This window comes from Haematobacter sp. (assembly GCF_032102465.1).
Taxonomy (GTDB): domain Bacteria; phylum Pseudomonadota; class Alphaproteobacteria; order Rhodobacterales; family Rhodobacteraceae; genus Haematobacter.
The window spans coordinates 22012-78449 of the sequence record NZ_DAMDHB010000013.1 but is presented as its reverse complement, the minus strand read 5'-3'; the positions used below and the strand labels follow the sequence as shown (position 1 = coordinate 78449).

Here is a 56438-nt window from a genome sequence, read left to right as displayed (position 1 = left end):
GCCTGACCGTAGCGCACCTCGGCGCGGTGGGTGCCATAGGCGGCGAGCGCCGGGATCGCGCCGCTCCGCAGCGCTTCCGCCACGATACGGTTGGGTGTCGAGGTGTCGATGTTCACCAGCGTCCCGTCCGGCAGTTCCGTCAGCCGCCAGCCGTAGCGCAACTTGCGGCGCGGATCGTCGTTCCCCTCCACCCAGATCGGCATCCCCGGCTCGGCCAGACCCGTCATCGCGCCGGGGTTCGGGCAATGGGCCACATGCTCCGTGCCGTCCTCCAGCAAGATGTCAGCGAGGAAGCGTTTGTAGCGGCGCAGCAGCCGGACCCGGCGGAGAGGGGATTGAAAGCGCATCGTCAGGGTCTATAGCTGTGACGGGGACGCGACAAGACGACCGGCATTGCCCGGCAGGAGGACAGGATGACGAACCCGACAGCCGCAATGCTGGTGATCGGAGACGAGATCCTCTCCGGTCGCACCAAGGATACCAACAGCGGCCACCTTGCCGACGAGTTGACGGTGCGGGGCATCGACCTGCGGGAAATCCGTGTGATTCCCGACGATCACGCCGCCATCGTGGAGGCGGTGCGCTCGCTTTCCGACAGGTTCGACCATGTGTTCACCTCTGGCGGGATCGGGCCGACGCATGACGACATCACCGCCGATGCGGTGGCCGAAGCCTTCGGCGCGACGATCGGCGTTCGGGCGGATGCGCGGGAGATCCTCGCGCGCCACTATGCCCGTCAGGGCACGGAACTGAACGAGGCGCGGCTGCGCATGGCCCGCATCCCGGACGGCGCCGCGCTGATCGACAATCCGATCTCCGCCGCACCGGGGTTCACCATCGGCAATGTGCATGTGATGGCGGGCGTACCGACAATCTTCGGCGCGATGGTGGCGTCGGTGCTGGCCACCATCGACGGGGGCGCGCCGCTCCTCTCCCAGACTCTCCGCATCGAGAGGGGGGAGGGCGAGGTGGCGACACCGCTCGCCGATCTCGCGCACCGCTATCCCGAACTCACGATGGGCTCCTACCCGTTCCAGAAGAACGGCGTGTATGGCACGAATATCGTCGTCCGAGGCACCGATCCCGGCCGGATCGGCACCGCAGTGACGGAGCTTGCAAGGCTGTTCCCGGAGGCGATCGCGTGACTTACGGCGAGGTGATGGACGCCACCTGGCCCGCCGAATCGCTGCACCGGGCCGGTGCATGGCTCATCCGTGTGTCCCCTGCGGCGGGGGGCAAGCGCGTACAGGCGATCACGCCCGCAGAACCCGACGCCCCGGACCCGGAGGAGGCGATCCGCGCCGCCCGCGCCCTTGGACAACGCCCGATCTTTCGCGTGGAGGCGGAGGATGACGCTCTGGACACCCGGCTGGCAGCGGCAGGGCTGACGAAAATCGACCCCGTCATCTACTACACCGCCCCGACGGCGCTGGTGGTGGGCACCGGTCCGAAGCCGGTCACCGGCTTCACCATCTGGGAGCCCTTGCAGCTCATGCTCGACATCTGGGCGGATTGCGGCACCGCGCCGGAGCGGATCGAGGTGATGCATCGCGTCAAGGGGCCGAAGACCGCCCTTCTCGGCCGGTCGAAGGACCGCGCCTCCGGCGTGGGGTTCGTCGCGCTGGCGGGAGATCGGGCGATGGTCCATTCCCTCGCCGTCCTGCCCGCCTTCCGTCGCATGGGCGCGGGGCGCAACATGATGCAGCGCGCGGCGCTCTGGTCGATGGAACAGGGCGCAGAGGAGATCGCCCTGGCCGTGGAGGCGGAGAATACCGGCGCGCGCGCATTGTATGACTCGCTCGGCATGCGTGCTGCGGGGGGATATCACTACCGCGTGGGAGGAGATGACTGATGAGTGACAACGCAACCGCCCTTGACCTGCCGATGGTCGATCCGCTGCCGGAGGCGACGGCCAAGTATTTCCGCATCTGCGAGGAAAAGCTGGGCCTCGTCCCCAATGTGCTGAAGGCCTATGCCTTCGACATCGACAAGCTGAACACCTTCACCGCTCTCTACAACGACCTGATGCTCGCCGGCAGCGGGCTGACCAAGCTGGAGCGGGAGATGATCGCGGTGGTGGTCTCCTCCCTTAACCGCTGTTGGTATTGTCAGGTCGCCCATGGCGCGGCGGTGCGCGAGTTGTCGGGCAATCCGGCGCTGGGGGAAGCGATGGTGATGAACTGGCGCGCGGCGGAGCTGGATGCCCGGCAGACGGCGATGCTGGCCTTTGCCGAGAAGCTCACCCTCGACAGCGCCCGTGTCGTGGAGGCGGACCGGGAGGCGCTGCGGGCCGCGGGCTTCTCCGACCGCGACATCTGGGACATCGGCGCCGTCACGGGGTTCTTCAACATGACCAACCGCGTAGCCTCCGCCAGCGACATGCGCCCCAACCCGGACTACCACGGCATGGCGAGGTGAGGGGAGCGCTCCTCTCTCTGCCGTTCCTCGCCCTGCTGATAAGCCCCCTGCCGCTTGCCGCAGCGCCGGACCTCGGGCTGCCGCCTGACGCCGTGCTGACGGTGGACAGCCATGTGGCGATGGGCAGCTATGCCCTGCCGACCGGGCCCACCGATGGATCTGCTGATGGCTCTCTCCCCACCAGGATGCTGGAGGGGGAGGTCACGCGGCAGGTCTGGCGCGTGCCCCGGCCCGGCTTTTCCACCCTCGCCGCGCTGACGGGGATGGAGGAGCGGCTGTCCGCGGCGGGTTATCGTATCGGCTTCACCTGCGACACGCTGGCCTGCGGCGGCTTCGACTTCCGCTATGCCACCGATGTCGTCCCGGAGCCGGAGATGCATGTCGATCTGGGCGATTTCCGTTTCGCGGTGGCGGAGGGTGCGGCAGGCATCGTCAGCCTGTTCGTCAGCCGGTCGAGTGACAGCGGCTTTGTTCAGATGACCCATGTCGCCCCGCGATCCGCGCGGCCTGCGCCCGCGCTGGAGTCGGCGCCTGCGCCGGAGTCGGTGCCGGAGTCGGTGCCAGAGTCGGTGCCGAAGCTTCCCGAGGCGCCCCCCCGGGGCGACATTGCCGAACGGCTTGCGGCGGAGTTTGCCGTCCCTCTTGAGGACCTGCGGTTCGCCAGCGGCGCAGCGACGCTGGATGGCGGGGGCTTCCCCTCCCTCGACGCGCTCGCGGCATGGCTCAGGGAGGATGCGGGGCGGCGCGTGACACTTGTCGGCCATACCGACAATTCCGGCACGCTGGAGGCAAACCGCGCCCTGTCACTCCGGCGGGCCGAAGCGGTGCGCAATTACCTGACCGGCAAGGGCGTCAACACCCGCCAGATCCGGGCGGAAGGCGTGGGCTGGCTGGCTCCGCGCGATAGCAATGCCACGGAAAGCGGCCGCCTGCGCAACCGCCGGGTGGAAGCGGTGGCGGATTAGCAGGCTGCTGAAAACGCAGTCCGCGGTCAGCCCTTGGGCGGAGACCTTTCCCACATTGTTGAGGAGCGCCCCGGTTGGTGAGCGCCCCGGAAACCGCCCGTTCTGGCGCGACCGGACAGGTTTTCTGGCTTTCAAGGCAAGCTTGGGGAGGTGCCCGACTTTTTAGGCAGCCTGTCAGATAAGGCCAGCCACGCCCACACGGATCAAATCTGATGCTCCGCAAAGCGATCGCTCAGGAAATCGATGAAGGCGCGCACCTTCGGCTGGGTAAACCTGCCGGGCGGATAGACGGCATGCACGCCCACATTCTCCATCGGCAGGCTGGGAATCGCCTCCTCCACCAGGCCCGCCTTCATCGCCTCCGCATAGAGAAACCGGGGCAGATAGGCGATGCCCAGACCGGAGATTGCCGCGTTCAACAGCGACTGGCCGTCATTCACGGTGAGCCACCCGGTCGTCCGCACTGCGCGCCGCTCCCCGGATGGCGTTATGATGCGCCAGACATTGGCGCTGGCTTCGTTGGAGTAATGCAGCAGCCGGTGATCGCTCAGTTCCTCCACCCGCTTCGGCCGGCCGAACTGCTCGAAATAGGCAGGCGCCCCGACCATCCTCCGGGTGGTGTTCAACAGCCGCCGCGCTCGGAGCGAGCTGTCCTCCAGCTCCCCCATGCGAATGGCAAGGTCGAACCCCTCCGAAATCAGCTCCACATAGCGGTTGGAGAGCGACATGTTCACCGTCACTTCCGGGCAGTCGCGCAGAAAATCCGCGAGAATCGGTGACAGCAGGCTGACGCCGAAGTCGGTATCGACGGAGACGCGCAGCACACCGGAAGGCGCTGTCTGCATGGAGGTGACGAGCGCATCGGCCTCTCCGGCATCATTCAGCACCCGGCGGGCGCGGTCGTAATAGGCCAGCCCGATCTCCGTCGGGCTGACGCGCCGGGTCGTGCGATTCAGAAGCCGCGCGCCAAGCCGCGCTTCAAGGGAGGACACATGTTTCGACACGGCCGATTTGGAGATACCCATCTTGCGCGCGGCATCCGTGAATCCACCCTGATCCACGACCGTCGCGAAGGCCTCCATCTCTGTCAGTCGATCCATTCCAAATCTCCAAAACTAATCACCGGACACCGGCCCACACAAGCTATCTCACTGATAAGGAAGAACAATGAGAAGCTCTAAAAAAGGGCACGGGATGTGGGAGGGTATGCAATTAAAAGAAGAAGTAACACATAATCAATCGCCAAAAAAGTGTCCTTACGCTTGAACCGTATTTGGAAACGAATCACGCGTCAAACGCGCGCCCCTAGATTATTCCGAAACAGCAGGGAAGGCTTCCCGATCCTCACCGGCGAATCCTTGCCGATCTCCCATTTGGAGCCCTCCCGGATAGCCTCAAGAAGAAAGCCGTCCGCCTGCCCGAAATTTCAGCTTGTCCAAACCGTTCCGTCCTCTCAAGTCTGTAACCCAACGCATCCTGTGATCCTGACGGGTATGCCGAAAGCGGTGCCCGATGTCCTATGCCCCCCTCGCCACATATGTCGCGCCAGCGCGGCGACGTTCTGCCCTGTGGCGGACGGTGCTCGGCCTGTTGCTGATCTTCGCGGTTTACGCGGCGATTCTCGCGGCGGTTGCGGCCGTGCTTTTCCGGCTGGCCGGAGAAGGACGCTTTCAGCCGCTCGCCGCCGACATCGCATTGGGTGAGACACCCTGGGGTATGATCGCGCTCCTGTGGTCCTTCGCGGCGCTGGCCATCGGCCCGATGATCGCGGTGCGCCTGCTGCATGGACGGAGCATCCGCTCACTGTTCGGGCGGGGGGGCACGGTCCTGCGCGACTTCGTGAAGGCCGCCGCAACGCTCATCGTGATCTATGTGCTCGGCATCACTGTCACCAGCCTGCTCCCGGGGGAGGAGGGAACGCTGCCCGGGCTCGACCTGCGGCGCTGGCTGACCTTCCTGCCGCTCGCGCTGATCGGGATCGGCATCCAGACACTGGCGGAGGAGCTGGTGTTCCGCGGCTATCTTCTCCAGCAACTCGCCGCGCGTTTCCGGTCGCCGCTGATTTACCTGCTCCTGCCAAGCATCCTTTTCGCATTGCTGCATTATGAGCCCGGCCTGATGGGGCCGAATGCGATCTATGTGGTCGCTGCAACGGGGCTTTTCGGTCTGGTGGCCGCCGATCTGACAGCGCGGACCGGCTCCATCGGCGCGGCCTGGGGGCTGCATTTCGCCAACAATGCCGCTGCGCTGCTCTTCGTCTCCTCGGGCGGCGCGCTGCAGGGTCTGGCGCTTCGCATCTCCACCGTGGCGCCGGAGACGGAGGGCTTCGTCGCGATGATCGTGATCGACGCGGTGATGCTGGCCATCGTCTGGGGTCTGTGCCGCCTCGTGCTGCGGCGCTGATTGCATTTCAGGCCCGCGCGGCTTATCTCAGTCGCGACCGAAAGAGGGCCCTCTGCGCGCATGAACTGGATTTCCAACTACGTCCGCCCGAAGATCAACTCGCTCTTCTCCCGCCGGGAAGTGCCTGAGAACCTGTGGACGAAGTGCCCCGAATGCGGAACGATGATCTTCCATCGGGAGCTGACGGACAATCTGAACGTCTGCCCCAATTGCGGCCATCACATGCAGATCAGCCCGCGGGACCGCTTCCGCGCGCTCTTCGATGGCGGGATCTTCACGGAGGTGAAGGTGCCGGAGCCGATCGTCGATCCGCTCCACTTCCGTGACCAGAAGAAATATCCCGACCGCCTGAAAGCCGCTCAGAAATCCACCGGCGAGAAGGAGGCGATGCTCGTCGCCGAAGGCGAGATGGGGCGCACCCCGATTGTCGCCGCTGCTCAGGACTTTTCCTTCATGGGCGGGTCGATGGGCATGTATGTCGGCAACGCGATCATCGCCGCAGCGGAACGCGCCGTGGAACTCGGACGGCCGCTCGTGCTCTTTTCTGCTGCGGGCGGGGCACGAATGCAGGAAGGGATCCTTTCCCTGATGCAGATGCCGCGCACCACGGTCGCCGTGGAGATGGTGAAGGAAGCGGGGCTGCCCTACATCGTCGTTCTCACGCATCCGACCACCGGCGGCGTGACGGCAAGCTATGCCATGCTGGGCGATGTGCAGATCGCGGAGCCGAATGCGCTCATCTGCTTTGCCGGCCCGCGCGTGATCGAGCAGACGATTCGCGAGAAGCTGCCCGAGGGCTTCCAGCGGGCGGAATACCTGCTGGATCACGGCATGCTGGACCGCGTTACGCCGCGCAAGGACCTCAAGGATGAGCTGACCGCGATCATCCGCCTGCTGATGAGCCAGCCGCAGGCCGTGAAGGCGGAGCTTCCCGCCCCCGCTGAAGACGCGGAAGCCGAGCCTCTCGACGTGGACACAACTCCGTGAGCGAGACGCCTGCCGGTAGCAAATCCCACGACCGCAGGGGAGATGGGCCGGTGACTGGCATATCCGCGCAGGAGGGGGCGGGCAAAGGGCCGCACTCTCCCGACACGGTTCAGCCCGGCGCGCTGCCGCAGGACGGGCCTGTACCGGCAAGCGCGGGGCAGGATGGATCCGCCAAAGGCGCTGCGTCTCCGCTTGAGGGGGCGGCAGGAAGCGACGCGATTCTCGACCGCATGATGCGGCTGCACCCCAAGGTCATCGATCTCACGCTCGACCGTATAGGGGAATTGCTGAGCCGGCTTGGCCATCCCGAACGCGCCCTGCCGCCGGTGATCCATATCGCCGGAACCAACGGCAAAGGCTCCACGCAGGCCATGATTCGGGCCGGGCTGGAGGCGGAAGGCAAGCGGGTCCATGCCTATACCTCTCCCCACCTCGTCCGGTTTCACGAACGCATCCGGCTGGCCGGAGAGCTGATCGACGAGGGCGAGCTGATGCGCCTTCTGGACGAATGTGACCGGGTGAATGCCGGAGCACCGATCACCTTCTTCGAGATCACCACGGCGGCGGCATTTCTCGCCTTTTCCCGTGTCCCGGCCGATTACCTGCTGCTGGAGGTGGGGCTGGGCGGGCGATTCGATGCGACCAACGTGATCGACCGCCCTGCCCTGACCGTCATCACGCCGGTGTCCTTCGACCATGAGCAGTATCTGGGCGACACGCTGGGGCAGATCGCGTTTGAAAAGGCGGGAATCCTGAAACCCGGCGTCACCGGGATCATCGGGCCGCAACCTCCCGAAGCGCGCGAGGCGATCACGGCACGGGCGGAGGCGATCGGCGCGCCCCTCCTCCTCTCCGGGCAGGATTGGCAGGTCTGGGAGGAGCGGGGACGCCTCGCCTATCTGGATCAGCGGGGCCTGCTCGATCTGCCGCTCCCCAATCTTCCCGGGCCGCATCAGGTTGAAAACGCAGGCGCCGCGCTCGCCGCGCTCCGCGCTCTCGGCATCGGCGAAGCGGGGACGGAGGCCGCCGTTACGCGCGCCGTCTGGCCGGCGCGGATGCAGCGTCTTCGCCGGGGTCCGCTCGTGGAAGCTGCGCCCGCGGCGGATATCTGGCTCGACGGGGGCCACAACCCGGCAGGCGGACAAGCGCTGGCGGCGACGCTCGCCCGGATGCCTGAACGCCGGACGCATCTTGTCTGCGGCATGTTGAATACGAAGGATATCACCGGCTATCTCCGCCCGCTGGCCGCGATGGCGGAGGATCTGCGCGCCGTCAGCATTCCCAATGCGCCCGCGACGCTACCGGCCGGGGAAACCGCTGCCGCGGCACGGGCAGCCGGCCTGAATGCCCATGTCTGCGAGAGCGTTCTGGCAGCCGTCGAAGAGATTGCAAACAGCGATCCCGACTCGCGCATTCTGATCGGCGGCTCCCTGTATCTCGCGGGAGAGGTGCTGCGCGACAACGGCTGACACCCGTCACTCGCCCAGCACCACTTCAAAGCGCGTCAGGTTGGTCCGGGCGCTGCGCCGGTAATCCAGGTGCTCGGCCATGGAGCGGACGAGGAACCAGCCATAGCCCCCTTCCGGCGGCGGACCGCTTTCCGGCAGCGTCCCGTCGGGCAACGTCCCCCCCGGCATGACCACGCCCCTGTCGCTCACGACGAAACAGGCCCGGTCATCCCCGTAGCGCATGCGGATCGCAATCGGCCCCTCATCCCCTGCATAGCCATGCTCGACGATGTTGTTCAGGATTTCGGCCAGGGCGATCTCCGCCCTTGCCAGACCTTCATCGGAAGTGCCGCGCAGCCGGAGCACGCCGATGATCCGGGTCAGCGCACCGCGCACCGCCATCGGGTGGGCGGGAATGAGCAGGCGCATCTGCTCCTGCCCGCCTGCCATGTCGCTCCTCTCTACGCGGCCCATGTGCCGTCAGGAGGCGAGGGGCAACGGCCCCGCCTCGTCCAGCGGCGGGTGGATCGGGAAGATCCGGTCCATCCGTGTGAGCGTCAGAACCTTGGCCACTGTGGGGGTCAACCCCGCAAGCTCCAGCCGCCGCTCCGGTTGAAGAAGCTTCATCACCGCCACCAGCGCGCCAAGGCCGGAGCTGTCGAGAAAGGTGACCTGCCCCATATCGAGAATCACGCGGGCCGCGGGTTCGGCGGTGAGATGGCGCATCCGCTCCTTGAAGGCGATGGCGGAGGCCGCGTCGATCCGGCTCTCCTCCACCCGGATGAAAAGAAGGCCGTCTGTCAGTCTGGCGGAAAGCTGCATGTCAAATACCCCTTAAAAACCGGCGAGTCGCACCCGCGTATGGAAATGCTGGCAGCAAAGGGTTACTTTTGAGTAAACTCTCCGCATGCTCAGGAGGACAGAATGAGAGAAGTTGTTATCGCAGGCGCTGCCCGGACCCCGATGGGCGGTTTTCAGGGCGCTTTTGCCGAACTGGACGCCCCCACCCTGGGAGGCGCGGCGATAGAGGCCGCGCTGAAGGATGCGGGTATCTCTCCCGCCCGCGTTGAAGAGGTGTTGATGGGCAACGTCCTCTCCGCCGGTCAGGGGCAGGCGCCCGCGCGGCAGGCGGGTTTCAAGGCGGGTCTGGGCGAGGAAGTTCCGGCCACCACGCTGAACAAGATGTGCGGCTCCGGCATGAAGGCGCTGATGATCGCCGCCGATCAGGTGGCGCTTGGCCAGACGGGGCTGATGGTCGCGGGCGGGATGGAAAGCATGACCAATGCCCCCTACCTGCTGCCGAAGATGCGCGGCGGCGCGCGGATGGGGCATCAGCAGGTCATCGACCACATGTTCCTCGACGGGCTGGAGGATGCCTACGACAAGGGCCGGCTCATGGGCACCTTCGCAGAGGATTGCGCCGAAGCCTTCCAGTTCACCCGCGAGGCGCAGGACGAATTCGCGCTCGGCTCGCTGGGCAATGCGCTGGAAGCGCAGAAATCCGACGCCTTCCGGCGGGAGATCGCGCCCGTCACCGTCACCACCCGCAAGGGACAGGTCACGATCAGCGAGGATGAACAGCCCGGCAACGCGCGGCCCGAAAAGATCCCCACGCTGAAACCCGCCTTCCGCAAGGACGGCACCGTGACGGCTGCGAACTCCTCCTCCATCTCCGACGGCGCGGCGGCTCTGATCGTGGCCAGCGGCGATGTGGCCGTGTCGGAGGGCCTGCCGATCCGGGCGCGGATCCTCGGCCATGCTTCCCACGCGCAGGCACCGGGCTGGTTCGCCACCGCCCCGGTCCCCGCCGCGAAGAAGCTGCTCGACCGGCTGGGCTGGTCGGTCGAGGATGTCGATCTGTGGGAGGTGAACGAAGCCTTTGCCGTCGTTCCCATGGCGTTCATGCAGGAGCTGAACATCCCGCGCGACAAGGTGAACGTGAACGGCGGGGCCTGCGCGCTCGGCCATCCGATCGGGGCTTCGGGCGCACGGATCGTCGTCACGCTGCTGAACGCGCTGGAGACGCGCGGCTTGAAGCGGGGCATCGCGGCGATCTGTATCGGCGGCGGCGAAGGCACGGCCATCGCCATCGAACGGCCCTGATGAGCGGCCGCTGCCTCTGCGGGCATGTCTCCTTCACCCTGCGGGAGACGCCCGAGGGTGTCGTGATCTGCCGCTGCGCCGATTGCCGGCGGTGGTCGGGCAATGCCTGGGCCTCCGTCTCGGTGCCGCTGGAGGCGCTGGAGGTGCGGGGCACGCCGGTATGGTATCGCTCCTCCGCCCACGCCCGCCGGGGGTTTTGCGGGGGCTGCGGCGCGTCGCTGTTCTGGCAGCCCGTGACCGAAGAGATGGCGAACGGCGAAATGGCAGGCGGCGAGAGAATCGCTGTCTCGGCGGGCGCGCTGGACCTGCCCACGGGGCTGTCGGTCCTGCGGGAGGAAGGCGACCCCGCCGACTTTCAGCAGGCCGGCCCCCTCCCTGCGGAGCCGCGACGGCTGACCGGCCGCTGCCTCTGCGGCGGCGTCACCGGGCGGCTCGCGGGGCCAGCGGGCGCGGTGGAAGCCTGCCATTGCAGCCAGTGCCGCCGAATGACGGGGCACCACAGCGCCTCCTTCGGACCGGTGACGGAGCTTGTGCTGAGCGGACACACGCTCCGATGCCGCGCCACCGGGACGGGTCACTGGAAGTTCTGCGGCACCTGCGGCTCCACCATCGGGTTCAGCCGGGGAGAGGACACCTGGGTGGATGCGGGCTTCATCGACCCGCCCACGGGCGGCAGGCTCACCGCGCATATCTTCACCGCCTTCAAGGGCGACTATTACGCGATCACGGACGGATTGCCGCAGGCTGCCGAGCGCTAGCAGGCTAGCGAAAAGCAGTCCGGGGGGAGCCCCCCGATTGCCGGAGATCGGCCCGGAAACCGCAGGTTTGGTCCCGCGTCCAGACCGAATTCCGGTCTTTCAGCGTAAGCCCGGCCAATGCCCGGCCTTTCCGCAGCCTGCCAGGCTTGGAACGGCGGCGCGGATGGCTTACATCCGCTCCGCCATGACCGACCATTACGCCCCTCCCGACACTCCGCTCAGCATCCTGCACCACGACCATGAGATCGTGATGGTGGACAAGCCCTCCGGCCTGCTTTCCGTGCCCGGCAAGGGGGAGCATCTGGCCGACTGCCTCATCACCCGCCTGCAGGGGCTGTTCCCGGAGGTCCTGCTGGTCCACCGGCTGGACCGGGATACCTCCGGCGTCATGGTCTTCGCCCTTACCCCACATGCGCAGCGTCATCTGGGGCTGCAATTCGAGAAGCGGATGACCAAGAAGGTCTATCTGGCCCGTGTCTCTGGGCATGTGGAGCCGCGTCATGGCACGGTGGACCTGCCGCTCACCGTGGACTGGCCGAACCGCCCGCTCCAGAAGGTGGATTTCGAGACGGGCCGGGAAGCGGTGACCGACTGGCGCGTCGTCCGCCACGAAACCGGGCCGGAAGGGGCGACGACGCGGATGCGCCTCATGCCGAAAACAGGGCGGAGCCATCAACTCCGTGTGCATATGCGGGAACTCGGCCATCCGATCCTCGGCGACAGCCTCTATGCGACGGGCGAGGCCCGGAATGCGCCCCGGCTGATGCTACATGCCGAAAGCCTGCGCTTCCGTCATCCCGATGGCGGCAAGAGCCTGTCCTTCTCCGCCCCGGTGCCGTTCTGAGACAGGCGTCCCGAAAGCGCGGCAAGGCAGGGAAAGCGTTTGGCGCGGCCCGCCCGCGGTGGAATGCCGTACCTTTCCTTACCCGCCCGCTGACACCGGGCGAGAAGCTGCCTATTCTCCTAGGCAACCGGCAAGCAGCCTGAAAGGATGGACCATGTCGCTTCGCATCAACGATATCGCGCCCGACTTCACCGCCCAGTCCACGGAAGGGGAGATCCGCTTTCACGACTGGATCGGTGACGATTACGCCATCATCTTTTCCCATCCGAAGGACTTCACCCCCGTCTGCACCACGGAATTCGCCGCCGTGGCGAACCTTCAGGACGAATTCTCCAAACGCGGCACCAAGGTGATCGGCGTTTCGGTGGACCCGCTGGACAGCCACCAGAAGTGGAAGGCCGACATCGCGCAATACGGCGGAACGGAAGTGTCGTTCCCGCTGATCGCCGACCCGGACCTGACGGTGGCCAAGCTCTACGACATGATCCCGGCCGAGACCGTGCTGCCGGACGGGCGCACGCCCGCCCATACCGCCACCGTGCGCTCCACCTTCTTCATCGGACCGGACAAGAAGATCCGCGCGGCGATCATCTATCCGATGACCGTGGGGCGGAACTTTCAGGAAGTGCTCCGGGTGCTCGACGCGCTCCGCCTGACGGATGGGGTGCCGCTGGCCACGCCTGCCGACTGGAAACAGGGCGATGATGTGATCGTGGCGCTGGCGCTCGACGATGCGCAGGCCAAGGAGAAATACGGCGAGTTGGACATCCAGCTCCCTTATATCCGCAAGGCCAAACAGCCCGCATAAGCCCGCACGCCTGAGCAGCCGGTCAAGCGCAGTGTGCAAGGCCGGCCGCCATGGAGAGAGACGCCGGGCGTCAAACCCCGCGGTGCGGTCCGATCCGCCCTTGAGCGCAAAGCAGGCACCCCGCAGGCTGCCTGCTCCCCTCGCCGCGGCCCGCGTTTTGCGTCACACGACGGGAACGATATCCTTCGGATACAGCATGACGGGCGCCCCCACCGGGACGAGGTTGTAAAGCTCCTCGATATGCTCGTTCATCAGCCGGACACAGCCGTTGGAGACAGCCGTCCCCACCGTCCAGGGATCGGGTGTGCCGTGGATCCGCAGCATCGTATCCCCCGCGTTCGGTGCGAAAAGATAGAGCGCGCGCGCGCCCAGCGGGTTCGTCGGCCCCCCCGGCATCGGCTCCTCGGCCCATTTGGAGTAAGCGGCGGGGTTGCGCTCCACCATCTCTGCCGTGGGCTTCCAAGTCGGCCACTCCTTCTTGGCGCCGATCCAGAAATTGCCGGATTCGTAAAGATCGCCCTTGCCGATGCCGACCTTGTAGCGCCGCGCGCTTTGCCCCCCGAAGGTAAGGTAGAGCGCGAAATCGCTGGGAACGACATGCACCTGCCCCGCAGAATAGCTGTTGTTCAGCAACACCATCTGCGGTGTCCAGTCGGCAGGCATCGTCCACCCGGTCCGCGCATCGGCGCGCTGCATCAGCGATGCCGCCGAAACCGTTGCAAGACCTGTGAAAATGAAGCCACGGCGGGAAAATCTGGGCATGTCGAACTCCGTTCCATCTACCCTATCAAAAACATTATATAAATTCCGGTTCCCTGATCTCACCCCAAAGTCAGTCGTCGGGAACAAAAAAACCCCGGCCGTTACCGGCCGGGGCAATCAGAAGCGAGAATGCCTTATTCGGCGTTCTGCTTTTCCTTCTGTTCGGTGATTTCCTCACCGGTTTCCTGATCAACCATCTTCATGCCGAGCCGGACCTTGCCGCGATCGTCGAAGCCGAGCAGCTTGACCTTCACTTCCTGGCCTTCCTTCAGCACTTCGTTCGGATGGTTCAGGCGCTTGTTGGCGATCTGGGAGACGTGGACCAGCCCGTCCCGCTTGCCGAAGAAGTTCACGAAGGCGCCGAAATCGACAAGCTTCACGACCTTGCCGGTATAGACCTTGCCCTCTTCCGGCTCCGCCACGATCGACCAGATCATGTCATAGGCCCGCTTGATCGCACCGGCGTCGCTGGACGCGATCTTGATCACGCCGTCGTCGTTGATATCGACCTTGGCGCCGGAGGTTTCCACGATCTCGCGGATGACCTTGCCGCCCGAGCCGATCACTTCGCGGATCTTGTCGGTCGGGATGGTCAGCGTCTCGATCTTCGGCGCGTATTCGGAGAAGCCCTGCGGCGCGGAAAGCGCCCGGTTCATCTCGCCGAGGATGTGAAGACGGCCGTCTTTCGCCTGCGCCAGCGCCTGCTCCATGATCGCCGGGGTGATGCCCGCGACCTTGATGTCCATCTGGAGCGAGGTGATCCCGGCTTCGGTGCCCGCAACCTTGAAGTCCATGTCGCCGAGGTGATCCTCGTCGCCCAGGATGTCGGTCAGCACGGCCCATTTGCCGTCATCCTCAAGGATGAGGCCCATGGCCACGCCGGCGACCGGCGCCTTCAGCGGCACACCCGCATCCATCATCGACAGCGAGCCGCCGCAGACGGACGCCATGGAGGACGACCCGTTGGATTCGGTGATCTCAGAGACGACGCGGATCGTGTAGGGGAAGTCCGTCGGCGCGGGCAGGACGGCCTGAAGGGCGCGCCAGGCAAGTTTCCCGTGGCCGATCTCACGACGGCCGGGGGAGCCGACACGACCCACTTCGCCGACCGAATAGGGCGGGAAGTTGTAGTGCAGCAGGAAGTTGGACCGCGAATTGCCGGTCAGCGCGTCGATGATCTGCTCATCCTCGCCGGTGCCGAGCGTGGTCACGACCAGCGCCTGCGTCTCGCCGCGCGTGAACAGCGCGGAGCCGTGGGTGCGCGGCAGGATGCCGACTTCGGAGACGATGGGACGGACGGTCTTGTTGTCGCGCCCGTCGATCCGCGGCCCGCCGGAGATGATGTCACCGCGCAGGATGGAGGATTCGAGCTTCTTGAAGGAGGAGCCGAGGTTCGGATCCGCCAGTTCGTCCACCGAGAGCGTGGCTTCGACGGCGTCCCGGGCGGCTTCGATGGCGGACTGGCGCTGCTGCTTGTCCTTGATGGCGAAGGCGGCGCGCATCTTGGTCTCGCCCGCCTTCTTCACCTTCGCATAGAGCGCGGAATAATCGGCGGGTTTGAAGTCGAAGGGCTCTTTCGCGGCGTCTTCGGCAAGATCGATGATCAGGTCGATCACCGGCTGCATCGCCTCATGGCCGAACTTCACCGCGCCCAGCATCTCTTCCTCGGTCAGCTCGTAGGCTTCCGATTCGACCATCATCACGGCATTCTTGGTGCCCGCGACGACAAGGTCGAGACGCTGCTCCGGGTTCGCGCGGAGCTTCTGCATATCCTCCACCGGCGGGTTCAGACGGTATTCGCCGCCCGAGAACCCAACGCGCGCCGCCCCGATCGGACCCATGAAGGGCACGCCGGAAATGGTGAGCGCCGCAGAGGCCGCGATCATCGCCACGATGTCGGGATCGTTGACGAGGTCATGCGACAGCACGGTGGCCATCACCAGAACCTCGTTCTTGAAGCCCGGCACGAAGAGCGGCCGCGTCGGACGGTCGATCAGGCGGGAGACGAGCGTCTCCTTCTCCGAAGGACGCGCCTCGCGCTTGAAGAACCCGCCGGGGATCTTGCCCGCGGCGTAGTACTTTTCCTGATAGTGCACGGTGAGCGGGAAGAAGTCCTGACCGGGCTTCGGCTGCTTGGCGAAGGTCACGTTGGCCATGACGCTCGTCTCGCCCAGCGTGGCGATCACGGAACCATCCGCCTGGCGGGCGACGTGGCCCGTCTCGAGGGTCAGCGTCTCGCCGCCCCATTCGATGGATTTCCTGGTAATATTGAACATGTCGTATCCTTTTCGCCGGAGGACCCTCCCCCGGCCGTTACGCGTACGGGCCGCATGCCCGTGACCCCTGACGATCATTTCTCCGGCCTGTCCCGCGGGATCCGACGGGGAGGCTTCGGCCTTGGCCCGGCGAGGCGCGGGCGCGGTGCCGGTCCTTGGGCGGGCGCGGTCATCCTGCGCCCCTGCCCGGATATATAACGGTCGCGCCCTGCGGGCGAGGCGCGACCGGAAAGGTCAGCGACGCAGGCCGAGACGCTCGATGAGCGACTGATAGCGGGCCTCGTCCTTGCCCTTGAGATAGTCGAGCAGCTTGCGGCGCTGCGCCACCATCATCAGGAGCCCACGGCGGGAATGGTTGTCCTTCTTGTGGGTCTTGAAGTGCTCGGTGAGCGTCGCAATCCGCGAGGAAAGGATTGCAACCTGTACTTCGGGCGAACCGGTGTCGCCTTCCTTGGTTGCGAATTCCTTGACGACGCGGTTCTTCTCTTCGACAGTGATCGACATCGGGGCCTCCTGTTCGGCTTGAGATAAAGGCGCGAGCCGGGATGTCGTCCAGCAAGGCCCGTGGAGCATCCGCGCGGAGACACGATGATCTCCCGGACGGATGCGCGCCTATACTGGAAAAACCCGATAAAGGAAAGCATAAATGGCGCGCCCGCGCCGCCCCGAAAGGCTTCCCAGACGCCTCCGCAGCCGCTAAACGGGCGGGCGAAGGAGACCCTCCATGAGCCTAAACACGTTCGGCCACGTCTTTCGCGTCACCACCTGGGGGGAGAGCCACGGGCCGGCGCTCGGCGCGACGGTGGATGGCTGCCCGCCCGGCGTGCCGATCGACCTTACCCGCGTTCAGGCGTGGATGGACAGGCGCAAGCCCGGGCAAAGCCGTTTCACCACCCAGCGCCGCGAGGCCGATGAGGTGGAAATCCTCTCCGGCACCTTCGAGGGTGTCACGACGGGCACGCCGATCCAGCTCATGATCCGCAACACCGACCAGCGGTCGAAGGACTATGGCGAGATCGCCAACGCCTTCCGCCCCGGCCATGCGGACGTCACCTACTGGCAGAAATACGGCATCCGCGACTATCGCGGGGGCGGACGTTCCTCGGCGCGGGAAACCGCCGCACGGGTGGCGGCGGGCGGTATCGCGCGGGAGGTGCTGGCACGGCTCGTTCCCGATCTGCGGATCACCGGCTATCTCGTGCAGCTTGGCGCGGATGCCATCGACCGCGCCCGTTTCGACGCCTCGGAAATTGAACGGAACCCGTTCTGGTCGCCGGATGCCGCGGCGGCGGAACGCTGGGCGGCCACGCTCGACGCGCTGCGCAAGTCGGGCAACTCCGTCGGCGCGGTGATCGAGGTCATGGCCGAAGGCGTGCCTCCCGGCCTTGGCGCGCCGATCTACGGCAAGCTGGACAGCGACCTCGCCGCCGCGATGATGTCGATCAACGCGGTGAAGGGGGTGGAGATCGGTGACGGGTTCGCCGCCGCCGCCCTGACCGGGGTGGAGAATGCCGACGAGCTGCGTATGGGCAATCAGGGCCCCTATTTCACCTCAAACCACGCGGGCGGAATTCTGGGCGGCATCTCCAGCGGGCAGCCCGTCGTGGTGCGCTTCGCCGTGAAGCCGACGTCCTCCATCCTCACCCCGCGGCGGACGGTGACAAAGGACGGGGCGGAAGTGGAACTGGTCACCAAGGGCCGCCACGATCCGTCCGTCGGCATCCGCGCCGTGCCGGTGGGCGAGGCGATGATGGCCTGCGTCCTGCTTGACCACCTGTTGCTCGACCGCGCCCAGACGGGCGGCGTGCGGGGCGAGTTCGCCTGACCTGCCGGCCATGCGGCCGTGAGACTCGTCCATACGGCCGGGCCGTGCGACCGGGCCTGTGGGACTGGGCCTTGGGACTGGGCCTTGGGACTGGGCCCTCCGACGGGCCATCCGTGGGCGGGGCCGGTATCGGCGGGATACCGACGGCCCGCCGAAACGCTGCGAATGGGGGGAGACCTTTTGGCAGGGACCGCAACCGCCCTTTTGAGGGGTGCTCAGGCTTCCTGACTCTCGGCCAGAACGGGGCGGGTGCGGATCTGCTTGGAGAGCTGCACCGCGAGAATTCCTGCCATGATAATGAGCACGCCGACCAGATCGGCGCCATGTACCGGCTCTCCCAGCAGCAAAGCCGCAACGGCGACGCCGAAGAACGGGTTGAGGAAGTGAAAGGTCGCGGCCTTGACCGCGCCGATCCGCAGCACCAGCCGGAACCAGAGCCATGTCGCGAACAGGCCTGGAACGAAAACCATGTAGAGAAACGCCGCCAGCACCCGCGGGCTGCCGTCGAGATGGAACGGCTCGGTCACAAGGGCGATGGGCAGCAGAACTGCAGTCCCGACCAGCATCTGCAACCCCACCACCATCAGCAGGTTCCCGCTCCCCGACGTTCCCCTGACCGCCAGCGTCGCAGCGGTGAGCGCGAGCGCGCCAAGGCAGAGCAGGAACAGCCCCCATGGATCCACCCCGCCGCTGATCCGCCCCGCCATGATGAGCGCGACGCCGACCATACCCGCGACCAGCCCGGCTATACCCAAGGGGCGCGGGCGCTCGCCAAGGATCAGCCACCCGAACAGCGCCACGAGCAGCGGCATGGTGGAGCCGACGATGGCGGCGAGCGAAGCCTCCACCGTCTGCATGCCCACGAAGTTCAGCCCGAGGTAGAGCGCATTCTGGCACACGCCGAACACGATCACCGAAATCCATTGCGAGCGCGTCAGCCGCGCCGTCTGACCGAGCGAGAGGGCAAGCAGGATGCCGCATACCCCCGCCAGCAGAAAGCGCCCTGACAGGGCGTAGAGCGGCGGAACGGCGGTAACGACGATCCGGGCGGCAGTGAAGGCCGACGACCAGATGAAGGCGAAGGTCAGCCCCATCAGGAGCGCGCGGACGTCCATATTCCCCCCCGGAAATGGAAAGGGCCGCTCCTTGCGGGCGGCCCTTCGATCTTCGCCTCAGGCGTTGATGCTGTCTTTGAGAGCCTTGGCGACGGTGATCTTCACCACCTTGTCCGCCGGCTTGGTGATCTGCTCGCCGGTGGCAGGGTTGCGCACCTGACGCTCGGGGCGGGTCCGGCAGACGATCTTGCCAAGGCCCGGAAGCGTCACGGCACCGCCGGCCACCACTTCCTTGGTCACCACGGACGCGATTGCGTCGAGCGCAGCCGTCGCCGTCTTCTTGTCCGAGCCCATCTCTTCGGCCAGGGCGGCGACCAGTTGGGTCTTGGTCAGCGCTTTCGACATCAGAACACTCCTCGTATAGTCCCGCTTGTGTTGTTATCGGCCCGTCATTTTAAGGGCATGTCGCTTGCTACACAGGTTTTCACCGCGCATTTCAAGCCGTTTCGCGTGGGGCAAGGCGGAAATCGGCCTTTAGAGAAAGGCTGTCTCCTCAAAAGAACGCAACTTGCGGCTGTGCATGCGCTCCAGCGGCGTCTCCCGCAGCAGTTCCATGGCCCTGACGCCGATCTTCAGATGCCGCGCGACCTGCGTGCGGTAGAAGGCGCTGGCCATGCCGGGCAGCTTCAGCTCCCCGTGCAGCGGCTTGTCGGAGACGCAGAGCAGCGTCCCGTAAGGCACACGGAAGCGGAAACCGTTCGCCGCGATGGTCGCGCTTTCCATGTCCAGCGCCACGGCGCGGCTCTGGCTGAGGCGCTGGACGGGGCCGGACTGGTCGCGCAGTTCCCAGTTGCGGTTGTCGATCGTGGCCACGGTGCCGGTCCGCATGATGCGTTTCAGCTCATAGCCCTCCAGCTCCGTCACTTCCTCCACCGCATCCTCCAGCGCCACCTGTATCTCCGCGAGCGCGGGGATCGGCACCCAGACGGGCAAGTCGTCGTCCAGAACGTGATCTTCGCGCAGATAGCCATGCGCGAGCACGAAATCGCCGAGGCTCTGGCTGGATCGCAGCCCCGCGCAGTGCCCGACCATCAGCCAGGCATGCGGGCGCAACACGGCGATATGGTCGGTGGCCGTCTTGGCATTGGAGGGGCCGACGCCGATGTTGACCAGCGTGATCCCGGCAGCCCCCGGACGCTTCAGATGGTAGGAGGGCATCTGCGGCATCTTGCCCAGCTGCGGCAGCGGATCGCCGGCCCCGGTGATCTCCACCCCGCCCGGACCCACGAAGGAGGTATAGCCGCTCGCCGGATCGGCGAGGCAGGCGCGGGCATAGGCCTCGAACTCCTCAACATAGAACTGGTAGTTGGTGAACAGAACGAAGTTCTGAAAATGCTCCGCCGCCGTCGCGGTATAATGCTGAAGGCGGGCCAGCGAATAATCCACCCGCTGCGCGGTAAAGGGCGCGAGGGCGCGCGAACCATCCTCATGCCGGATGTCGTAGCCGTTCACGATGTCGTCGTTCATCGTGTTGAGGTTCGGGACGTCGAAAATATCGCGCAGCGGAAAGTCCAGCGCGGCTTCCTGCGGAACGGTGAACCCCTCGCTCGACATGGCGAAATGCAGCGGGATCGGCGTGACGGAGGGGCCCACGGCCACCGGCACGCCGTGGTTCTGCATGACGAGCCCGATCTGCTGGGTCAGGTAGGCTTCGAACAGGTCGGGGCGGGTCACGGTGGTCGAGTATTCCCCCGGCTCCGCCACGTAGCCGAAGGACAGGCGGCTGTCGATCTTGCCGTAACTTGTCGTGGTGATGCGGATTTCCGGGTAGAAGGCACGGTATCGGGCGCGGGTCGAGCCACCATTCAGCGTCTCTCCGAAGCGGTCGCGGAGGAAGGCCGTCGCCTCGTCATACAGTTCCCGGAGAAATGCCACCGCGGCGGCCGGATCGTCGAAAAGCTGCGGCTCGCGCAAGGGGGGCGTGCGGATCGGCAGGTTGTTCTTGGGCAGGGACACGAGGTTCACGTGAAAAGCTCCGTCAACTCGAAGGTCGTGACATCGACGAGCCCGAGGTCCGAGATACGGATCTCCGGGATCACCACGAGCGCCAGAAGCGAATGCTGCATGTAGGCATTGTTGAGCCTGCAGCCGCATTCCGCCATGGCGTGCACCATGCGTTCCGCCGCCGCGGCCACCTCCTCTGCGGGCCGGTCGCTCATCAGTCCGGCGATGGGAAGCGGCACGGAGGCGATCTCCCCGCCGTCCTTCCACACGGTGATGCCGCCGCCGATCTCCCCCAGCCGGTTCGCGGCCTTTGCCATCAGGTCGCGGTCGGTGCCCACCACGATCATATGGTGGCTGTCATGCGCGACGGTGGAGGCGATGGCCATGCGCCCCTTGTAACCGAAGCCGGAGACGAAGCCGTTCACCACCCCGCCGGTGCCCCTGTGCCGCTCCACCAGCGCGATCTGGGCGACGTCGCGGCCCTCGTCCGGCTCCACCCGGCCATCGGTGACGGCAAGATCCACGGTCAGGGCCTTGGTCGGCGCCTGATTTTCCACCACGCCGATGACGCGGGCGGTGACGGTATTCGCCCCGTCGGGCGCGGCGATCAGGAAATCGTCCCCGGCCAGCACCTTGCCCAGATGCACTGTCTGCCGCGCGGCCTCCGGCCAGTCGAGATGCGGGCAGTCCACCTTCAGGTCGCCGTCCTCCGCCACGGTCATGCCCCGCGCGATCACCCGCTCGATAGGCAGCATCATCAGGTCGGAGGTAAAGATCAGATCAGCCCGCCGCCCCGGCGCGATGGAGCCAAGCTCCCGCTCCAGCCCGAAATGCGCGGCTGTGTTGATCGTCGCCATCTGCAGCGCCACCAGCGGATCGCAGCCGCAGGTGATGGCATGGCGCACCACCCGGTTCATGTGCCCCTCGTTCACCAGTGTGCCGGAATGGCAGTCGTCGGTGCACAGGATGAAGCTCCGAGGGTCCAGCCCCCGTTCGGTGACGGCCTTGATCTGCGTCTCCACGTCATACCAGGCGGAGCCGAGGCGCATCATGATCCGCATGCCCTGCCGGGTCCGCGCGATGGCATCCTCCACCCGCGTGCCCTCGTGATCGTCCGCCGGGCCGGCTGCGGCATAGGCATGGAAGGCCGGCCCGAGATCGGGGGAGGCATAGTGCCCGCCCACCGTCTTGCCCGCGGCCTGCGTCGCCGCGATCTCCGCCAGCATCTGCCGATCGCCATTGATCACGCCGGGGAAGTTCATCATCTCGCCCAGCCCGATGATGCCGGGCCATGTCATCGCCTCGGCCACATCCTCTGCGCTGATGGCGAAACCCGTCGTCTCCAGCCCCGGTGCGGAGGGCGCGCAGGAGGGCATCTGCGTGAAGATGCTGACGGGCTGCATCAGCGCCTCGTCATGCATCATCCGCACACCTTCCAGCCCCAGCACATTCGCGATCTCATGCGGGTCGGTGAACATGGTCGTCGTGCCGTGCGGGATGACGGCGGCAGCGAATTCGGCCGGGATCAGCATGCCGCTTTCGATATGCATGTGCCCGTCGCAGAGACCGGGGATCAGGTAACGCCCTTCGGCGTCGATCACCTCCGTCTCCGGGCCGATGCAATGCCGGGCGTCCGGCCCCACATAGGCAAAGCGCCCGGCGGCGATGGCAACCTGCCAGCCGTCCAGCACCTCGCGCGTGTGGACGGAGACGACCTTGCCGCCGGTGATGACCAGATCGGCCGGCGCGCGTCCCGCGGCGACGGCGACCAGAAGGGGGGCCGTATCGGCCCAGCTCTGAAGGGGAGAGACTTTGCGTTCCATGCCCGAGATTTTCACCCTGCGGCGTTGCGTTCAAGTGATATTGCGATGACAGTCGCGGCATGACCTTGCCTCGCCCCGAAGAATCCCGCATTCCCACGCTCCTGTCGCTCGGCCACGGCTACACGGCCGGCTTTCTGGAGCGCCATCTGCCCGACTGGCGCATCATCGGCACCACCCGGGACGCGGAAAGGGCCGCGGCTTTCGCCTCGCGCGGGGTGGAGCCGCTCCTGCTGCCCGCCGATCTCCGTCACGCGCTGGCGGTGGCCACGCATCTGCTCATCTCCTCCGCGCCGGGGATGGAGGGGGATCCGTTTCTGGCGCTGGCGGGAGAGGCGATCGGCAAGGCTGCCCCGCATCTCGCCTGGGTCGGGTATCTCTCCTCCACCGGGGTCTATGGCGATCACGGCGGCGGCTGGGTGGATGAGACGACGCCGCCCCGCGCGACGGAGGGCCACCGCGACCGCAGGCTGATGGCGGAGCAGGCATGGCAGACGCTCGCGGCGCAGACGGGCCTGCCGCTCCATATTTTCAGGCTTGCCGGGATCTACGGGCCGGGGCGCGGCCCGTTCGAGAAGCTCCGCGCGGGCACGGCGCATCGCATCGTCAAGGAGGGGCAGGTCTTCTGCCGCATCCATGTGGAGGATGCAGCAGAGGTGCTCGCCGCCTCCATCGCGCGGCCCGATCCGGGCGCGATCTACAATGTTTGTGACGATCTGCCCGCGCCGCCGCAGGACGTGGTGGAAGCCGCCGCGCGGATGGCGGGCCTGCCCGTCCCCCCCGCCGTGCCCTTTGATGAGGCAGAGATGACGCCGATGGCGCGGGCCTTCTACCGCGACAACCGCCGGGTCAGGAACGACAGGATCAAGCGCGATCTCGGCGTCACGCTCCGCTACCCGACCTATCGGGAGGGGCTGGCCTCACTCATGTCGCCGTCACTCGCAGGGCTGGATTGAGCAGGCCACGCCCGAACGCTGCTCCGAGCGGCGGGCATCCCAGACGGTCACGCCCAGCAAAAGAAGCCCGCCAAGCGCCAGCGCGCTGCCCACGAAGCCCGAGGCCGGAAAGCCGTAGCCCGCCGTCAGCACCATTGCGGCCAGCCACGGCCCGAGCGCGTTCGCCGCGTTGAAGGCGGAGTGGTTCAGCGCCGCCGCCAGCGTCTGGGCATCGCCCGCGACATCCATCAGCCGGGTCTGCAACACCAGCCCCAGCGATCCGCCCGCCCCGATCAGGAAGACGCAGGGCGCGATGGTCCAGAGGCTGTGGACGCTGAACGGATAGAGAAACAGCATCACCGCCGAAAAGATCAGGATGCCCGCCGCCGTCGCCATCAGCCCCCGGTCGGCGATCCGCCCCACGATCAGCGTCCCCGCCGTCATGCCGAGGCCGAAGACCATGAACACGATCGGCACCGCCCATTCCGGGGCCATCGTCACCGTCAGCAGGGTGGAGGCCACATAGGTATAGACCGCGAACAGCCCGCCGAAACCCACCGCACCCGTCAGCAGCGTCAGCCAGACCTGCCGGTTGCCGAGCGCCGACAGCTCCCGGAGCGGGTTCGCCCCCGGATCGGCTGCGGGATCGGGGGCGAGCCGCAGGATCAGCACGAAGGTCAGGAGCGCCAGCACCCCCACAACGCCGAAGCCCCACCGCCAGCCGATCGTCTGACCCATCACATTGGCCATCGGCACGCCCAGCACGGTGGCGATGGTCAGGCCGATCATCAGCATGGACACGGCCCATGTCCGCCGGTTCGGCGGAACGAGGGAGGCGGCCATCAGGCTCGCCACGCCGAAATAGGCCCCATGCGGCAGCCCGGCCATGAAGCGGAACAGCAGCATCACCGGATAGCTGGGCGACAGCGCCGCCGCCACGTTCGCCAGCCCGAAAACCGCCATGAGGATGAGGAGCAGACGCTTCCTCGGCATCCGCGCGCCCAGTACCGCCAGCACCGGCGCGCCCACGACAACCCCAAGCGCATAGGCGGAGATAACATGGCTTGCCGTCGCCGCGTCGATGCCGAGCGCGGGGGAGAAATACGGCACCAGCGACATCGCCGCGAACTCCGTGGTGCCGATGGCGAACCCGCCCATCGCGAGAGCGAAGAGCACGAGCCTTACCGGCGCCTGGGCGATGGTGGGTGAATCGGTCATGTCGGGATCCCGCGGTTGCTGAGGCGAGATGTCGCATAACCGGCCCGCCATTCAAGGGGGTCCGTCAGGTATTTCTGCATTGCAGCACGGGAATGGCCGGGTCAGGCCCGCCGTTCGATCCGCGCGACGCCCAGAACTTCCAGCACCTTCGCCTCTATCTCGGCGGCGTTCATTCCGGCGACGGCGTACATGTCCTCCATGCTCGCCTGGTCGATGAAGATGTCCGGCAGCACCATGGAGCGGAAGCGGAAGCCCTTGTCGAAGACGCCTTCCTCCGCCAGAAGCTGCGCGACGTGGCTGCCGAAACCGCCGACCGCGCCCTCCTCCAGCGTGATCATCGCCTCATGCCCGCGGGCAAGCCGCAGGATCAGCTCCCGGTCCAAGGGCTTGGCGAAGCGCGCATCGGCCACCGTCGGTCGCAGGCCCCGCTGCGCCAGTGCCTCTGCGGCGGCATTCACCTCGGCAAGCCGCGTGCCGAAGGAAAGGAGTGCCACGCGGTTGCCCTCCGACACGATACGGCCCCGGCCGATCTCCAGCGGCTGGCCTCGCTCCGGCAGATCGACGCCGACACCCTCACCCCGCGGATAGCGGAACGCAGAGGGCCGGTCATCCAGCGCGGCGGCGGTCGCGACCATGTGGACAAGCTCCGCCTCGTCCGCGGCGGCCATCACCACCATGCCGGGCAGGTTGGCGAGAAAGGCGATATCGAAGGAGCCGGCATGCGTTGCTCCGTCCGCCCCCACCAGCCCCGCTCTGTCGATGGCGAAACGGACGGGCAGACGCTGAATGGCCACGTCATGCACGACCTGATCGTAGCCCCGCTGCAGAAAGGTGGAATAGAGCGCGCAGAACGGCTTCATCCCGCCCGCCGCCAGCCCGGCGGCAAAGGTCACGGCATGTTGTTCCGCGATACCCACGTCAAAACAGCGCTTCGGGAACCGTTCGGCGAACAGGTTCAGCCCCGTGCCGTCCGGCATGGCGGCGGTGACGGCGACGATCCTGTCGTCGCGCTCCGCTTCCGCCACCAGCGCCTTTGCGAAAACGCTGGTGTAGCTCGGCGCATTGCTCGGGGTCTTTGCCTGCTTGCCGGTGAGCACGTCGAACTTCGCCGTGGCATGGCCCTTGTCGAGAGCGGCCTCGGCGGGGGCATAGCCCTTGCCCTTGCGGGTGATCGCGTGGATCAGCACCGGCCCCCGCGCCCGCGCCTTCGCGGTGCGCAGCACGGCCAGAAGCTGCTCCATGTCATGCCCGTCGATCGGCCCGATATAGGAGAAACCCAGTTCCTCGAAGAGCGTACCGCCCACGGTCATACCCTTGAGCATTTCCTTGGCGCGGCGCGCGCCTTCCTGCATCGGTGGCGGAAGGAAGCGCACGGCGCCCCGCGCTGCCGCCTTCAGTTCCTGAAACGGCTCGCCCGCATAAAGCCGCGCGAGGTAGGAAGACAGCGCCCCGACGGGCGGCGCGATGGACATGTCGTTGTCGTTCAGCACCACGAACAGCCGCTTGCCCAGATGGCCTGCGTTGTTCATCGCCTCGAAGGCCATGCCCGCTGACATGGAGCCGTCGCCGATGATGGCGACCGCATCGCCCACCCCCTCCGCGCCCAGATCGCGCGCCACGGCAAACCCCAGAGCGGCGGAGATGGAGGTGGAGGAATGCGCCGCTCCGAAAGGATCGTAGGCGCTTTCGGACCGCTTGGTGAAGCCCGACAGCCCGTCCTTCTGGCGAAGCGTGCGGATCCGCTCCCGCCGCCCGGTGAGGATCTTGTGCGGATAGGACTGGTGGGAGACATCCCAGATGATCTTGTCGCGCGGCGCGTCGAACACGGCATGGAGCGCGACGGTCAGTTCCACAACACCCAGCCCCGCGCCCAGATGCCCCCCGGTTTCCGACACCGCGGAAATGGTTTCGGCGCGCAGCTCATCCGCCACGGCGGACAGCTCACGGTCGGTCAGCCCTTTCAGGTCGGCGGGCAGCCGCACCCGGTCCAGATGCGGCGTCACGGGTCTGTGGCTCATCGGGGCCTCCCTACATCTCCCGGGCGATAACGAAACGGGCGGTGTCACGCAACCGTTCCGCCCCGTCCCCATAGGGGGTGAGCGCCGCGCACGCCTCCTCCACAAGCGAGATGGCACGTTTCCGCGCACCGTCGAGCCCCAGAAGCGACACGAAGGTGGCCTTGCCCGCCTCCGCATCCTTGCGCAGCCGCTTGCCGGCCTTTGCCGGGTCGCCCTCCGCATCCAGAATGTCGTCCGCGATCTGAAAGGCGAGACCCAGCGCGTCGGCATAGGCGCGCATCGGCTGCGGATCCGCGCCCGCCAGCAGCGGCCCGGCCTCCGCCGACCAGCGGATCAGCGCGCCCGTCTTGTTGGCCTGAAGGATGGTGATCTCCTCCAGCGTCAGCGGGCGGGCCGCGGTCTCCGCCGCGATGTCCTGCGCCTGCCCCAGCACCATGCCCTCCGCGCCCGCCGCCCGCGCCAGCCCCGCGATGAGCCGGAGCCGGATATCCGCAGCCGGTGCCGTCTCCGGGCGCGAGAGAATATCGAAGGCCAGCGTCTGCAAGGCGTCGCCCGCAAGGATCGCCGTCGCCTCGTCCCATTTCACATGCACGGTCGGCTGGCCCCGGCGCAGGTCGTCGTCATCCATCGCGGGCAGATCGTCATGGACGAGCGAATAGGCATGGACCGCCTCGACCGCCGCCGCCGCATGGACGGACTGTTCGGGCGGAATGCCGTGCAGCCGGGCGCCCTCCATGACCAGAAAGGCCCGCAAGCGCTTGCCGCCGCTGATCGCATACCGCATCGCCTCGATCACCGGCAGATCGCCCATGGGAAAGAGCGCGGCCTGAAGCCGTGCCTCCACCCGTCCGGCTGCCGCGCGCAGCGCCTCCTCGAACATCGGTGTCAGAGTCCTTCGGCCGGCCGCGTTCCCGTCGGCTGACCGTTCTGGAGCGTGATCTGCTCGACCCGCTCCTCCGCCGCGCGCAGCTTTGTCTCGCAATGCTGGCGCAGCGCGTTGCCGCGTTCATAAAGGGCGATGGACGCCTCCAGCGCCACCTCCCCCCGTTCGAGCTGGCTCACCACCTGCTCCAGTTCCTTCAGCGCTTCCTCGAAGCTCAGCTCCGTCACGGGCTGCGTCATGGCGCGGTCTCCTTGGTTCGCGCCCCTGAAAGCACAAGGCTGCGCCGGAGTCGAGCCGCCCCGCCGCGGGATCCGTCCCTCCAATACCCCGCCGATGTCCCGCGGCAGCCGGAAAGCCGGGGGTTCGATGCCCCCGGTTTTCCGTCCCGCCAGGCGCTTTCCGTCCCGCCAGATGCCTTGTCAGGTGCCCGTCGGGCACAGTCAGGCCCGGTCAAGTTCACGTCAGCTCAGTCGGGCGCCAGCATGTAGCCTTCGCCTCGCACGGTCTGCAGGTAGCGTGGCTGACGCGGATCCTCCTCGATCTTGCGGCGGAGGCGGGTGATCTGCACATCGACCGCGCGTTCCTGCGCCTGCCCCTTGTCGCGCCCCAGATCCTCCACCAGCTTCTCGCGCGTCAGCGCCTCGCCCGGATTGGCCGCGAAAATGCGCATCAGCGCGACCTCGGTCGCCGTCAGCCGTACATGCTCCGGTCCGCGCCACATCTCGCCCCGTTCCACGTCATAGCGGACGGGACCAAGCTGAATGACCTTCGGGCCGGCCTGCTCCGGGCGGGCGGCAGGCACCCGGCGCAGGATCGCGTTGATGCGCAGCAGAAGCTCCCGCGGCTCGAAGGGTTTCGTCAGATAGTCGTCCGCCCCCGCCTCCAGCCCCTTGATGCGATCATCCGCCTCCCCCTTCGCGGTCAGCAGCAGGATCGGCGTATCGAGATCTTCCCTGAGCGCTTGCGTCAGGCTGATCCCGTCCTCGCCCGGCATCATCACGTCGAGCACCAGCAGGTCGAACTCCAGCCCCGCGAGCAGCCGCCGCGCCTGCCCCGCATCCCGCGCGGTGGACACCAGAAATCCATTCCGTATCAGGAATTTTTGCAAAAGGCCGCGGATCCGCTGGTCGTCATCGACGATCAGCAGATGCGGCGCGGAAATCTCCGTCACGATCCCTGCTCCTTCAATCCGCCATAGAGCCGGCGCATCTCCGGGTCCATCATCGCCTCCAGCACCTGCCGGAACCCGGCCACCGCCTCCGGTCCCGCCGCCCGGTAGGCCGCGCGCATCCGTGCCCGCTGCGCTTCGGACAGGTCGCGTTCCAGCACGGTGCCGCGCTCGGTCAGGTAAAGGTGCCGCTCCCGCTTGTCGTTCCGTCCGACCCGGCTTTCGACCAGCCCGTCCTCCACCAGCGCCCGCAGGACACGGTTCAGCGATTGCTTGGTCACGCCGAGGATCGCGAGCAGGTTGTTGACCGTGGTGCCCGGGCAGCGGTGAATGAAGTGCAGCGCCCGATGATGGGCGCGGCCATAATCGTATTGCTCCAGAATCCGGTCAGGGTCCGCGGTAAATCCACGGTAGGCGAAGAACATCGCCTCGATGCCCTTGCGAAGCTGTTCATCCGTCAGAAACAGCAGTCCCTCGCCCTGCACGGGCGATGCGCCGATACCTTCCGCCAACCCGGACTCCCTTGCTCCATTGCGTCTGGACACCGTGTTTACGTCAGACATGTTGACTTTCCAAGAATCAATTGATAGCTCCGCCGGGCTTGCGCGCAACATTCTTCAATATGGAGAAATAGGCGCGCAAGATTCGCCAAGGAAATCCCCGAGGCGGGGAAACACGAAAGGAATGGCCCGATGGCCGGCTCGTACGAAGACCGCGATGGCAAGATCTGGATGGATGGCAAACTGGTGGAGTGGCGGGATGCGCAGGTGCATGTGCTGACCCACGCGCTGCACTACGCCTCCGCGGTATTTGAGGGTGAGCGGTGCTACAACGGCAAGATTTTCAAAGGCACCGAACATTCCCAGCGGCTCCACCGCTCGGCCAACCTGCTCGACATGGAAATTCCCTTCACCGTCGAGGAAATCGACGCGGCGAAGGACGCGGTCCTCAAAGCCAACGGGCTGACGGACGGCTATGTCCGCGCGCTTGCCTTCCGCGGCGCGGGTGACGAGATGGGCGTTTCCGCCATCGGCAATCCGGTGCGGCTCGCGATCGCGACCTGGGGGTGGGGCGCCTATTACGGCGACGCCAAGATGAAGGGCGCAAAGCTCGACATCTCCGAATGGAAGCGCCCCTCGCCCGAAACCATCCCGGCGGAGGCCAAGGCGGCGGGGCTTTACATGATCTGCACGATGTCGAAACATGCGGCGCAGGCCAAGGGCTGCTCCGACGCGCTGTTCTTCGACTATCGCGGCTATGTGGCCGAAGCGACCGGGGCGAACATCTTCTTCGTCAAGGATGGCGAGGTGCATACCCCGCTGGCCGACTGCTTCCTGAACGGCATCACGCGCCAGACGGTGATCGGCCTGCTCCGCGACAACCAGATCAAGGTGCACGAACGCCATATCCTGCCCGCGGAGCTTGAAGGGTTCGAGCAGTGTTTCCTGACCGGCACGGCGGCGGAAGTGACCCCTGTGGGCCAGATCGGCGACTACAACTTCGAGGTGGGCGCCCTTACCCGCGACATCGCCTCCACCTACGAGAAGCACGTGCGCGCCTGACCTGCCCGGTGTGATCAGCAAAGACGGGGCGGTGCCGCACGGGCCGCCCCGCTCTTTTCCGGGCCGGGACAAGCCCCCAAGGACGCCGCGTCAGCCCCGCTTTGCGACGATCAGGCTTCGCGACCGCGCTCGATACGCGTGTACTGGGCCACCCGGGCATCGGCTTCGGGGGATTTCGCGCCGGTGCGCTTCATCAGTTCGAGGCTGGCAGGATGCGGCCCTTCGCCCTGCTCACGCGCCAAGGCGGCGAATTTTTCCAGCCGCCCGGTCTCGCCGGGTTCGCGGCGGTCGGTGATATGTTTTGTCATGCGCCTTCTCCTCCTGGAGAGGCGAATATAGGGCCGATGCGGCCTTTTGTCTGCCCCGGTGGCGGAAAGTCACTGATCCCGCTGCATGGACAGGCGGTTCACGGCCCATTCCGCCGCCTCCGCGACCACCGGATCGGGGTCGGAGCAGAGCGCCATCGCCGAAGGCATCAGGCGGCTCTCGGCGGAATTTCCAATTGCGTAGAGCACGTTGCGCACAAATCGGTTGCGTCCGATCCGCTTGATCGGACTGCCGGAGAATCGGGCGCGAAAGGCGGCATCGTCCAACAGCGCCAGCTCCGCCAGCGGCGGCGACACCAGATCCTCGCGCGCGGCATAGCGCGTCTCCCGCGCCTCGACGGCGAACTTGTTCCACGGGCAGGCCGCCAGACAGTCGTCGCAGCCATAGATGCGATTGCCCATCCGCTGCCGCAGCGACTCCTCCACCGGCCCATGATGCTCGATGGTCAGGTAGGAGATGCAGCGGCGGGCATCCAGCTGATAGGGCGCAGGAAAGGCGTCGGTCGGACAGGCGGTCTGGCAGCGCGTGCAGGAGCCGCAGTGGTCCTCCTCCGCCCCGTCCACCGGCAGGTCCAGCGTGGTGAAGATCGCCCCCAGAAAGAACCAGTTGCCCATCTCGCGGCTGACGAGGTTGGTATGCTTGCCCTGCCAGCCCAGCCCCGCCGCCTGCGCCAGCGGCTTCTCCGGCACCGGAGCGGTATCGACGAATACCTTCACCTCGCCGCCGCCCTCGGCGATCAGCCACCGGGCGAGCCGCTTCAGCCGCTTCTTCACCAGATCGTGATAATCCTTGCCCCGCGCATAGACGGAGATCGCCCCCCTGTCCCGCCGCGCGACGGCGGCCATGGGGTTCTCCTCGGGCGTATAGCTCTCGGCCAACATGATGACGGAGCGCGCCTCCGGCCAGAGCGCGGCCGGATCGGTCCGCCAGGGCACCCGTTCCGCGAGCCAGTCCATCTGGCCGTGAAACCCGGCATCCAGAAAGGCACGATAGCGCTCCGGCACTTCGGGAATATCCGTCGGACGGCAAAGTCGCGCGGCGGAGAACCCCTCCGCCAGCGCCTGGGCGACCAGGCGGGCCTTCAGGTCAGAAGTCGAGATCGGCATAGTGCCTGGGGGGCGGGAAGCCCGGCACCTGATCGGCCAGCAGCGACCGGAAGGAGGGGCGCGACTTGATCTTGGCATACCAGTCCCGCACGTTGGCGGCCCGGTTCCAGTCCACGTCGGAGATGTAGTCGAGGCAGGACAGATGCGCCGCAGCGGCGAAATCCGCCAGCGTCATCACGTCTCCCGCCAGCCAGCGGCGTTGATCGAGCAGCCAGCCCATGTAGTCGAGATGATACTTGATCTTCTGCGCGCCCGACTTGACGTTCTTGCTGTCGGGATAGCCGAGACCCATGATCTTCTTGTTCACCCGCTCATAGAGTAGCTTGGACGTGACCTCATGGTGGAACTTGTCGTCGAACCAGGCGCAGAGGCGGCGCACCTCGAACCGTTCGTCGGGACTTCTGGGAAACAGCGGCGGGTTCGGCACCGTCTCCTCCAGATATTCGCAAATCGCCTGACTTTCGGACAGGACGCGGTTGTTGAGACGCAGGACTGGCACCTTGCCGGCTGGGTTGCGGCGCAGGAAATCCTGGTTCGGCTCCCAGTAACGCTCCTCCACCAGTTCGACCTCGATCCTCTTCTCCGCGAGCGTGAGCCGGACCTTGCGGGAGAAGGGAGAGAGGGGGAAGTGAAAGAGCCTGTTCATCGCTGCGTCGTCTCGCGCTTCATGGGTATCGGGCGGAATGGCCTTTCATCGCGCCCGCGGCGGGGAATTTCAATCCCGTCCGAAGGGAAAGCCGCCTCAGCCGGTGAAACAGTTTGCGCGTCCGTCGGCGCGTATCGTCTGCGCCCCGTCCTGAATCGCGGCCCCCCGACGCTGGACGAAAGCCGTCGGCCGACGCGGGTCACGTCCCTTAGGGTCCGGCAGAATCGCGGCCAGCCGCGCGGCCTGCGGCGGCGTGAGCCGGGCGGCATCGACATTGTAGTAGTGCTGCGCCGCCGCCTGAACGCCAAAGACCCCCTCACCGAATTCTGCCACGTTCATGTAGACCTCAAGGATCCGCCGCTTGGACCAGAACGTCTCCACCAAGGGCGTCAGCACAGCCTCCAATGCCTTGCGCGGCCAGGAACGACCCTGCCAGAGATAGACGTTCTTCACCGTCTGCTGGCTGATGGTGGAGGCGCCACGCTGGCCGCCCGCATCAATGGCACGCCTTATCTCACCCATGTCGAAGCCCCAGTGCAGGCAGAAATTCGCATCCTCCGCCGCGACGATGGAGCGGGCCATTACGGGGGCCACGTTCTCGAAATCCACCCATTCCTGCTCAACCCCGCCGAGCCTACGGGATTCTGCAGCCATGTAGATGGTTGTGGGCGGGTTGAAGAGCGAGAAGAACAGCACGGCGGCGAGCAGCACGGCCACCAGCCCGATCCCCCCGCGGATCGCCCAGCGGGCCATGTCCTTCCGGCCGGGCGCGAGGCGGACGCGCGCGGGGGCTGAAGCGGCCTTCGAACGGGCGGTCTTTGCGGGTTTCGCCATGGCGGAGCCAGACCATGTGGCGTCTCACCGGTCAAGTGCGACATGATGTGCGGATATGGAAAACGACCGCTGTGGATTATGAGCGGCACCCGGCCGGATGCCGACGCGAGTCCCGATGCACGTGCGGGGACATCCACTGCCTCTCCGCCGTACGCCAATATCAGCGGCAAGTCCCCGCCCGTGCGTCGGGACTTGCCGCCCGCGTGATCGCCCCCCTCACCGGCGGATACGGGTGCATGACAAAACGGTCGGCCCCCGACCATCGCGGGCAGGCGCTGCGCGGTGGGGTGCACGCGGGATGGACCGCGGGGTGATGCCGCGGCCGCCAAGGCGATGTCGGACACGCCTGCGGGGGCCGCCGGCACGCGGCCCCCCCTCCTACGTGCAGGAGGGCGCGCGACATGCCATGGGTCATGCCGCGGCAGGCGCTCCGGGGAAGCCGGTCAGACCTCCGCCAGCGCCCGGACGATGGCATCGCCCATCTGCGAGGTGCTGAGCGGCGCACGGTCGCCCGCCTGCATCAGATCAGCCGTCCGGTCGCCATCGGCCAGCACCTTCTCCACCGCGCGCTCCAGCCGGTCGGCCTCCGCACCACGGTCGAAGGAGTAACGCAGCGCCATGGCGAAGGAGAGGATGCAGGCGATCGGGTTGGCCTTGCCCTGCCCCGCGATATCCGGCGCAGAGCCGTGCACCGGCTCATAGAGCGCCTTCGGCCGCCCGTTGGCCATCGGCGCACCGAGGCTCGCGGAGGGCAGCATGCCGAGGGAGCCGGTCAGCATCGCGGCGAGATCGGATAGCAGATCGCCGAAGAGGTTGTCCGTCACGATGACGTCGAACTGCCTCGGCCAGCGGGTGAGCTGCATGGCACCGGCATCGGCATACATATGCGTCAGCTCCACGTCAGGGTATTCGTCGTCGTGGACCTTCTGGACGACTTCACGCCACAGAACGCCGGATTCCATCACATTGGCCTTCTCCATCGAGCAGACCTTGTTGTTGCGCCGCCGCGCCAGCTCGAAAGCGGAGCGGGCAACGCGGGCGATCTCGGATTCCGTATAGCGCTGGGTGTTGATGCCCACCCGCTCATTGCCTTCGATGAAGATGCCGCGCGGCTCGCCGAAATAGACGCCCGAGGTCAACTCCCGCACGATCATGATGTCGAGCCCGGCCACCACCTCGCGCTTGAGCGAGGAGAAATCGGCCAGCGCGTCGAAGCACTGTGCAGGCCGGAGGTTCGCGTAGAGGTCCATCTCCTTGCGGAGGCGCAGCAGCCCCCGCTCCGGCTTCACCGAAAAGTCCAGCACATCGTATTTCGGCCCGCCCACTGCACCGAGCAGCACCGCATCCACCGATTGCGCCAGTTCCATCGTCTCGTCCGTGAGCGGCGTGCCATGCGCGTCATAGGAACAGCCGCCGACAAGACCCTCATGAATGTCGAAGACAAGGCCCTGACCGGCAAACCAGTCGATGACCTTGCGGACCTCGGTCATCACTTCGGGGCCGATGCCATCGCCGGGCAGGATGAGAAGCGACGGGTTAGACATGGACAATTCCTCCTAATGCGCCGGGATGGCCTAGCCTTCGTCCCTCCGCCGGTCAAGCGGCGTGGATCAGAACGGGGCCGCTGATTCCCGCCGAACCGGCTCGTCCCGCATGCCGCCGGCCGTCTCTGCGGGAGGCGTCGGGACGTCCGATCCCGGCCCGCGGGCAGTCGCTCGCTCCGCCTGCGGCGACGGAAGCGGATCGCCGGAGTGCTGCGGGACTGTTGCATGCGCTGCCTCCACGCGCGACGAGGGGAGCACCACATCCAGCACCACGACGGCATGGCGATCCTCCCCCTCCGGCGGGAGCAGAGCGGCGGAGAGAAGCGTCAGATCGCGGGAGGGCAGGACATAGTCCACACGCAACCGGCCGGGCCCCGGCTTGCCGGAGCGGAGCACGGTCCAGTCTGCCGTCGCCCTGCCTCCCTCGGGATCGGCAGGGCGGGGATCGGTCAGACGGGGATCGGCCAGAAGGCGCGCCATGCCCTGCCGCATGCCATCGCCGCCTTCGGGATCCAGGTTGGCGTCCCCCATCAGCACGAAGGGCGCGGAAGGCGGCGGACCAAGACGTCCGTCCAGCAGTGCACCCCAGATCGCTGTTTCGTCGTGATTGCGGCGCAGGCTCGTCTCCCCGCCGAAGGCTGGCGGCCCCGCACACCAGGTCAGCAGCGTCACCCGCCCGGTCCCCCACAGAAGGGGCACCTGCCAATGCCCGGTGGTGGAGAGCCTTTGCGCCGCCGCCGCCGGGCCGGTCAGGGGGGAAAGGTTACCGGGAAAGTCGCGCCAGAGCATCGCGCTGTGATCGACGATCTCCTCCCGCGCGATGGGCAGGCGGGACAGCAGGGCCATTCCCTTCTCCCCGCTGAAATTCCCGAACCCCTGCGCGTCGGCCGGCCCGCCCAGACGCCCGTCGCCATCGAGATCCAGCCCCGTCGCCATGCCGGTGTTCGGCCGGAGCGCCAGCCGATGCGGATAGTCGAGGCCCGCCGCCCGCACCCGATCCGCAAGGGCGTCGAGCGCCAGCCCGTCGTGGTCCCAGTCGATGCCGCACAGCAGCAGCACATCCGCCCCCGCCGCCACGATCCGGCGCACCGCGGTTTCCACCCCCGGCGCGCCCGGTTTCAGCAGGTCACGATACAGCAGGCCCGGCCCGTCACGGGTGAGTTCGGTCGTATATTGCGCAAGCCGCAGCCGGTCACCCGCATAGGCGGGTGTGACGAGGAGCAGAAGGAAAAGAAGCCGCCGCATCCCTGCAGGATGTCACGACTTCCCTAAGACGCGGTTAACACGCGCCCGAAACGTCCCGAGTTAACACCCCCGGCGGCCGGAAATCCCGTCCCCGGCACGGGGATCCGGCCAGGTGTCCCGCCGCCCGGACCATTGACGGGCTCTCCGGCAGCCCGCGAGCCGGTCAGGCCCAGGGGCGGGACATGCGGGTCTTGGCCTCATAGGCGTCGATGTCGCCCGCGTTCTCCAGCGTCAGCCCGATGTCGTCGAGACCGTTCAGCAGGCAGTGCTTGCGAAACGGGTCGATCTCGAAGTGGAACACCTCTCCATCGGAGGCGGATACGGTCTGCGCCTCCAGATCCACCGTGATCCGCGCGTTGGAGCCGCGACGGGCATCATCCATCAGCCGATCCACCTGCTCCTGCGGAAGCGCGATCGGCAGGATGCCGTTCTTGAAGCAGTTGTTGTAGAAGATGTCGGCAAAGCTGGTGGAGACCACGCAGCGGATGCCGAAATCCAGAAGCGCCCACGGAGCATGCTCGCGTGAGGAGCCACAGCCGAAGTTGTCGCCCGCGACGATGATCTCCGCATTGCGATAGGCGGGCTGGTTCAGCACGAAATCCGGCTTCTCCGACCCGTCGGCCTCATAGCGCATCTCGTCGAACAGGTTCTTGCCCAGCCCCGTCCGCTTGATCGTCTTGAGGAACTGCTTCGGGATGATCATGTCGGTGTCGATATTGACCAGCGGCATCGGCGCGGCGACCCCGGTCAGCGTGGTGAAGCGGTCCATCAGGCAGTCTCCCTTTCGCCGGTCAGTTCGCGCACATCCACCAGATGGCCCGCGATGCCTGCGGCGGCCGCCATGGCGGGACTCATCAGGTGTGTGCGTCCGCCGCGGCCCATGCGGCCCTCGAAGTTGCGGTTGGACGTGCCCGCGCAACGCTCACCGGGGGCGAGCTGATCGGGATTCATGCCGAGGCACATGGAGCACCCCGCCAGCCGCCATTCGAAGCCCGCCGCGCGGAAGATGTCGGCCAGCCCCTCCTCCTCCGCCTGCAACCGCACGAGACCCGATCCCGGCACCACCATGCCCCGCACGCCGGAGGCGAGCTTGCGTCCCTTCAGCACGGCGGCGGCGGCGCGCAGATCCTCGATCCGGCCATTGGTGCAGGAGCCGATGAACACGGCGTCGATCGGGATCTCCGACAACGGGGTTCCGGGCGTCAGACCCATGTAGTCGAGGCTCCGCCGCGCGGCTTCCGCCTTTGCGCCCGGGAAATCCTCCGGGTTCGGCACGATGCCGGTGATCGGCAGCACGTCCTCCGGGCTGGTGCCCCAGGTGACGACGGGAGCGATATCCTCTCCGCGGAGCGTGACCACCTTGTCGTAATGCGCGCCCTCATCCGTGAAGAGCGTCTTCCAGTAGGCGACCGCTGCCTCCCACGCCGCGCCCTTGGGCGCATGCGGCCGGCCCATGACATAGGCGAAGGTCGTCTCGTCCGGCGCGATGAGGCCCGCGCGTGCGCCGCCCTCGATCGCCATGTTGCAGACGGTCATCCGGCCTTCCATCGACAGTTCGCGAATCGCCTGACCGCAATATTCTATGACATATCCGGTGCCGCCGGCCGTACCGGTGGCGCCGATGACGGAGAGCGTGATGTCCTTGGCGGTCACGCCGGGGCGGAGGCTCCCGGTGATCTCCACCTTCATGTTCTTCGACTTCTTCTGGATCAGTGTCTGGGTGGCCAGCACATGCTCCACCTCCGACGTGCCGATCCCGTGCGCCAGCGCGCCGAAGGCCCCGTGCGTCGCGGTATGGCTGTCGCCGCAGACGACAGTCATGCCGGGCAGCGTCCAGCCCTGCTCCGGCCCGACGATATGCACGATCCCCTGCCGGATGTCGTTCACCGGATAATAGACCACGCCGAAATCGCGGGCGTTCTTGTCCAGCGCATCGACCTGAATGCGGGATTCCTCGTTGTCGATGCCCTTCTCACGGTCCCAGGTGGTGGGAACGTTGTGATCGGGCACGGCGATGGTCTTTTCGGGCGCGCGAACCTTGCGGCCCGTCATCCGCAGCCCCTCGAAGGCTTGCGGCGAGGTCACCTCATGCACGAGGTGCCGGTCGATATAGAGAAGGCAGGTGCCGTCTTCGGACTGGTGGACGACGTGATCGTCCCAGATCTTGTCATAAAGCGTGCGGGGACCGCGGCTGACGGTGTCGGCTGACATCGGAATTCACTCCGTTCGGAATGGCTGTTGCGCGGCAATGCGCGCGGCTTTTCGGAAGGGTGTCGCAAGGCGCATGGGGCGGACGCGTGACGGCGCCGCCCGCGCGATCAAAGTCGCCCGAGGATCGAATGCTCCACGCCGAAGAAACGGCCCGGAAGCCGTGCGCGGTCGTGGATATTGAAATAGACGAAGCCTCTCATGGCCGCTCTCATAGCCGCATTTCCGGCGGCAGGCAAGCACCCACCGCCGCACGGCGCAACAACCGGATGACAGATGCGCGCAACGGGCAAGTTTATTGCGCGCATCTGCGGGACTGGATGGACCGGGAGCGCTTCGGTGACAGTCACGGGCAGCTCCGCCGGGAGGGATGACCTCCCCCGAGCCGCTCTGTCGAAACGCCCTGTCGAAACGCCCTGCGGAACCGGATCAGCCCTTCGCCAGCTCCGCGTCGATCGCCGCGACGATGCGGGCATCGTCCGCCGGAATATCGGGGGCAAAGCGGGCGACCACCTCGCCATCGCGGGAAATGAGGAATTTCTCGAAGTTCCACTGCACCTCGGGCCGGGGGTTCATGGCGATCCCCTTGCCCTCCAGCCGGGCGCGCCAGGGTCCCTCGCCCTCCGCCTCCGGGATCGCTCCGGTCAGCGCGGTATAGAGCGGGTGGCGATCCGCGCCGGCCACGGAGATCTTGGAGAACATGGGAAAGCTCACGTCATAGGTGAGGGAGCAGAACTCAGCGATCTCGCTGTCCGACCCCGGCTCCTGACCCAGAAAGTCGTTCGCGGGGAAGCCCAGCACCTCGAAGCCCTGATCCTTCTTGCCCTCGTAGAGCGCCTCCAGCCCGGCATATTGCGGGGTGAGGCCGCATTTCGACGCGACATTGACGATGAGGAGCACCTTGCCGGCATGGGCGCCAAGCGTGTCGGGGCTGCCGTCGATGCGGGTGAGCGGAAGGGTGGTGAGCGTATCCATGGAGGGTCTCCGGCAGGGGTTTGTCAGCGGCTTTCCGGCAGGGCGTCGCGCATGCTGCCCCCCGGATGCCGCCATGCACCATGCCCCAGCCGCGCTCCGCCGTCACCCCCGCCCGTCGGGAGGTCATCACTTCTGCGCGGGAGAAGGAAAATCGCGGCGGCGGCGGCACGAATCCGGGGCCGCTGTGCATTGAGAAATCGCCGTCGAAGTGTTAAATGGATAAGCGTCCCGGCGCCGGGGAGGATCGGGCGCGCAGATAAGGAGGACAATGTCCTGTCGTACATATCGCCCGCGGTCGGCGCCAAGACCGCTCCGGGAGCCACGGCCTTGAGCGCCGCACCCGAAGGGACCATCGCAGAGCCCTCCAGTGAGGAGCTCCTGTCCCGCATCGTCGCCTCGCTGGATGACGACAAGGCCGAGGAGATCGTGACGATCGACCTCAGGGGCCGGTCGTCAGTCGCCGATTACATGGTGATCTGCTCCGGCCGGTCGTCGCGTCAGGTGGCCGCCATCGCCGACAAGCTCGTCGAGCGTCTGAAGGAGGACTACGGTCGCTCCTGCAAGATCGAAGGCAAGGAACAGGGCGACTGGGTGCTGATCGACGCGGCCGATGTCATCGTTCACGTCTTCCGCCCGGAAGTGCGCGAGTTCTATCAGCTCGAGAAGATGTGGATGCCCACCGGCCCCCGCGCCGCCTGAGCCATCGACCTGCCTTGACGTTCTGCCGGCGACCTGCGGGAGCCTCGACGACGGAGTCTCTGGCCGACGACGGTGAGAACGATTTGGCCGAGGGGTGCCGCATCTGCGGTGCCGGGAGATATGACGCGCCGTGAAAGTGCAGATTTGCGCCGTGGGCCGGCTTCGAAGCGGCCCGGAGGCGGAGCTTGTGTCGGATTATCTCGCGCGTTTCGACCGGACGGGTCGTCCGCACGGCCTTGGCCCCGCGACAGTCGCGGAGGTTGAGGACCGCAAAGGCGGTGGCATGGCCGCGGAGGCGGAGCTTCTGCAACGCAGCCTGCCCGCCGGTGCCCTGACCGTCGTGATGGACGAGCGGGGGCAGATGCCCTCCTCCCCCGATTTCGCAGCGATGCTTGTCCGCTGGCGCGATCAGGGGCGCGATGTGGCCTTCGTGATCGGCGGGGCGGACGGGTTGTCTCCCGCCTTCCGTGACCGGGCCGACGCCGCCCTCTCGCTGGGCACGATGGTCTGGCCGCATATGCTCGTCCGGGTGATGCTGGCCGAACAGCTCTACCGCGCCGCGACCATCGTGGCCGGAACCCCTTACCACCGCGCCTGAACCAACGCGCCTGAAATCCCCCCGCACTCCGCCCCGCCCGGTCAGGCGCCGCCCCCGGCGCGCCGACCGCCGGACCGCTGACCACCGGACCACTGACAGCGGCCCCCGCACGAAACCGTCACCGAAGGGCGGCGGAGTTGCCTTGCGCAGCGGCGGAGCGTAGAACGCCTGCGACCCGGCCGTTGCCATCCGCCTTTGCCAGCCAAGGAGCCCTTCATGCCGTCGATAAAGCCCGTGGTTCTCTGCATTCTCGACGGTTGGGGATTGCGGGAGGAGCGGGAGGCGAATGCCCCGGCGCTGGCCGCCACGCCGAATTTCGACAGGCTGTGGACCGGCTCTCCGCATGCGACGCTTATCACTCACGGCCCGGACGTGGGCCTGCCGACGGGGCAGATGGGCAATTCGGAGGTCGGACACACCAATATCGGCGCCGGCCGCGTGGTGGCGATGGATCTGGGACAGATCGACCTCGCCATCGAGGATGGCAGCTTCTTCGCCAATGAGGCCCTCCGCACTTTCCTCGCGCGTGTGGGGGCGGCAAACGGGCGGGTGCATCTGATGGGCGTCATCTCCGACGGCGGCGTGCATGGTCACATCGAACATGTGCTGGCCGCGGCCCGTGCCGCGACGGAGGCGGGGCTCGCCGTGCTCGTCCACGCGATCACCGACGGGCGGGATGTGGCGCCCACCTCCGCCCCCGGCTTCATCGCCGATCTGGCGGCGCGGCTGCCCGCCGGGGCGGAGATCGCCACGGTTTCGGGCCGCTACTACGCCATGGATCGCGACAACCGCTGGGAGCGGGTGGGCCTTGCCTATGACACCATCGTGCGGGGCGGCGGCGAGCGCGCGCCGGATGCCGCGACCGCCGTGGCCGCAGCCGCAGCGCGGGGCGAAACCGACGAATTCATCCGGCCCACGATCATCGGCGGCTATGCGGGCGCGCAGGATGGCGACGGATTCTTCTCCCTGAATTTCCGGGCCGACCGCACGCGCGAGATCATGGCCGCCATCGGCGCGCCCGGCTTCGACGCTTTCGACACCGGGCCGCGGCCCGACTGGTCGGCGCTGCTCGGGATGGTGGAATATTCCGATGCCCACAACGCCTACATGACGACTGCCTACCCCAAGCGGGACATCGTGAACACGCTCGCCTCCTGGGTGGCGGATCATGGGCTGCGGCAGTTCCATATCGCGGAGACGGAAAAATATCCCCATGTCACCTTCTTCCTGAACGGCGGCAGGGAAGCCCCGATGACGGGGGAGGACCGCTACATGGCGAAATCCCCCAAGGTCGCGACCTACGACCTGCAACCCGAAATGTCGGCGGATGAGGTGACCGATCACCTCGTCGCCGCGATCGGGGAGGGCTACGACCTCATCGTGGTGAACTATGCCAACCCGGACATGGTGGGACATACCGGCATCCTCTCCGCCGCCATCGCCGCCTGCGAGACGGTGGACCGGGGGCTGGGCCGGGTGATCGCCGCCGTGGATGCCGCAGGCGGGGCGCTGATCGTCACCGCCGACCATGGCAACTGCGAAACGATGGTCGATCCCGTGACGGGCGGGCCGCATACGGCCCATACGACGAACCCCGTTCCGGTGATCCTTCATGGCGGACCTGAGGGGGTGTCGCTGGCCCCGGGCAGGCTCGCCGATCTCGCGCCGACGGTGCTGGACCTCATGGGCCTGCCGAAGCCGGTGGAGATGACCGGCGAAAGCCTCGTGCGGCGATGAGCGGTTCCGGGACGGCCATGCGGCGGATCGCGCTGCCCCTGCTCCTCGCGCTCGGTCTGGCCACGCCGCTCAGGGCGCAGGACGATCCGGCCGATGCCGCGCGTTCGGCGGCGGCATCGCTCGCGGCGGCGATCGACAGCCTGGACACCGCGACCGGCGCGCAGGACCGGGTCGCGGCCCTCACCCTCACCATCCGCGCCTATGAGGACGGTCTGGCCGCCGCGCGGGAGGCGCTGCGCCGCGTGACCTACCGGGACGCGGAAATCCGCGCCGACCTGAACGGAAAGCGGGAGCGCGTCTCCCGGCTGGTGGGCGTGATGACGGGGATGAGCCGCGATCCCGCCCCGGTCCGCGTGCTGCATCCCGCCGGTCCGCTCGGCGCGGCGCAGGCGGCGATGATCCTTGGCGACATTGCCCCGGCGCTGGAGGCGGAGACGCATACGCTCCGGCAGGAACTGGCGGAGCTGGGGGAGTTGCGCGCCCTCCAGCAGCAGGTCACCGAGATGCTGGAAAAGGGCCTCGGCGCCGCGCAGACCGCGCGCACCGATCTGGCGCAGGCGATCTCCGACCGGCGTGACCTGCCGCAGCGCTTCACCGAAGACCCCGCCGTGCTCCGCGCGCTGATCGAGAGCCACGATACGCTCGACAGCTTCGCCGAAGCCGTTGCGGGCGGAGAGAAGGTGACCCCGGGCGAAGGGCCGTTCGGTTCGGTCAAGGGCGACCTCATGCTGCCGGTGGCGGGCGAGCTGCTCCGCGGCTACCGGGAGCCCGACGCGGCGGGCGTGAGCCGCCCCGGCATGATCGTGGCCGCCCCGCCCCGCGCGCTGGTGGTGACGCCCGCATCGGCGACGATTCGCTACATCGGCCCGCTCGACGGCTATGGCAACGTGGTGATCCTCGAACCGGCGGCGGGCTATCTGATGGTGCTGGCCGGGCTGGGAGAGGCCTACGGCCGCATCGGGCAGGTCGTGCCCGCAGGCTCTCCCGTGGGCCTGATGGGAGGCGAGGATACCCGCACTGCCGAACTCTCCGCCGATATCGCCGGCCGCGCACGAAATGTCGCAGGTGCACAGAATGTCGTGAACGATGCCCCCCCGGATGCACAAGCCGCTGGCGCGACGGCCCCGGAGACGCTTTACATTGAGGTCAGGCAGGGGGGGTCGCCCGTGGACCCCGCCGAGTGGTTCGCTGAGACAAGGATGTTTCCATGAAGAAGTTCGTGATGGCCGCGCTCGGCGGCACGGTTGCCGGGGTGCTGCTCACCACGCAGGTCGCAGGGCCGCTTGTGGCGCAGGAAGCCAAGGAGAATGCTTCCGTCTATCAGCAGCTCGATCTCTTCGGGGACATCTTCGAGCGGATCCGCGCCCAGTATGTGGAGCCGGTGGATACCTCGAAGCTGATCCAGGCGGCGATCAACGGGATGCTCACCTCGCTCGATCCGCATTCCAGCTATCTCGCGCCCGACGATTTCAGCGACATGCAGGTGCAGACCAAGGGCGAATTCGGCGGCCTCGGCATAGAGGTCACCCAGGAGGAGGGCTTCGTCAAGGTCGTCTCCCCCATGGACGGCAGCCCGGCTGACAAGGCGGGCATCCAGTCCGGCGACTACATCACCCATGTGAATGGCGACACCGTCATGGGCCTGACGCTGGATCAGGCGGTCGACATGATGCGCGGCCCCATCGGGTCGGAGATCACCATCACCGTCGTGCGCAAGGACAAGCCCGAGCCGTTCGACGTGACGCTGACCCGCGACACGATCAAGCTCACCGCCGTTACCGCCCGCATGCAGGGCTCCACGGTTGTGCTCCGCGTCTCCACCTTCAATGACCAGACGTTCCAGAACCTTGAGGACGGCTACAAGAAGATGCTGGAGGAGGCCGGCGGCGCGGACAAGGTGTCAGGCGTCGTGCTCGATCTGCGCAACAACCCCGGCGGTCTGCTCACCCAGGCGATCAAGGTGTCGGATGCGTTCCTAGAATCGGGGGAGATCGTCTCAACCCGCGGGCGCAACCCGCAGGACGGGGAGCGTTACAACGCCACCGCCGGCGACATCACCGGGGCAAAGCCGATGGTGGTGCTGATCAACGGCGGCTCCGCCTCGGCATCGGAGATCGTGGCGGGCGCGCTTCAGGATCACCGCCGCGCGGTGGTCGTCGGCACCAAATCCTTCGGCAAGGGCTCGGTGCAGACCGTGATCCCGCTCAAGGGCGACGGGGCGATGCGGCTGACCACGGCGCGCTACTACACGCCGTCGGGCCGGTCGATCCAGTCCCTCGGCGTCTCGCCCGACATCTGGGTGGAGCAGCCGCCGCCCAAACCCGCAGCGGAGGAAGAGGGCACGCCCAACACGCTGGCGGCGCGGATGCGCTCGGAAGCCGACCTTCGCGGCGCGATCACCAACGACAGCATGACGGATGACGAGCGCAAGCAGCTTCAGGAGGAGCAGCATCAGGCCGAGCTCGCCGCGAAACTGCGGACGGAGGACTATCAGCTCGCCTATGCCGTGGATATCCTGAAAGGGCTGTCCGCGCTCGAACTGCCGCAGTAAGGCGGCGCTGCACGGCACAGGACACGCGGACGGACCGCCCGGCTTCATGCGGGTGGTCCTGACGGACGGAGGAACCATGGCCAAGGAACTGCCCTACCGCCCCGGCGCGGGCGTGATGCTGCTCAATCAGGCGGGCCTCGTCTGGGCGGGGATGCGCCGCGACACGGCGGGCGCATGGCAGATGCCACAAGGCGGGCTGGACGAGGGAGAGGATCCTCGCGCCGCCGCCCTGCGGGAGCTGGAGGAGGAGACGGGCATCTCCCCCGACCTCGTCGATATCATCGCGGAGACCGGCTGGGTGAGCTACGATCTGCCGCCCGAACTGCTGGGCAAGGTCTGGAAAGGCCGGTATCGCGGGCAGCGGCAGAAGTGGTATCTCATGCGCTTCCACGGGGATGACAGCGCGGTGGACATCGCGCAGGATCACCCGGAATTCTCGCAATGGCGCTGGATGCGCGCGGACGATCTGTTGACCTACATCGTGCCGTTCAAGCGGACGCTTTATGTCGATGTCATCGATAGCTTTCGGACATATCTCACATAACAGTATTTTCTGCGTTGCAGCAAAAATCTGCTGCTCCGCATAAATGGTTGATTGATCGCTCCTTCGCTTCCTGTTTATGCCTGTCTGACTCGGAATGGGCTGCGGGGAGCGAAGATGCCAAACTTCCGGAAGATACTGATAGCGAACCGTGGCGAGATTGCGATCCGTGTGATGCGGGCGGCGAACGAGTTGGGCAAGCAGACGGTCGCAGTCTATGCGGAGGAGGACAAGCTGAGCCTCCACCGCTTCAAGGCGGACGAGGCTTACCGGATCGGGGAGGGGCTGGGGCCGGTTGCGGCCTATCTGTCGATCTCGGAGATCATCCGCGTGGCAAAGATGTCTGGCGCGGACGCGATCCATCCCGGCTATGGCCTGCTCTCGGAAAACCCCGATTTCGTGGAGGCCTGCGACGCGGCGGGCATCGTGTTCATCGGACCCAAGGCGGAGACGATGCGCGCGCTCGGCGACAAGGCGAGCGCGCGGCGGGTGGCGATAGCGGCCGGTGTGCCGGTGATCCCGGCCACGGAAGTGCTGGGCGATGATTTCGCGGCGATCCGGGCGGAGGCCGGGGAAGTCGGCTATCCGCTGATGCTGAAGGCAAGCTGGGGCGGCGGCGGCCGCGGGATGCGCCCGATCAACGGCCCCGATGAGCTGGAAGCCAAGGTGCGCGAAGGCCGGCGCGAGGCCGAGGCCGCCTTCGGCAACGGCGAGGGCTATCTGGAGAAGATGATCCTGCGCGCCCGCCATGTGGAAGTGCAGCTTCTCGGCGACGACCATGGCGGCCTCTACCATCTTTATGAGCGCGACTGCACCGTGCAGCGGCGCAACCAGAAGGTCGTGGAACGCGCGCCCGCCCCTTACCTCACGCCGGAGCAACGGGCGGAGATCTGCGAACTCGGGCTGAAGATCGGGCGGGCGGTGGGCTATCGCAACGCTGGAACGGTCGAGTTCCTGATGGATATGGACAGCGAGCAGTTCTACTTCATCGAGGTGAACCCCCGCGTCCAGGTCGAGCATACCGTGACAGAGGAAGTCACCGGCATCGACATCGTGCAGGCCCAGATCCGCATCGCGGAGGGCGAGACTCTGGCCGAGGCCACCGGAGCGCCGACGCAGGCCGATGTGCAGCTCAAGGGCCACGCGCTGCAATGCCGGGTGACGACGGAGGATCCGCAGAACAACTTCATCCCCGACTACGGCCGCATCACCGCCTATCGCACCGCGACGGGCATGGGCATCCGGCTGGACGGCGGCACGGCCTATGCCGGTTCCGTGGTCACGCGCTATTACGATTCGCTGCTGGTCAAGGTCACCGCCTGGGCCCAGACGCCGGAGAAGGCCATTGCCCGGATGGACCGGGCGCTCCGCGAATTCCGCATCCGGGGCGTGTCCACCAACATCGCCTTCGTCGAGAACCTGCTGAAACACCCGACGTTCCTGAGCCTCTCCTATACCACGAAGTTCATCGACACGACGCCCGAACTCTTCCGGTTCGAGACCGGGCAGGACCGGGCGACGCGGTTGCTCACCTACATCGCCGACGTGACGGTGAACGGCCATCCCGAAACCAAGGGGCGCGGCCCGCTCGCCGCCGAGGTGCGGGCGCCGGTGCCGCCGTCCGTGACGCTGGACCCGCCCCCCGCAGGCACCCGGACGCTGCTGGACGAGCAGGGGCCGCAGGCGGTGGTGGACTGGATCGCCGGGCAGAAGAGGCTCCTGCTCACCGATACGACCATGCGCGACGGGCATCAGTCGCTGCTGGCCACCCGGATGCGGTCGATCGACATGGTGCGCGCGGCCCCGGCCTATGCGCATCTGCTGCCGGGGCTGTTTTCCGTGGAATGTTGGGGCGGCGCGACATTCGACGTGGCCTACCGCTTCCTCCAGGAATGCCCCTGGCAGCGGCTGCGCGACATCAGGGAGGGGATGCCCAATATCCTGACCCAGATGCTGCTCCGCGCCTCCAACGGGGTGGGTTATACCAACTATCCCGACAACGTCGTGCAGACCTTCGTGCGGCAGGCGGCGGAGTCCGGTGTCGATGTGTTCCGCGTGTTCGACAGCCTGAACTGGGTGGAGAACATGCGCGTGGCGCTGGACGCGGTGATGGAGTCGGGCAAGATCTGCGAGGCCGCGATCTGCTACACCGGCGACCTGCTGGACCCGGACCGGTCCAAGTATGATCTGCAATACTACCTGAAGATGGGCCATGAGCTGAAAGCCGCGGGCACCCATATCCTCGGCATCAAGGATATGGCGGGGCTTCTGAAACCCGCCGCCGCCCGGGTGCTGATCCGCACGCTGAAGGAGGAACTCGGCCTGCCGATCCACTTCCACACGCATGACACCTCCGGCATTGCCGGGGCCACGGTGCTGGCGGCGGCGGAGGCAGGGGCCGATATCATCGACGCGGCCATGGATGCGTTTTCGGGCGGCACGTCGCAACCGTGCCTCGGCTCCATCGTGGAGGCGCTGCGCCATACGGAGCGCGACACCGGGCTGGACATCGCCGCGATCCGCCAGCTCTCCGACTACTGGGAAGGCGTGCGCGCCCAGTATGCCGCCTTCGAGGCCGGGATGCAGGCCCCCGCCTCCGAGGTCTATCTGCACGAGATGCCGGGCGGGCAGTTCACCAACCTCAAGGCGCAGGCGCGCTCCCTCGGGCTGGAGGATCGCTGGCCGGAGATCGCGCAGGCCTATGCCGATGCCAACCAGATGTTCGGCGACATCGTGAAGGTCACCCCCTCGTCCAAGGTGGTGGGGGACATGGCGCTGATGATGGTGTCACAGGGCCTCAGCCGGGCGCAGGTGGAGGATCCGGCCGTGGACGTGGCCTTCCCCGATTCCGTCATTGACATGATGAAGGGCAACCTCGGCCAGCCGCCCGGCGGTTTCCCGGAAGGCATTCTGAACAAGGTGCTGAAAGGCGAGCGGCCCGACACCACACGCCCCGGGGCGCGCATGGCCCCGGTGGATCTGGCGGAGGCGCGGGCGAAGCTGGAGGCCGACCTGCCCGGCGAACACGTGGATGACGAGGATTTCGCCGGCTGGCTGATGTATCCCAAGGTGTTCCTCGACTACCGCGCGCGTCATCGCACCTATGGCCCGGTGCGGGCGCTGCCGACGCGCACCTTCTTCTACGGCATGGAACCGGGCGAGAGCGTGGAAGCCGCGCTCGACCTCGGCAAGACACTGGACATCCGCCTCCAGACCGTTGGCGAAACCTCGGACGAGGGCGAGGTCAAGGTGTTCTTCGAGCTGAACGGCCAGCCGCGCGTGATCCGCGTGGCCGACCGCTCCGCCGTGGCGAAGGCAGGCGCGCGCCCCAAGGCGGCCGAGGGCAATCCCGCCCATATCGGTGCCCCCATGCCCGGCTCGATCGCTACCGTTCTGGTGAAACCCGGCGCGAAGGTGCGGGCCGGAGATCTCCTCCTCACCATCGAGGCGATGAAGATGGAAACCGGCCTTCACGCCGACCGCGAAGCCGTCGTGAAGGCCGTCCATGTCGCCCCGGGCAACCAGATCGACGCCAAGGATCTCCTCGTCGAAATGGAGTGAAGACACGCCACGCCTCTCATCGGAGCAGGCGTGGCAAGCATCGTGCGCAGCCAGAGGGACGTGCAGCCGCCTCTGCCCGAGGTCTGTCATGCCGACGGGGGCAGTGTGCTCCCTCGATCCGATGCGTGCGGGCGGCCATCCGCCGGATGACTTTCCCGCTTCGGATGGCCCCCTTCACGGAACGGGCCGCGACGCCCACTGCTTCTGCGAGTATCGCTCGCCGCAGCAGGGAGAACGCTCGTCGATGCCCTCCCCCGCGCCTCGCCTTTGCAGGACGTGAGCCGGGGGAGCCAACCCCGCATTTCACCCCCATGGACCGTCTGAAGGTATCGGACCGGGCAGGCTGAAAAGGGATTTCCAGGTCTGCGCTGGAGCGGAGATCGTTCGCGATTCAGAAAAATCCAGCCCGCAAATCTACCCATTGAAGATCAATTCGGGGCAGATTTCCTGATTTCCAGAGCAAGGGCATGAGACCTCGGAATTGTGCAGCGGCCTGTGAGAATGCACGAGCCCTGTCTCCCGCCGATGGAAAGGGCTGATCCGCAGAAGGCTCGGTTTCTCCGCGACGGCGTTGGAAATCCTGCCCGAGGCAAGCCGTGTTTCCATCTCCGGCGGGCTACTCGCGCCCTGTGGAGTCATAGAGATCGGCCGGACGGTCGATGTCGTGGAGCATCCGGGGCGCCACCTCGATCAGCCCGTCTCCGCGAATAGTCTGCAGAAGGCTTCCCGCCCCCCTGTCACCCTCAAGGGCCAGAAGGGTGTCGAACCTGTCCGAATCGAAGGCCGCGGGGGGCATGCGCCGCGCGCCATCCGTCACACAGGCCGCGCCCCCGCGCGACAGCACCGCCGCCATCGTCACCGTGTCGATGCGCGGCATGTCGGCAAGCACGATGAGCAGCCGCTCCGCCCCCATCGCGCGCGCCCTCCCCACCCCGAGGCGGAGGCTCGCGGACTGCTCCGCCGGACGGGGTGGATCGAGCCTGTCATAGCCGGGCAGCAGCGGCGACAGGTCCGCCGCCGCCACGGCGATCCGCGCCTCCAGCGGCACCGCTGCCAGCGCCGAGGCGGCCCATGTGATGAGCGGGCGCCCGCGCCAGTCGGCCAGCAACTTGTCCTGCGTCCCGAAACGCCGCGACAGGCCTCCGGCGAGCAACAGCCCCACTCTCATGCGACCCCCCTACCACAGGCCGTGGAAAACAACCGGGCGGCAGGGAACAGGAGCGCGCCATGCGGACTTGGCGCTGCATGGCAAACAGCTTCTTCCTCTCCGCCAGGCAAATCTGGCAAAGAATCGGCGACAACCACCTGTCTCTCATCGCGGCGGGGGTGGCCTTCTACACGATGTTCGGCCTGTTTCCCGCCATCACCGCCGTCATGGCCATCGCGGCGCTGCTGACGACGCCTGCCGATATCGTCGCGCAACTGAATGCGCTGAGCAGCGTCGTGCCGGAGGATGTCGCAAGAACCGTGATCTCGCAGGCGAGCGCGGTCGCCGCGGCACCGGGCGCCGGACTGGGGCTGACGGCGATCTTCGGCCTCGGGCTGGCGCTCTGGTCGGCCTCCCGGGGGGTGGGAAGCCTCATCCAGGGGCTGAATGTGGCCTATGACGCGCGGGAGGAGCGGAACTTCGTTCATCTGACGCTCGTGACCCTCACTCTGACCCTTGCGGGCGTTGTGGGGGTGGTTGTCGTGCTGGCACTGATCGCGCTCCTGCCCGCCGTTTTCGCCATTTTCGGCGAGGATGAGCTTTGGGCACAGATTGCGAACTGGCTTCGCTGGCCCGTGCTGTTGGCAACCATGATCGTCGGGCTGTCCCTTGTCTATCGGTTCGGCCCCTGTGGCAGCCGCGGACGGCGGTTCGCACCCGGGGCAGCCCTGGCCTGTCTGCTCTGGCTCGTGGTTTCCATCGGATTTTCGGTCTATGTCAGCCATTTCGCAAGCTATAACGAAACCTTCGGCGCGCTTGGCAGCGTCATCGTCCTGCTGATGTGGATATGGCTGTCCACGTTCATCGTCCTGCTCGGCGCAGAGGTAAACGCCGAGATTCAACGCCGCGGCACTCTGGGCAAGGCTGCGAGCGAGGGGATCAGGCCCGCCCGCGGCTTCGGATGAGCGGATGCGACATTTCACCACCCCTTCGTCAACGGGAAACGCGGGATAGTTTATCTTTTCCCTAGGAATTGGTTTTGACCCCCGGATGTTCGCGGGGTAATGACGGCCCGACAGGAATGGAGGTCGCCATGAACCGTTTTCACGCCCTGCTCGGCACTGCCGCGCTCGGTCTTGCTCTTGCCGGAGCGCCCGTGATGGCGGAGCCGCTGACCATCCAGCATCAGCAGGGCACGCTCGAACTGCCCGCGACGCCGCAGAAGGTGCTCGTTCTGGATATCGTGTCTCTGGACGACATGGATGCGCTCGGGGTGGAGCCTGCGGGTGTCATCGGCTCCAACCTGCCGCCCTATCTGCAGAAATACGCGGATGACAAATACCTCAAGATCGGCACCCTGTTCGAGCCGGACTATGAAGCGATCAACGCGGCGGAGGGCGATCTTGCCATCGTCGGCGGCCGGGCGCGGTCGAAATATGCCGAAGTGGCGGCCCTGCTGCCGACCATCGACATGACGGTGACGAACGACGCCGAATTCGTCGATCATGTGAAGTCCAACGTGACGACGCTCGGCGCGCTGTTCGGCAGGTCTGACAGGGCCGCCGAACTGAACACCGCGCTGGACGAAAAGGTCGCGCGGCTGAAGGCGGATGCGGCGGATGAGGGGACGGCCCTGATCCTCGTCACCAATGCGGGCAAGCTCGGCGCCTACGGGCCGACCTCCCGCGTGGGCTGGCTGCATACGCTGATCGGCTTCCCGACGGTGGAGAAAAGCATCGACGACCGCTTCCACGGCGGCGACGTGGTGTCCTTCGAATACATTCTCGAAAAGAACCCGAAATGGCTTTTCGTGATCGACCGGGATGCCGCCGTCGGCCAGTCGGAGCCGGGCGTCGCGGCCAAAGCCGTGCTCGACAATGAAATCATCCACCGCACCGATGCGTGGAAGGAAGGCCGGATCGTCTATCTGGACCCGGCTTCCGCCTATGTGACCTCGGGCGGTTATACCGCGTTCACCACGCTGGTCGATCAGGTGCAGGCGGCGGTTTCCAAGGACCGTGGCGAGTAATCCCGACATCACCGGGGGCGGGCCACGGTCGGTCCTTTCGGCACTTCTTCTGCCCGCCGCGATCTGCCTCACTCTAGCGCTCGCGGCGGTCAGCCTTTTCGTGGGCGTGACGGACATCCGGCTTTCGGGCCTGTTCACGGGCACCGCGACATCGGAACAGGCGCTGGTCCTGGCCGCGAGCCGCATTCCCAGAACGGCGGCGCTGCTGCTCGCCGGGTCCTCGATGGCCATTGCGGGGCTCATCATGCAGATGATGATCCGCAACCGCTTCGTCGAACCCTCCACCGCGGGGACGGTCGAATCGGCGAGCCTCGGCCTGCTGCTCGTCACGCTCTTCGCTCCCGCCTGGCCCATCTGGGGCAAGATGCTGGTCGCCGCGGGCTTTGCCGCGGCGGGCACATGGCTTTTCCTCCGGCTCCTCCGGCTCGTTCCGCTCCGCGATGTGCTGATGGTACCGCTGGTCGGCATCATGCTGGGCGGTATAATCGGCGCGGCGACGACCTTTCTCGCCTATCGGGCGGATCTGCTTCAGACGATGCTCGCCTGGACGACGGGGGATTTCTCCGGCGTGCTGCGCGGACGCTACGAGCTTCTCTATATCGGCTTCGCGCTGGCCGTTGTCGCCTATATCGCGGCAGACCGCTTCACCGTCGCGGGGATGGGCCGGGATTTCGCGACCAACCTCGGGCTGAACTACCGGCGTGTCGTGGCGCTGGGGCTGACCATCGTGTCGCTCATCACGGCCGTCGTGGTGGTGAGCGTGGGAATGATCCCGTTCCTCGGTCTCATCGTGCCGAATGTCGTCAGCCTGATGATCGGCGACAACATGCGCCGCGCCGTGCCCTGGGTCGCGGTGCTGGGCGCGGCCTTCATCCTTGCCTGCGACATCCTCGGGCGGCTGATCCGCTATCCCTACGAGATCCCGATCGGCGTGGTGGTCGGCGTGATCGGCAGCGGGATGTTCCTCTGGCTGCTTCTGAGGAAACCGCATGGCCGCTAACCGCCCCCGCCTTGTCATCCTGCTGCTGGCCATCGTGGCGGCGCTGGCGGTGACGGCGTTCATGACGCTCGGGGCCAAGGGGAGCTGGGCCTTCGTGCTGAAGTTCCGGGGCCTGAAACTCGCGGGGCTGGTGCTGGTGGCCTATGCGGTCGCGGTCTCCACGGTGATGTTCCAGACGGTCACCGCGAACCGCATCCTCACGCCCTCCGTCATGGGGTTCGACGCGCTCTACGTGCTGATCCAGACGCTGCTCGTCGCCGCCATCGGCTCTCATGCCGCGACGGTTCTGAACCCGAACCTGCTGTTCGCGGCCAAGGTCGTGCTGATGGTGGTGTTTTCGGGCCTGCTGTTCCGCTGGCTGTTTCTGGGCGAGGAGCGGAGCCTCCATCTCCTCGTGCTCGTCGGTATCATCTTCGGGGTGTTCTTCCGCAGCATCTCCACGCTGATCCAGCGCATGCTCGACCCGAACGAGTTCATGGTCCTGTCGGACAGCCTCTTCGCCAGTTTCAACAGCGTTCAGCCCGCGCTGCTCGGGGCCTCTGCCGTGCTGATCGGACTGGCCTCCGTCGTGGGCTACCTGATGCTGAACCGGCTGGACGTGCTGACGCTGGGCCGCCCCATGTCGATCGGCCTCGGCCTGCCCTACAGGCAGACGGTGGCGATCATCCTGGCCATCGTCGCGCTGCTCGTCTCCGTCTCCACGGCGCTTGTCGGTCCGGTGACGTTCTTCGGCCTGCTGGTGGCGAGCCTTGCGCATGTCATGGCCGGCAGCGCGAAGCACCGTCATCTGCTGCCCGTCGCAGTGCTGCTCGCCATCATCTGCCTTGTCGGCGGCCAGACGGTGCTGGAACGGGTGTTCGGCTTCAACACGGCGCTGTCGGTCATCATCGAATTCCTAGGCGGCATCGCCTTCATCCTGCTCATCATACGCCGGGGGGCCAGATGATCCACGCCTCGAACCTCAGCAAGACCTATGGCGACACGGTCGTCGTCGATGATGTGACGCTGACCCTGCCCGCCCGCGGCGTCACCTCGATCATCGGACCGAACGGGGCGGGGAAGTCCACCTTCCTGTCGATGGTGAGCAGGCTGCTGGCGATGGACAGGGGCACCGTCACCGTGGACGGGCTCGACGTGACGAGGACGCCCTCCGACGTGCTGGCGCGGCGGCTTGCGATCCTGCGGCAGGACAATCACCTGACCTCCCGCCTGACGGTGCGCGATCTGGTGACCTTCGGGCGCTATCCCTACACCAAGGGCCGCCCCAATAGCGGGGACCGCGTCCATGTGGAACGCGCGCTCGGCTATCTGAACCTCGAACCTCTGGCCGATAGGTTTCTGGACGAGATCTCCGGCGGGCAGCGGCAGCGGGCTTTCGTCGCCATGGTGCTGTGTCAGGACACCGATTACGTGCTGCTGGACGAGCCGCTGAACAATCTCGATCTGAAACATGCGCAGGCGATGATGAAGACGATGCGCGGAGCCACGCGCGATCTGGGCAAGACCGTGGTCATGGTGCTGCACGACATCAACTTCGCCGCCTGGTATTCCGACCATATCGTCGCCATGCGGGAGGGCCGCGTCGCCATCGCCGGGACGGTGGAGGAAGTCATCCGCCCCGACGTGCTCCGCGACATCTACGAGGTCGATATCGCGGTGGAGGAATTCGGCGGCCGTCGGGTGGCCCTGTTCTACGAATAGGCCCGCGCTCTACGCAGAGGCCCCCAGAGACGCCACCGGACACACCACCAGACGCCCGCCGGGAAGGCTCGCGCGCTTCAGGATGCGCGTCATCAGGCAAAAGCACGCCCACTGGCGGACCTGCCGCCTTTCCGTCCCGGGGATGCGCCCGCACCCTCTCACCGGAACCTGCGGACCTGCGTCAGCCACCGCCACGACCCGCCACGACCCGCCCAGACCGAGCGGGCCGGGACGCCGGGAGGAGTGAAACCGCCCGCGCGTCCAGTGCTGGCGGCTGGCGCCTCAAAGGGCGCCAGTCCACAGCTCAGTGATGTGCGTGCGGATCGGCGCCGCCGTCCTTGCGGGCCTCGACGTTGAAGACGACGGGAACCTTGCCCGTCTTTTCAAACACCAGCGTGGCCGGGATCTTTTCCCCCGCCGTCCATAGCGTGCCGTTCAGCCCCGTGAACATGACGTGATAGCCGCCCGGAGCCAGGGTGACGGTCTGCCCCGGCGCGATTTCCACCGCCTCGACATGGGTCATTCTGGCGACCCCGTCTTTTTCCTCCGACAGGTGGATCATCGGGTTGCCCACCTTTGCCTCCACGCCGACGAGCCGGTCGGGCGCGCTGCCCCCATTGGTGACCGACAGATAGCCGGCGGCAGCACGGGCGGAGGAGGGAACCTCGAACGAATAGGGGTGGCCGATGGTCAGCTCACCCGCCTTGAACTCATGCGCAAGCGCAGGGACGGCAAGGAGCGGCGTGGCGAAAAGGGTTGCAGCCAGAAGCGTGCGGAACATGGGAAATCTCCGTGAAAGCGTTTGTCAGGTGAGGGCGCGTTTCACGAAAGCGGCGGGCCGCGCGGCAAGGGGTTGAAAAACGGTGGCCCCGCCCGCAGCGTCAGCGGGCCGAGCGTCGTCGAGACCGTGCCGGACAGCCGCCAGATCATGCCCGGCAACGGCGGTGTCGGCGCGTGATCCAGAGCGTGCAGAAACGCACAGGGATCCGAGCGCACCTCCTCGACCGGGGCGCCGCTTCCGTCGAGCGCGATGACCCGCATCCCGTCGCCCGAACAGATCACCACATAGCGCAGGTCGAGAAGCCCCATCGACACGGCCGCTGCCGAAACCTTCGGCAGCAGGATGCCCGCGGCGACGAGCAGGACGGAAAGAAGGCGCAGCAGCCTGATGATCATGGCGGGGACCATACTGACGCGCACATGGTCTGGAAAGGCGCAGAATGTCCTATGCCTGCTGGCCGGGCAGGATCGCCTCATGCCTACCGGGACCAGCCCTGCCCGTTTGCGACCCCGGGCCGCAATCGCCTCGCGCGCCGCATGAAGCGCAGCGCTGCCCTCGCCCGCAACGAGCAGAGCCACAATCCCCCCGCCGCATAAGGCACGCAAGCGGGTCGGGGCAGGCAGCGCGCACCCGCGGGGACAACGCGGGGACAAGGGGCAAACTGAAGGCCTTGTTTCCGCCGCCAGGGGCATGGCGCTCTTATTCTGCCCGCAGGGGGCATGCCGCGGGTCATCCTGTGACTTTTCGCTGACAGGGGGCAACCGAGCACGCCTTCCACCCGCAGAACGCCCCAAGCCAAAGGTGGTTCATCGCTGACAAGGGCATCGCGCGCGGCAGGTGGCCGACCGCTGGCGGATCCCGATCCGTCGCGGCCATCGGATGTCAGCCTGAGTGCCTGAGTGCCTGAGTGCCTGAGTGCCTGAGTGCCTGAGTGCCTGAGTGCCTGAG

The 56438-nt window shown here is 66.7% G+C and carries 55 protein-coding genes (1 of these 55 running past the window's edge); 26 read left to right on the top strand and 29 right to left on the bottom strand.

Going from position 1 to position 56438, the window contains the following annotated elements:
* Positions 1-347, bottom strand: the start of a protein-coding gene (sfsA, locus tag RT513_RS10380; protein ID WP_290685674.1) for a DNA/RNA nuclease SfsA. 382 nt of this gene lie to the left of the window's left edge; only the first 347 of its 729 coding nucleotides appear in the window; the start codon lies at positions 345-347; its stop codon lies off the left edge, out of view.
* Between the two features lie 66 nt (positions 348-413).
* On the opposite strand from sfsA, the gene RT513_RS10375 reads away from it, so the two are divergent.
* From RT513_RS10375 to RT513_RS10360, 4 genes are read left to right on the top strand one after another with little or no spacing between them, the layout of a single operon-like run.
* Complete coding sequence (locus RT513_RS10375; protein ID WP_088213662.1) at positions 414-1145, top strand: competence/damage-inducible protein A; 732 nt, start codon at positions 414-416, stop codon at positions 1143-1145.
* Positions 1142-1852 carry a GNAT family N-acetyltransferase gene (locus RT513_RS10370; RefSeq protein WP_290685670.1) on the top strand — a complete coding sequence of 237 codons (711 nt, stop codon included), beginning with the start codon at positions 1142-1144 and terminating at the stop codon, positions 1850-1852. The genes RT513_RS10375 and RT513_RS10370 overlap by 4 nt, the downstream gene beginning before the upstream one ends.
* Positions 1852-2418: a peroxidase-related enzyme gene (locus RT513_RS10365; RefSeq protein ID WP_088213660.1), complete on the top strand. Its 567-nt coding sequence runs from the start codon at positions 1852-1854 to the stop codon at positions 2416-2418. The genes RT513_RS10370 and RT513_RS10365 overlap by 1 nt, the downstream gene beginning before the upstream one ends.
* Positions 2415-3383 (top strand): OmpA family protein, encoded by a 969-nt coding sequence (locus RT513_RS10360; protein WP_290685665.1) that lies wholly within the window; start codon positions 2415-2417, stop codon positions 3381-3383. Before RT513_RS10365 ends, RT513_RS10360 begins: the two co-directional genes overlap by 4 nt.
* Before the next feature lie 203 nt (positions 3384-3586).
* Here RT513_RS10360 and RT513_RS10355 read toward each other — a convergent pair whose 3' ends face one another.
* On the bottom strand, positions 3587-4483 hold the full coding sequence (locus tag RT513_RS10355; RefSeq protein ID WP_290685662.1) for a LysR family transcriptional regulator: 897 nt from the start codon (positions 4481-4483) through the stop codon (positions 3587-3589).
* 412 nt (positions 4484-4895) lie between these two features.
* Here RT513_RS10355 and RT513_RS10350 point away from each other — a divergent pair, with 412 nt between their 5' ends.
* The 3 genes from RT513_RS10350 (at position 4896) to RT513_RS10340 (ending at position 8242) form a co-directional block, all read left to right on the top strand.
* Complete coding sequence (locus RT513_RS10350) at positions 4896-5786, top strand: CPBP family intramembrane glutamic endopeptidase (RefSeq protein ID WP_290685659.1); 891 nt, start codon at positions 4896-4898, stop codon at positions 5784-5786.
* 60 nt (positions 5787-5846) lie between these two features.
* Positions 5847-6773, top strand: coding sequence for an acetyl-CoA carboxylase, carboxyltransferase subunit beta (accD, locus tag RT513_RS10345; RefSeq protein WP_088213658.1), 927 nt, complete (start codon positions 5847-5849; stop codon positions 6771-6773).
* A gap of 230 nt (positions 6774-7003) precedes the next feature.
* A complete protein-coding gene (locus RT513_RS10340) occupies positions 7004-8242 on the top strand; it encodes a folylpolyglutamate synthase/dihydrofolate synthase family protein (protein WP_290685745.1) in 1239 nt (412 codons plus the stop codon).
* Positions 8243-8248: 6 nt separating this feature from the next.
* Here RT513_RS10340 and RT513_RS10335 read toward each other — a convergent pair whose 3' ends face one another.
* A complete protein-coding gene (locus RT513_RS10335) occupies positions 8249-8671 on the bottom strand; it encodes an ATP-binding protein (protein WP_290685654.1) in 423 nt (140 codons plus the stop codon).
* A gap of 30 nt (positions 8672-8701) precedes the next feature.
* Positions 8702-9043, bottom strand: coding sequence for an STAS domain-containing protein (locus tag RT513_RS10330; protein ID WP_290685651.1), 342 nt, complete (start codon positions 9041-9043; stop codon positions 8702-8704).
* A 102-nt stretch (positions 9044-9145) separates the two neighbouring features.
* Between RT513_RS10330 and RT513_RS10325 the strand changes: the two genes are divergently transcribed.
* From RT513_RS10325 to RT513_RS10310, 4 genes are all read left to right on the top strand, one after another.
* On the top strand, positions 9146-10324 hold the full coding sequence (locus tag RT513_RS10325; RefSeq protein ID WP_088213655.1) for a thiolase family protein: 1179 nt from the start codon (positions 9146-9148) through the stop codon (positions 10322-10324).
* A complete protein-coding gene (locus tag RT513_RS10320; RefSeq protein WP_290685646.1) occupies positions 10324-11082 on the top strand; it encodes a GFA family protein in 759 nt (252 codons plus the stop codon). Before RT513_RS10325 ends, RT513_RS10320 begins: the two co-directional genes overlap by 1 nt.
* A gap of 184 nt (positions 11083-11266) precedes the next feature.
* Entirely contained in the window at positions 11267-11926 is a 660-nt protein-coding gene (locus RT513_RS10315) for an RluA family pseudouridine synthase (protein WP_088213688.1), read from the top strand.
* Between the two features lie 154 nt (positions 11927-12080).
* A complete protein-coding gene (locus tag RT513_RS10310; RefSeq protein WP_290685643.1) occupies positions 12081-12734 on the top strand; it encodes a peroxiredoxin in 654 nt (217 codons plus the stop codon).
* Positions 12735-12896: 162 nt separating this feature from the next.
* On the opposite strand, the gene RT513_RS10305 is transcribed toward RT513_RS10310, so the two are convergent.
* The 3 genes from RT513_RS10305 to rpsO form a co-directional block, all read right to left on the bottom strand.
* Positions 12897-13496: a L,D-transpeptidase gene (locus RT513_RS10305; protein ID WP_088213653.1), complete on the bottom strand. Its 600-nt coding sequence runs from the start codon at positions 13494-13496 to the stop codon at positions 12897-12899.
* Positions 13497-13630: 134 nt separating this feature from the next.
* Positions 13631-15772 carry a polyribonucleotide nucleotidyltransferase gene (gene pnp / locus RT513_RS10300; RefSeq protein ID WP_088213652.1) on the bottom strand — a complete coding sequence of 714 codons (2142 nt, stop codon included), beginning with the start codon at positions 15770-15772 and terminating at the stop codon, positions 13631-13633.
* Positions 15773-16006: 234 nt separating this feature from the next.
* Positions 16007-16276, bottom strand: a complete 270-nt coding sequence (gene rpsO / locus RT513_RS10295; RefSeq protein WP_035741737.1) for a 30S ribosomal protein S15 — start codon at positions 16274-16276, stop codon at positions 16007-16009.
* Between the two features lie 220 nt (positions 16277-16496).
* Between rpsO and aroC the strand changes: the two genes are divergently transcribed.
* Complete coding sequence (gene aroC / locus RT513_RS10290) at positions 16497-17597, top strand: chorismate synthase (protein WP_290685628.1); 1101 nt, start codon at positions 16497-16499, stop codon at positions 17595-17597.
* Between the two features lie 215 nt (positions 17598-17812).
* Here the strand turns inward: aroC and RT513_RS10285 are convergent, their stop codons facing one another.
* The 4 genes from RT513_RS10285 to ade all read right to left on the bottom strand — a co-directional run bounded on the left by RT513_RS10285 (position 17813) and on the right by ade (position 22479).
* Positions 17813-18712: a DMT family transporter gene (locus tag RT513_RS10285; RefSeq protein ID WP_290685625.1), complete on the bottom strand. Its 900-nt coding sequence runs from the start codon at positions 18710-18712 to the stop codon at positions 17813-17815.
* Positions 18713-18769: 57 nt separating this feature from the next.
* Positions 18770-19057: an HU family DNA-binding protein gene (locus RT513_RS10280; RefSeq protein ID WP_035709049.1), complete on the bottom strand. Its 288-nt coding sequence runs from the start codon at positions 19055-19057 to the stop codon at positions 18770-18772.
* A gap of 129 nt (positions 19058-19186) precedes the next feature.
* The gene (locus tag RT513_RS10275) at positions 19187-20668 is read right to left on the bottom strand and encodes an AMP nucleosidase (protein ID WP_256947179.1); all 1482 of its coding nucleotides are present in this window, start codon (positions 20666-20668) and stop codon (positions 19187-19189) included.
* 5 nt (positions 20669-20673) lie between these two features.
* A complete protein-coding gene (gene ade / locus RT513_RS10270; RefSeq protein WP_290685619.1) occupies positions 20674-22479 on the bottom strand; it encodes an adenine deaminase in 1806 nt (601 codons plus the stop codon).
* Between the two features lie 89 nt (positions 22480-22568).
* Between ade and RT513_RS10265 the strand changes: the two genes are divergently transcribed.
* Positions 22569-23432, top strand: a complete 864-nt coding sequence (locus RT513_RS10265; RefSeq protein WP_290685740.1) for an SDR family oxidoreductase — start codon at positions 22569-22571, stop codon at positions 23430-23432.
* On the opposite strand, the gene RT513_RS10260 is transcribed toward RT513_RS10265, so the two are convergent.
* The 6 genes from RT513_RS10260 to RT513_RS10235 all read right to left on the bottom strand — a co-directional run bounded on the left by RT513_RS10260 (position 23412) and on the right by RT513_RS10235 (position 29261).
* The gene (locus tag RT513_RS10260; protein WP_290685616.1) at positions 23412-24629 is read right to left on the bottom strand and encodes an MFS transporter; all 1218 of its coding nucleotides are present in this window, start codon (positions 24627-24629) and stop codon (positions 23412-23414) included. The genes RT513_RS10265 and RT513_RS10260 overlap by 21 nt on opposite strands.
* A 101-nt stretch (positions 24630-24730) precedes the next feature.
* Positions 24731-26647 (bottom strand): 1-deoxy-D-xylulose-5-phosphate synthase, encoded by a 1917-nt coding sequence (gene dxs / locus RT513_RS10255; RefSeq protein ID WP_088213647.1) that lies wholly within the window; start codon positions 26645-26647, stop codon positions 24731-24733.
* Between the two features lie 10 nt (positions 26648-26657).
* The gene (locus RT513_RS10250; RefSeq protein ID WP_290685611.1) at positions 26658-27527 is read right to left on the bottom strand and encodes a polyprenyl synthetase family protein; all 870 of its coding nucleotides are present in this window, start codon (positions 27525-27527) and stop codon (positions 26658-26660) included.
* Between the two features lie 5 nt (positions 27528-27532).
* On the bottom strand, positions 27533-27769 hold the full coding sequence (locus tag RT513_RS10245) for an exodeoxyribonuclease VII small subunit (protein WP_088213645.1): 237 nt from the start codon (positions 27767-27769) through the stop codon (positions 27533-27535).
* Positions 27770-27996: 227 nt separating this feature from the next.
* The gene (locus RT513_RS10240; RefSeq protein ID WP_088213685.1) at positions 27997-28692 is read right to left on the bottom strand and encodes a response regulator; all 696 of its coding nucleotides are present in this window, start codon (positions 28690-28692) and stop codon (positions 27997-27999) included.
* Positions 28693-28697: 5 nt separating this feature from the next.
* On the bottom strand, positions 28698-29261 hold the full coding sequence (locus RT513_RS10235; protein WP_290685606.1) for a MarR family winged helix-turn-helix transcriptional regulator: 564 nt from the start codon (positions 29259-29261) through the stop codon (positions 28698-28700).
* A 129-nt stretch (positions 29262-29390) separates the two neighbouring features.
* Between RT513_RS10235 and RT513_RS10230 the strand changes: the two genes are divergently transcribed.
* Positions 29391-30260 (top strand): branched-chain amino acid aminotransferase, encoded by an 870-nt coding sequence (locus RT513_RS10230; RefSeq protein ID WP_290685603.1) that lies wholly within the window; start codon positions 29391-29393, stop codon positions 30258-30260.
* Between the two features lie 110 nt (positions 30261-30370).
* On the opposite strand, the gene RT513_RS10225 is transcribed toward RT513_RS10230, so the two are convergent.
* The 9 genes from RT513_RS10225 to RT513_RS10185 form a co-directional block, all read right to left on the bottom strand.
* A complete protein-coding gene (locus tag RT513_RS10225) occupies positions 30371-30568 on the bottom strand; it encodes a hypothetical protein (protein ID WP_088213642.1) in 198 nt (65 codons plus the stop codon).
* Between the two features lie 69 nt (positions 30569-30637).
* On the bottom strand, positions 30638-31693 hold the full coding sequence (gene queG, locus RT513_RS10220; protein ID WP_290685599.1) for a tRNA epoxyqueuosine(34) reductase QueG: 1056 nt from the start codon (positions 31691-31693) through the stop codon (positions 30638-30640).
* The gene (locus RT513_RS10215) at positions 31674-32339 is read right to left on the bottom strand and encodes a glutathione S-transferase family protein (protein ID WP_290685596.1); all 666 of its coding nucleotides are present in this window, start codon (positions 32337-32339) and stop codon (positions 31674-31676) included. Before RT513_RS10215 ends, queG begins: the two co-directional genes overlap by 20 nt.
* A gap of 96 nt (positions 32340-32435) precedes the next feature.
* Positions 32436-33173 carry a monofunctional biosynthetic peptidoglycan transglycosylase gene (gene mtgA, locus RT513_RS10210; RefSeq protein ID WP_088213639.1) on the bottom strand — a complete coding sequence of 246 codons (738 nt, stop codon included), beginning with the start codon at positions 33171-33173 and terminating at the stop codon, positions 32436-32438.
* Positions 33174-33616: 443 nt separating this feature from the next.
* The gene (gene leuB, locus RT513_RS10205; protein WP_088213638.1) at positions 33617-34717 is read right to left on the bottom strand and encodes a 3-isopropylmalate dehydrogenase; all 1101 of its coding nucleotides are present in this window, start codon (positions 34715-34717) and stop codon (positions 33617-33619) included.
* 66 nt (positions 34718-34783) lie between these two features.
* The gene (locus RT513_RS10200; RefSeq protein WP_290685591.1) at positions 34784-35962 is read right to left on the bottom strand and encodes an endonuclease/exonuclease/phosphatase family protein; all 1179 of its coding nucleotides are present in this window, start codon (positions 35960-35962) and stop codon (positions 34784-34786) included.
* Between the two features lie 163 nt (positions 35963-36125).
* Positions 36126-36731, bottom strand: a complete 606-nt coding sequence (gene leuD, locus RT513_RS10195) for a 3-isopropylmalate dehydratase small subunit (protein WP_088213636.1) — start codon at positions 36729-36731, stop codon at positions 36126-36128.
* Positions 36731-38173, bottom strand: coding sequence for a 3-isopropylmalate dehydratase large subunit (gene leuC, locus RT513_RS10190; RefSeq protein ID WP_290685581.1), 1443 nt, complete (start codon positions 38171-38173; stop codon positions 36731-36733). Before leuC ends, leuD begins: the two co-directional genes overlap by 1 nt.
* A 426-nt stretch (positions 38174-38599) precedes the next feature.
* Entirely contained in the window at positions 38600-39145 is a 546-nt protein-coding gene (locus tag RT513_RS10185) for a glutathione peroxidase (RefSeq protein ID WP_290685571.1), read from the bottom strand.
* A 327-nt stretch (positions 39146-39472) separates the two neighbouring features.
* Here RT513_RS10185 and rsfS point away from each other — a divergent pair, with 327 nt between their 5' ends.
* From rsfS to RT513_RS10150, 7 genes are all read left to right on the top strand, one after another.
* A complete protein-coding gene (gene rsfS / locus RT513_RS10180) occupies positions 39473-39844 on the top strand; it encodes a ribosome silencing factor (protein ID WP_409518407.1) in 372 nt (123 codons plus the stop codon).
* A gap of 130 nt (positions 39845-39974) precedes the next feature.
* A complete protein-coding gene (rlmH, locus tag RT513_RS10175; RefSeq protein WP_290685568.1) occupies positions 39975-40442 on the top strand; it encodes a 23S rRNA (pseudouridine(1915)-N(3))-methyltransferase RlmH in 468 nt (155 codons plus the stop codon).
* Positions 40443-40658: 216 nt separating this feature from the next.
* Entirely contained in the window at positions 40659-42179 is a 1521-nt protein-coding gene (gene gpmI, locus RT513_RS10170) for a 2,3-bisphosphoglycerate-independent phosphoglycerate mutase (protein WP_290685565.1), read from the top strand.
* Entirely contained in the window at positions 42176-43390 is a 1215-nt protein-coding gene (locus RT513_RS10165; RefSeq protein WP_313533977.1) for a peptidoglycan DD-metalloendopeptidase family protein, read from the top strand. The genes gpmI and RT513_RS10165 overlap by 4 nt, the downstream gene beginning before the upstream one ends.
* Entirely contained in the window at positions 43387-44730 is a 1344-nt protein-coding gene (locus tag RT513_RS10160; protein WP_088213631.1) for a S41 family peptidase, read from the top strand. The genes RT513_RS10165 and RT513_RS10160 overlap by 4 nt, the downstream gene beginning before the upstream one ends.
* 76 nt (positions 44731-44806) lie before the next feature.
* Positions 44807-45274 (top strand): RNA pyrophosphohydrolase, encoded by a 468-nt coding sequence (locus RT513_RS10155; RefSeq protein ID WP_088213630.1) that lies wholly within the window; start codon positions 44807-44809, stop codon positions 45272-45274.
* A gap of 114 nt (positions 45275-45388) precedes the next feature.
* Positions 45389-48832, top strand: coding sequence for a pyruvate carboxylase (locus RT513_RS10150; RefSeq protein ID WP_290685558.1), 3444 nt, complete (start codon positions 45389-45391; stop codon positions 48830-48832).
* A gap of 616 nt (positions 48833-49448) precedes the next feature.
* Here the strand turns inward: RT513_RS10150 and RT513_RS10145 are convergent.
* On the bottom strand, positions 49449-50000 hold the full coding sequence (locus tag RT513_RS10145; RefSeq protein ID WP_290685527.1) for a nucleotidyltransferase family protein: 552 nt from the start codon (positions 49998-50000) through the stop codon (positions 49449-49451).
* A 59-nt stretch (positions 50001-50059) separates the two neighbouring features.
* Here RT513_RS10145 and RT513_RS10140 point away from each other — a divergent pair, with 59 nt between their 5' ends.
* The 5 genes from RT513_RS10140 to RT513_RS10120 all read left to right on the top strand — a co-directional run bounded on the left by RT513_RS10140 (position 50060) and on the right by RT513_RS10120 (position 54709).
* Positions 50060-50944 (top strand): YihY/virulence factor BrkB family protein, encoded by an 885-nt coding sequence (locus RT513_RS10140; RefSeq protein WP_290685517.1) that lies wholly within the window; start codon positions 50060-50062, stop codon positions 50942-50944.
* 128 nt (positions 50945-51072) lie between these two features.
* Positions 51073-52008, top strand: a complete 936-nt coding sequence (locus tag RT513_RS10135) for a siderophore ABC transporter substrate-binding protein (protein WP_290685512.1) — start codon at positions 51073-51075, stop codon at positions 52006-52008.
* Between the two features lie 49 nt (positions 52009-52057).
* Entirely contained in the window at positions 52058-53008 is a 951-nt protein-coding gene (locus RT513_RS10130; RefSeq protein ID WP_179209080.1) for an ABC transporter permease, read from the top strand.
* Positions 52998-53954 carry an iron chelate uptake ABC transporter family permease subunit gene (locus RT513_RS10125; protein ID WP_290685509.1) on the top strand — a complete coding sequence of 319 codons (957 nt, stop codon included), beginning with the start codon at positions 52998-53000 and terminating at the stop codon, positions 53952-53954. The genes RT513_RS10130 and RT513_RS10125 overlap by 11 nt, the downstream gene beginning before the upstream one ends.
* Complete coding sequence (locus RT513_RS10120; protein ID WP_290685505.1) at positions 53951-54709, top strand: ABC transporter ATP-binding protein; 759 nt, start codon at positions 53951-53953, stop codon at positions 54707-54709. The genes RT513_RS10125 and RT513_RS10120 overlap by 4 nt, the downstream gene beginning before the upstream one ends.
* Before the next feature lie 304 nt (positions 54710-55013).
* Here the strand turns inward: RT513_RS10120 and RT513_RS10115 are convergent, their stop codons facing one another.
* Together RT513_RS10115 and RT513_RS10110 are read right to left on the bottom strand one after the other, a co-directional pair.
* A complete protein-coding gene (locus RT513_RS10115) occupies positions 55014-55490 on the bottom strand; it encodes a copper chaperone PCu(A)C (protein WP_290685502.1) in 477 nt (158 codons plus the stop codon).
* A 41-nt stretch (positions 55491-55531) separates the two neighbouring features.
* Positions 55532-55885, bottom strand: a complete 354-nt coding sequence (locus tag RT513_RS10110) for a hypothetical protein (RefSeq protein ID WP_290685499.1) — start codon at positions 55883-55885, stop codon at positions 55532-55534.
* Between the last annotated feature and the right edge of the window lie 553 nt (positions 55886-56438).

Bases quoted from the DNA above. Each gene is read 5' to 3' on its own strand.
- RT513_RS10375 (WP_088213662.1), top strand. From the start codon at position 414: ATGACGAACCCGACAGCCGCAATGCTGGTGATCGGAGACGAGATCCTC.
- RT513_RS10365 (WP_088213660.1), top strand. From the start codon at position 1,852: ATGAGTGACAACGCAACCGCCCTTGACCTGCCGATGGTCGATCCGCTG.
- RT513_RS10355 (WP_290685662.1), bottom strand. From the start codon at position 4,483: ATGGATCGACTGACAGAGATGGAGGCCTTCGCGACGGTCGTGGATCAG.
- RT513_RS10350 (WP_290685659.1), top strand. From the start codon at position 4,896: ATGTCCTATGCCCCCCTCGCCACATATGTCGCGCCAGCGCGGCGACGT.
- accD (WP_088213658.1), top strand. From the start codon at position 5,847: ATGAACTGGATTTCCAACTACGTCCGCCCGAAGATCAACTCGCTCTTC.
- RT513_RS10340 (WP_290685745.1), top strand. From the start codon at position 7,004: ATGATGCGGCTGCACCCCAAGGTCATCGATCTCACGCTCGACCGTATA.
- RT513_RS10335 (WP_290685654.1), bottom strand. From the start codon at position 8,671: ATGGCAGGCGGGCAGGAGCAGATGCGCCTGCTCATTCCCGCCCACCCG.
- RT513_RS10330 (WP_290685651.1), bottom strand. From the start codon at position 9,043: ATGCAGCTTTCCGCCAGACTGACAGACGGCCTTCTTTTCATCCGGGTG.
- RT513_RS10325 (WP_088213655.1), top strand. From the start codon at position 9,146: ATGAGAGAAGTTGTTATCGCAGGCGCTGCCCGGACCCCGATGGGCGGT.
- RT513_RS10320 (WP_290685646.1), top strand. From the start codon at position 10,324: ATGAGCGGCCGCTGCCTCTGCGGGCATGTCTCCTTCACCCTGCGGGAG.
- RT513_RS10315 (WP_088213688.1), top strand. From the start codon at position 11,267: ATGACCGACCATTACGCCCCTCCCGACACTCCGCTCAGCATCCTGCAC.
- RT513_RS10310 (WP_290685643.1), top strand. From the start codon at position 12,081: ATGTCGCTTCGCATCAACGATATCGCGCCCGACTTCACCGCCCAGTCC.
- RT513_RS10305 (WP_088213653.1), bottom strand. From the start codon at position 13,496: ATGCCCAGATTTTCCCGCCGTGGCTTCATTTTCACAGGTCTTGCAACG.
- pnp (WP_088213652.1), bottom strand. From the start codon at position 15,772: ATGTTCAATATTACCAGGAAATCCATCGAATGGGGCGGCGAGACGCTG.
- rpsO (WP_035741737.1), bottom strand. From the start codon at position 16,276: ATGTCGATCACTGTCGAAGAGAAGAACCGCGTCGTCAAGGAATTCGCA.
- aroC (WP_290685628.1), top strand. From the start codon at position 16,497: ATGAGCCTAAACACGTTCGGCCACGTCTTTCGCGTCACCACCTGGGGG.
- RT513_RS10285 (WP_290685625.1), bottom strand. From the start codon at position 18,712: ATGGACGTCCGCGCGCTCCTGATGGGGCTGACCTTCGCCTTCATCTGG.
- RT513_RS10280 (WP_035709049.1), bottom strand. From the start codon at position 19,057: ATGTCGAAAGCGCTGACCAAGACCCAACTGGTCGCCGCCCTGGCCGAA.
- ade (WP_290685619.1), bottom strand. From the start codon at position 22,479: ATGGAACGCAAAGTCTCTCCCCTTCAGAGCTGGGCCGATACGGCCCCC.
- RT513_RS10260 (WP_290685616.1), bottom strand. From the start codon at position 24,629: ATGACCGATTCACCCACCATCGCCCAGGCGCCGGTAAGGCTCGTGCTC.
- dxs (WP_088213647.1), bottom strand. From the start codon at position 26,647: ATGAGCCACAGACCCGTGACGCCGCATCTGGACCGGGTGCGGCTGCCC.
- RT513_RS10250 (WP_290685611.1), bottom strand. From the start codon at position 27,527: ATGTTCGAGGAGGCGCTGCGCGCGGCAGCCGGACGGGTGGAGGCACGG.
- RT513_RS10245 (WP_088213645.1), bottom strand. From the start codon at position 27,769: ATGACGCAGCCCGTGACGGAGCTGAGCTTCGAGGAAGCGCTGAAGGAA.
- RT513_RS10235 (WP_290685606.1), bottom strand. From the start codon at position 29,261: ATGTCTGACGTAAACACGGTGTCCAGACGCAATGGAGCAAGGGAGTCC.
- RT513_RS10230 (WP_290685603.1), top strand. From the start codon at position 29,391: ATGGCCGGCTCGTACGAAGACCGCGATGGCAAGATCTGGATGGATGGC.
- RT513_RS10225 (WP_088213642.1), bottom strand. From the start codon at position 30,568: ATGACAAAACATATCACCGACCGCCGCGAACCCGGCGAGACCGGGCGG.
- queG (WP_290685599.1), bottom strand. From the start codon at position 31,693: ATGCCGATCTCGACTTCTGACCTGAAGGCCCGCCTGGTCGCCCAGGCG.
- RT513_RS10215 (WP_290685596.1), bottom strand. From the start codon at position 32,339: ATGAACAGGCTCTTTCACTTCCCCCTCTCTCCCTTCTCCCGCAAGGTC.
- mtgA (WP_088213639.1), bottom strand. From the start codon at position 33,173: ATGGCGAAACCCGCAAAGACCGCCCGTTCGAAGGCCGCTTCAGCCCCC.
- leuB (WP_088213638.1), bottom strand. From the start codon at position 34,717: ATGTCTAACCCGTCGCTTCTCATCCTGCCCGGCGATGGCATCGGCCCC.
- RT513_RS10200 (WP_290685591.1), bottom strand. From the start codon at position 35,962: ATGCGGCGGCTTCTTTTCCTTCTGCTCCTCGTCACACCCGCCTATGCG.
- leuD (WP_088213636.1), bottom strand. From the start codon at position 36,731: ATGGACCGCTTCACCACGCTGACCGGGGTCGCCGCGCCGATGCCGCTG.
- leuC (WP_290685581.1), bottom strand. From the start codon at position 38,173: ATGTCAGCCGACACCGTCAGCCGCGGTCCCCGCACGCTTTATGACAAG.
- RT513_RS10185 (WP_290685571.1), bottom strand. From the start codon at position 39,145: ATGGATACGCTCACCACCCTTCCGCTCACCCGCATCGACGGCAGCCCC.
- gpmI (WP_290685565.1), top strand. From the start codon at position 40,659: ATGCCGTCGATAAAGCCCGTGGTTCTCTGCATTCTCGACGGTTGGGGA.
- RT513_RS10165 (WP_313533977.1), top strand. From the start codon at position 42,176: ATGAGCGGTTCCGGGACGGCCATGCGGCGGATCGCGCTGCCCCTGCTC.
- RT513_RS10160 (WP_088213631.1), top strand. From the start codon at position 43,387: ATGAAGAAGTTCGTGATGGCCGCGCTCGGCGGCACGGTTGCCGGGGTG.
- RT513_RS10155 (WP_088213630.1), top strand. From the start codon at position 44,807: ATGGCCAAGGAACTGCCCTACCGCCCCGGCGCGGGCGTGATGCTGCTC.
- RT513_RS10150 (WP_290685558.1), top strand. From the start codon at position 45,389: ATGCCAAACTTCCGGAAGATACTGATAGCGAACCGTGGCGAGATTGCG.
- RT513_RS10145 (WP_290685527.1), bottom strand. From the start codon at position 50,000: ATGAGAGTGGGGCTGTTGCTCGCCGGAGGCCTGTCGCGGCGTTTCGGG.
- RT513_RS10140 (WP_290685517.1), top strand. From the start codon at position 50,060: ATGCGGACTTGGCGCTGCATGGCAAACAGCTTCTTCCTCTCCGCCAGG.
- RT513_RS10135 (WP_290685512.1), top strand. From the start codon at position 51,073: ATGAACCGTTTTCACGCCCTGCTCGGCACTGCCGCGCTCGGTCTTGCT.
- RT513_RS10125 (WP_290685509.1), top strand. From the start codon at position 52,998: ATGGCCGCTAACCGCCCCCGCCTTGTCATCCTGCTGCTGGCCATCGTG.
- RT513_RS10120 (WP_290685505.1), top strand. From the start codon at position 53,951: ATGATCCACGCCTCGAACCTCAGCAAGACCTATGGCGACACGGTCGTC.
- RT513_RS10115 (WP_290685502.1), bottom strand. From the start codon at position 55,490: ATGTTCCGCACGCTTCTGGCTGCAACCCTTTTCGCCACGCCGCTCCTT.
- RT513_RS10110 (WP_290685499.1), bottom strand. From the start codon at position 55,885: ATGATCATCAGGCTGCTGCGCCTTCTTTCCGTCCTGCTCGTCGCCGCG.